Raw genomic sequence first — 54,689 nt, forward strand, 5'->3', positions numbered from 1 at the left:
CCGCCGGCTGAGTCGGAGGCGATCATGACGCATCTCGTTGTCACTGGCGCGAACGGCTTCGTCGGCCGCGCGGTTTGCCGTCTCGCGCTGGACGCCGGGCACGCTGTCACCGCACTCGTGCGGCGGCCGGGCGGATGCGTCGACGGCGTACGCGAGTGGGTGCATGGCGGCGCCGATTTCGATGGCCTCGCCGAAGAATGGCCGGCCGACCTGACCGCCGATTGCGTGATCCACCTCGCCGCACGCGTGCACGTCATGCGCGACGAGTCGCCCGATCCCGACGCGGCATTCGACGCGACCAACGTCACGGGCACGCTGCGTCTCGCCGAGGCCGCGCGCAAGCATGGCGTGCGTCGGATCGTGTACGCGAGCAGCATCAAGGCGGTGGGCGAAAGCGACGGCGGCGCACCGCTGTCTGAAAGCGTGCGCCCCAACCCACAGGACGCATACGGCCGCTCGAAGCTGCGTGCGGAACAGCAACTCGCGCGGTTCGGCGCATCGGCCGGGCTCGATGTCGTCGTCGTGCGGCCGCCGCTCGTCTACGGCCCGTCCGTCCGTGCCAATTTTCTGCGAATGATGGATGCGGTGGCGCGCGGGATGCCGCTGCCGCTCGGTTCCGTCTCCTCGCGCCGCAGCATCGTCTACGTCGACAATCTCGCCGATGCGATGCTGCAATGCGCGACGAACCCGCACGCGGCCGGTGAATGCTTCCACGTTGCCGATGACGACGCACCGTCCGTCACGGGCCTGCTGCGTCTGGTCGGCGACGCCCTTGGCAAGCCGGCGCGGCTTCTGCCGGTTCCGGCCGCGTTGCTACGTGCGCTCGGCAAGGTGACCGGCCGCAGCGCGGCGATCGATCGCCTGACCGGCAGCCTGCAACTCGATACGGGCCGGATCAAGCGCGTGCTCGGTTGGCAACCGCCTTATACGACCCGGCAGGGCCTCGAAGCGACCGCCGCATGGTATCGTTCGCGCGATACACAACGATAGTCGACATGCCTTTCCCGATATTCACGTGGCCCGTTGCGGTGGCGCTGGCCGCCGCCATCGCATCGACGGCCATCTTGCGCGTGCTGCTCGCGACCGGCCTCGCGTGGCGTCTTGCCACCGACATCCCGAACGATCGTTCACTCCATACGCTGCCGACTCCGCGCGTCGGCGGGTGGGGCATCGTGCCGGTTTGCATCGTCGCGCTGCTGGCGCTGGCGCCGCACCTGTGGCTGATCGCGGTCGCCGCCGCCGCGCTTGCCGCGATGTCGCAGATCGACGATCGGCGCGGGCTACCGGCCCGCGTGCGGTTCTCGGTGCACCTGGCGTCCGTCGTCGCGCTGATCGCTGTCTACCCGGCCGATGCGCCGTGGTGGCTGCTCTTCGGCGTCGGCTTCGTGATGGTTTGGCTCACGAACCTGTACAACTTCATGGACGGCGCAGATGGCCTCGCGGGAGGTATGGCGCTGTTCGGCTTTGGCGCGTACGCGGTCGCGGCGTTGACGGGCGCGCATCCGTCCCCCGATCTCGCCTTGACCGGGGCGGCGGTGGCGGGCGCGGCGTTCGGCTTCCTGCTACTCAACTTCCATCCGGCGAGGCTGTTTCTCGGCGATGCAGGTTCAATTCCGCTCGGTTTCCTGGCCGGGGCGCTCGGCTATTGGGGCTGGCGTACGGACGTCTGGCCGATCTGGTTTCCGGCCCTGGTGTTCGCGCCCTTTATTGCGGACGCGTCTGTAACACTTTTGAGACGTCTGTTACGCGGCGAAAAGTTCTGGCAAGCGCACCGGGAGCACTATTATCAAAGGATGGTCCGATCAGGCGTAGGTCACGGACGGACCGCTCTTTATTGGTACCTCATCATGCTCGCAGGCATAATCGTCGCGGTGTGGGCAAAGGGCCGCCCGGAATGGCAGCAATGGCTGTCATTCTTCGCGTGGTACGCCATCCTGGCATGCATAGGATGGTCGATCGACATGCGCTGGCGCCGGTTTCAGGCGGCCGCCGAAAACAATTCGTGAGGTTTCCCGCCGATGTTGCGATCCAAAGCATCGTGGCTGTCACTGAGTGCTTTCCTGTTCGACCTGACGGCCGTTGTCGCGTCGTGGTTGTTCGCTTATCTCATTCGTTTCAACGGCAGCGTTCCGTCTGATTTCCTGAGCGGCGCGCTGATGGCCCTCGTCTGGGTGCTGCCGGTCTACGCGCTGATGTTCCACCTGTTCGGCCTGTACCGCGGGCTGTGGGTATTTGCGAGCCTGCCCGACCTGATGCGCATTTCGAAGGCAGTCGTCGGCGGTGGCGTGATCGTGATGATCGGCGCCGTGATGTTCCAGCCATCGCCGATCATCCCGCGTTCGGTGCTGCTCGTGTCGCCGCTGATGCTGTTTCTTGCGATGGGCGGGGCGCGCGCGCTGTATCGCGCGACGAAGGAGTTCTACCTGTACGGCGGCCTCGTCGGGCAGGGCAAGCCCGTGTTGGTGCTCGGCGCCGGCACGGCCGGCGCGAGCCTCGCGCGCGAGCTGTCGCGTTCGGGCGAATGGCGTCTGGTCGGCTTGCTCGACGACGACGTCACCAAGCAGGGGCGCGAGATCTACGGCTACAAGGTTCTCGGCTCGTTCAACGACCTGAAGCACTGGACAGACGCGCTGAAGGTCGAATACGCGATCATCGCGATTCCGTCGGCATCGGTCGAAACGCAGCGCAGGGTGGCGACGCTGTGCGTGCGCGCCGGTGTGAAAGCGATGGTGCTGCCGTCGCTGACCGCATTGATGCCGGGGCAGGGGTTCCTGTCGCAGGTCCGCAATATCGACCTCGAGGATCTGCTCGGTCGTGACGCGGTGACAATCGATACGCCGCACGTCGAGGCGCTGCTGCGCGGCCGCGTCGTGATGGTGACGGGCGCGGGCGGCTCGATCGGATCGGAACTATGCCGGCAGATTCTTCGTTTTGCGCCGGCGCAACTCGTCGCGTTCGACCTGTCCGAATACGCGATGTACAGGCTTGCTGAAGAGTTGCGCGAGCGTTTCCCCGACCAGCCGGTGGTGCCGATCATCGGCGACGCGAAGGATTCGCTGTTGCTCGACCAGGTGATGTCGCGCCATGCGCCGCACATCGTGTTCCATGCGGCAGCGTACAAGCATGTGCCGCTGATGGAGGAGCACAACGCGTGGCAGGCGCTGCGCAATAACGTGCTCGGTACGTATCGCGTCGGGCGCGCGGCGATTCGTCACGGGGTGCGTCATTTCGTGCTGATCTCGACCGACAAGGCAGTCAATCCGACCAATGTGATGGGCGCGAGCAAACGTCTTGCCGAGATGGCCTGTCAAGCGCTGCAGCAAACGAGCGGCGGCACGCAGTTCGAGACCGTACGCTTCGGCAACGTGCTCGGCAGCGCAGGCAGCGTGATTCCGAAGTTCCAGCAACAGATCGCGAAGGGGGGGCCGGTGACGGTCACGCATCCCGAGATCACGCGATTTTTCATGACGATCCCGGAAGCATCGCAACTCGTGCTGCAGGCATCGAGTATGGGACACGGCGGCGAAATCTTCATTCTCGACATGGGCGAGCCGGTCAAGATCGTCGATCTCGCACGTGATCTGATCCGCCTGTACGGGTTTTCGGAAGGCCAGATCCGGATCGAATTCACGGGTCTGCGGCCGGGCGAGAAGCTTTACGAGGAGCTGCTCGCGGATGACGAAACGACGACGCGCACGCCGCATCCGAAGCTGCGGATAGCGCGCGCACGGGAAGTGCCGGATCATCTGCTCGATGAATTGCTGCCGTGGCTGATGCAGAACCGCGTGCTGAGCGACGACGAGGTGCGGCGCGATCTGCGGCGCTGGGTGCCGGAATATCAGACCGCCGCAAGTCCTGCCCTTCAAGCCGTATCGGCGTTGTTCCCGCCGAAGTCCGCGACGCGAGGATAGCGGACGCGGGTACTACCAAGCGTGCCCGCCGACCGTAGCCATTTTTGAAACCATTCTTGGATAAAAGGGCGCAATGCATCGAACATACGATGCAATCCGCCGTTACGGTGCGAGTAGTGCCCCGTAACGGGCAATTGCCCTCATGGTGATTTGTCGCTGGAGCGACGGTATCTTCGCGCCCCTGGGAAATCGCCGTATCGCCAGCAGGGACCAGAGCTTCACATCGAGCCTGCATCGGTCGTCCAGCAATGACAACGTCTCCTGATCGAGTTCCTTGTCGAGCCGGATGCGCAGATTTTCCGGCACACGTGCAGTCGAATTAAGATGCATCATTGGCAGATCGGTCCTGAACCAACGATTCAAATTTTGATGAAAATGTGGGTTCTCGATAATATCGCTGTAAGCAATTGAATCGAGTCGACTCAGTGCGTCTCTCAGTAATCTGGAGTCCTGATCCGGGGAGATGAACGAATCATTCCCGATACGTTCGTCCGGCCACAATAGCATGCGAGTGGCCAGATTATCCGTTTGACACGCAATGCGTGGATCCGTCAGGAATTCTTTCAGGGTGCCGCGCGAGAGTTTGATGCAATCTTGCCAACTTCCCCAACGCACAAGATATTCGTCCGACATACATCGCCAGTACACCCAATGAGACAAGAGGCGGGATAACGGCTCGCGAAGGAAAGTCAGTAGTTGGGCGTGCGGGTATCGATGCGTCAAAGTGCTGTAAGAGAAATGGCCCATGATCAGCTTCGATTCGGGCATCTTGCTTTCGTCAAGATGGATTGTCTGCGCAACCTCATCATCGAACTCCGAGAGTCGATCAAATGTGCCGAGCAGTAGTCGATCGATTCCTCGAACTTCGTCGTTGATTTTCAAGGATTGCGATATGCCGGTGATGACTGATGTGCCCGCCGTTTTCGGGACGTGCATGATCGCAAGCGGCTTTTCGTGGTTACGCGGTTCGTTTTTAAATCTGGGAGTAGTGAAATAGTCGAACACGATCTAATTGGAGATGATCTATCAAAATCGCCTTGGGCAGACGATTTCTTCACGATGACTTGCGACAAGTAGAAGGCCGGCGGGGAATGCGTGCGGCTATGTCGGGATGTCAGTTTATCGGTAAAAAAAGGCGGCTGCCACAATACCGGCGTCGAAGGCGGCCCATCGTCGGGATGTCCGGCGGCCTCAAGCAGCTCAATTTCTACGTTGCACGGTCGTTTGCCTGTTCCGCCGCTCAAGGGACGGGCTTTTCGGGGCATGCCGGACGTCGCGTTCGACGCCGATCCGAACAGCGGCGAAGCAGTCGCCGTGGGCGGACAACTCGAGATAGTGGGCGGGACGAATCTGTCCGCACCGCTATTTGCTGCGACCTGGGCGCGCGTGTTGTCCAGTGCCTGCGCGACGAATCTCGATTTTGCGGCGCCCACGCTCAGGTCACGACGCCATCGGTCTTTCGCGATATCACCTACGGGGCGAGCGGCGCGTACAGGGCAGGTTCGGGATGGGACTTCGTGACCGGCTGGGGCACACCGAACGTCAGCATGCTGTATTCGTCGGTATGCAATTCGGCCCGTGCCGTCTATAGCGCCGGAATCAACGAAGGGACGACGCTAAAGCCACTAGTGATACGGTCCGTCGGCATCGACGCGCCATGCGAGCCGACAACGCGCCGGCTACCCGCACCCCTCAATACCCCCCCTTCCCCTTCCTCACCACCATCCACCGCGGCGCCCTGAACCTGACGATACTGAGATAAAGCCACACATAAGTCAGCGCGAACACCACGACAAAAACGAACAGATGCACGGTATGCCGCCAGAACAGCGTCGCCGGAATCACCGCGACGAGGCACAGCAGCCACAGATAAGGTGACGTAAGCGAATTCCGCCGCGTCAGATCGTGCGCGTGCTTCGTCCCCACGGCCCACCGCATCAGCCGCTTGTACACGAGCATATGCAGATGCACGCCGTCCGGAATCCCCGGCGACATCCCGCGGATGAACTTCTTCCGGTAGATCGAGAAGCAGGTCTCGAAGATCGGATACATGAACAGCAGCACCGGATACCACGCGGACACCTCGCGGTTGCGCATCACGAGCATGATCGCGAGCTCCGCGAGCATGAAGCCGATGAAATACGCGCCGCCGTCGCCGAGAAAGATCAGCCCGGCCGGGAAATTCCACAGGAAGAAGCCGAGCACGGCGCCCATCATGATGATCGACGCCGACATCACGACCGGGTCGTTGACGTGGAACGCGACATACGCGAGCGACGCGAACATCATGAAGCTGACCATCGACGCGAGCCCGTTGAAGCCGTCGATGATGTTGATCGCGTTCGCGAGCGCCGCGACCGCGAGCACGGTGATGAACGCCGAGATGGCCACGTAGCCGAGCAGAAAATCGAGCGGCGGCACGCTGATGCGCTTGACCGCGATACCGAGCAGCCAGAACGCCAGCGCGGCCGCGCCCATCGTGCACAGCAGCCGCGCGCGGGGCGACACGCGCTTGGTCAGGTCCTCGACGAGGCCGGACAGGAACGCCGGCAGCCCGCAGGCGACGATCCCGAGAATGCTGCCGGCGATCGTCGGGTAGCGTCGCGACACGACAAGTGCGGCAATCACGACCCCGGCGAGGATCCCGATGCCCCCCACTCGCGGCACGGGCCGCACGTGGAATTTCTGCACGCCGGCCAGGTCGCTGTCGATCGAGAATTTCTCGTGAAGGTGCGCGTAGCGCACGATGAACAGCGTGACGAGCAAGGAGACGATGAAGCCGGACGCGAAGCTGAGCATGGGATCGCTCGAAAAATGGACAGCGGATTATACAAAACCGCGCGGGTTCCCCTCCTGCCATCGCCAGTGGTCGGCACACATTTCCTCGATGCCGAGCGTCGCACGCCAGCCGATGATGTCGGCCGCGGCCTGCGGGTTCGCATAGCACTCGGCGATGTCGCCCGGGCGGCGCGCGACGAGTTCGTACGGCACCGGGCGGCCCGACGCCTTCTCGAACGCACGCACGACTTCCAGCACGCTGTAGCCCTGGCCGGTGCCGAGGTTCACGACGAAGCTCGCGTCGCGCGTGGCCAGCGCATCGAGCGCGGCGATGTGCCCCTTCGCGAGATCGACGACGTGGATGTAGTCGCGCACACCGGTGCCGTCCGGCGTCGGGTAGTCGGAGCCGAACACGCGCAGCTTTTCCAGCTTGCCGACCGCGACCTGCGCGACGTACGGCATCAGGTTGTTCGGGATGCCGGCCGGATCCTCGCCGATCAGCCCGCTCGCGTGCGCGCCGACGGGGTTGAAGTAGCGCAGCGTGGCGATCCGCCACGACGGATCGGACACCTCGAGATCGCGCAGGATCTGCTCGGCGATCAGCTTCGACTGGCCGTACGGGTTCGTCGCGGACAGCGGGAACGATTCGTCGATCGGCGAGCGCTCGGGCACGCCGTACACGGTCGCCGACGAGCTGAACACGAACTGCCGGACGTTGCGCTCGCGCATGACCTTGAGCACGGCGAGCAGGCCGCCGATGTTGTTCTGGTAGTACTCGAGCGGCTTCGCGACCGATTCGCCGACGGCCTTGAGCGCCGCGAAATGAATCGTGCCGGTGATCGGGTGCGCGTCGAACACCTTCGCGAGCGCGGCTTCGTCGCATACGTCGACCTGGTGGAACGCGGGCGTCTTGCCCGTGATCCGCTCGATGCGCCGCACCGATTCAGCCTTGCTGTTGACGAGGTTGTCGACGATCACGACGTCGTAGCCGTTGTCGAGCAGCTCGACGGCCGTATGCGAGCCGATATAGCCCGCGCCGCCGGTAACGAGGATGGTGCCTTTAGCGGACATTGTTGATGCGCTCCTTCAGAGTGTGAATCCCGTCAACGAATGGATGGTCTCCCTGTAGCGTTCGACGACCTGCTGTTCGTCGAATTCCGCCGCGACCTTGTGTCGGCCGCGTGCGCCCATCGCCGCGCGGCCTTGCGGCCCGAGCGCGATCATGCGAATCAATTGTTCCGCGAGGCTTCCGCTGTCGCGCACGCGGCACAGGAACCCCGTTTCGCCGTCGGCGACGACGTCGCGGCAGCCCGGCACGTCGGTCGCGACGATCGGGCGGCCCATCGCCGATGCCTCCATCAGTGTGCGCGGCACGCCTTCGCGGTACGACGGCAGCACGACGCAGTCGGCCGCCGCGATGTGCGGGCGCACGTCGTGCGCTTCGCCGAGGTACTCGACGATGCCTTCGCCGACCCACGCGTCGACGTCCGCGCGACCGATCGCGCTTGGATTGTCGACGCCGAGCGGCCCGAGCAACTGGAAGCGCGCGTTCGGAAAGCGCTCGCGCACGACACGCGCGGCTTCCACGTATTCACGCACGCCCTTGTCCCACAGCAGCCTGCCGATCAGGATGAAGACGGGCGCGTCGCCGCCCGGCAGCGGCACGGGCGAGAACTGTTCGAGATCGACGCCTTCGCCGTGCAGCAGCCGCGCGCGCTCGGGATGCGCGAGCAAGCGCTCGTCGGTGAAAGTCGCGAGATCGTCGCGGTTCAGGAACCACACCTCGCGCGGAAAGCGGAACGCGAACCGGTACAGGCGCTTCGCGATGCTCGCCGCGCGGCTCTTCTGGATGAACACGTAGCCGAGGCCCGTCGTCACCGCGATCGACGGCACGCGCGCGAGCCATGCGGCCACCGAGCCGTAGATGTTCGGCTTGATCGTGTAATGGAACACGAGGTCGGGCCGCAGCGCGCGGTAGTGGCGCGCGAGCGCGGCGAGCGTGCCGAGATCCTCGCGCGGGCTCGTGCCTTTCGACGCGACCGCGAGCGCGACGTAGCGGCAGCCCATCTGTTCGAGCAACGGCACCGTACGGTCGTGCGGCGCGATCACGATGACCTCGGCGCCGCGCGCGACGAGCGCACGGATCAGCCCGTGGCGATACGTATGGATCGCCCAGGCCGTGTTGCAGACGAGCGCGATGCGCAGCGGAGAGGTGGCGGACATGAAAAAAAGAAAAAAATAAAGCGTCGAAATTGCCGAACGGGCCGAATGCGCGTCAGGCGGACGGCCGCGCGGCGAACAGCGTCTGCTTGATGCGCTGCAGCGTACGGTACGGCGTCACGAAATGCAGCAGGTTCTTGGCGAGGCCGGCCCAGTCGTACGGGTTCAGCACGTTGAAGTGGCGCAGCAGCAGCGTGAGCGTCGATACCAGTTGGCGCCGGCGCTTGGTCGCGCTGATCCCGCCCTCGTTCAGCTCGTAATACAGGCCGAGTTCCGGCAGGTTCGCGCAATCGTAGCGTTGCATTAACCGTAAAAAAAGATCGAGATCCTCGGCCGCGCGGTACTTGGCCCGATAGTTGCCCACTTCGCGCACGGCGTCGATGCGCAACATGACCGACGGATGCACGAGCGGCGAGCGCAGGAAGCGCGTGCGGCGCAGCGTGCGCGGATCGGTGGGCGGCGTGAGCATGAAGCGCGGCTCGCCGGCGCGCGACACGACCTGCGTCCACATGCCGACGCAGGCGACGCGCGGGTGGGCGCCGAGATACGCGCGCTCTTTCGCGAGGCGCCGCGGCGCGGCGAGATCGCCCGCGTCGATGCGGGCCGCGTAGCGGAAGCCGCGCGCGGCGAGCGCGTCGATGCCGGCCGCCAGCGCGCGTTCGATGCCGCCGTTTTGCGGCATGCGCAGCACGTCGATCGCGAGGCCCGGCAGGTCGGGCGCGACGATCGGCGGCGTGCTGCCGTCGTCGACGATCAGCACGTGCACGGGCGCGTCCTCGCGAAACGACGCGAGGGTCCGGACGACGTCGTCGTGCCCGTTGTAGGCCGGCATCAGCACGGCCACGTCGTCGAGCGGGGGCTGGCTATCGGGGTGCATCATGTTCGCAGCTTGAAACGGATGTAATAAAAGTTGACGGCGGCAGCAGCCAGGTAGCCGGCCGCCAGCCCGACGAGCGCGCCGTACAGGCCGAGCCGCGGGATCGCGAACAGGTTGACGAGCGCGGCGATCGCCAGCGCGAGCAGCCATTTCGTGAGCAACACGAATTTTGCTTGATATTTGAGAACGATAAGATTGCCTATCGCCTCGATGCCGGCCGGCACGGACAGCCACACGGCCCAGCGGAAGATGTCGACCGACGCCTCGTAGCCGCGGCCGAACACCTTGCCGACGATCAGCGGGGCGGCGGCGTCGAGCACGAGCGCGCCGGCCGTCATCAGGCCGGCCGTCATCGCGATCAGCCGGACGATGTTGCGGCGCAGCCGCGCGACGTCCTGCACGCGGTAGACGAAGGCGGGCGCGATGGTCTGCGCGAGCATCAGCGCGAGCGTGATCCAGTTCTCGTTGAGCTGCTGCGCGGCCGAGTAGCGGCCGAGATCGGCGAACGACACATGGCGCTCGAGCATCAGGCGGTCGAGCTTCAGGAACAGATACATGCAGATGAGGCCGAGCCAGAACACGGTGCCGGCCGTGGCAAAGTGCCGGAACAGCGGCCTGTCGAACGTCCAGCCGAGCGCGCCGCCGTTACGATGGCGGTAGTACAGCAGCAGCGCGAAGCCGATCGCGGCGGCTTCCAGCGCCCACAGCCACGCGAAGCGGGCGGGGCCGGCGGCCGCGCGCACCAGCAGCCACACGAGCAGCGCCTTGGCGAGCGCGGTGACCATGCTGGCGACGAGCTGCGGCTTGCTGTAGGTCATGCTCTGCAGCCACGCGTTGATCACGCCGACGAACGGCTCGCGGAACACCATCGTGACCGCGAGGCCCGCGAGCATCGCGCCGACCAGCGGGTCGAAGGCCCCCGCGGCGATCGCGATCCAGGTCGCGGCGAGCGCGGCGACCGACACGGCGATGCGCAGCACGAACGCGCTGCCGAGCACCGCGCCGAGCTGGGCGGGCGGGCGCTGGACGATGGTCGGGACGAGGATTTCCGCGCCGCACACCCAGGTGAGCGGCGCCAGTACCAGGAGCAGCGTATTCGCATACTGCCATTTGCCGAACACATCTGGCCCGAAATAACGGGCCAGCAGGCCGCTGATCGCGATCGCGACGCCGATCTGTGTAAGCCGTTCGAGCCCCAGCCAGACGAGGTTCGCGACGGCTTTCGCGACGTCCGGGTTGCCGAAGCGCTTCAGCATGCGCGGCAGCGGCGGCGCGCGGGCAGGGCGGCCGGAAGCGGCGGGTGGGCGGCGGCGGGACGGCCAGGCATTAAAATGGGCGATATGCGCGTCATCGAAACCCGCGATTATAAGTGGGATCGCGACCGCGCCAGCCGTTCCATTCCTTGTTTTGCGGGGCCGCATGTATCATGCGCGGCACCGGCGAGAGGCGGCCAGCCAAGCCAGACAATTTTCCATGCACGCAACTGAGAGAGAAGAGAATCGATGATCTCCCAATCCATCTTCAAGGCATATGACATCCGTGGCGTGGTCGGCAAGACGCTCGACGTCGACACGGCGCGCGGGATCGGCCGCGCATTCGGCAGCGAAGTGCGTGCGCAGGGCGGCGATGCGGTCGTCGTCGCGCGCGACGGCCGCCTGTCCGGGCCGGAACTCGTCGGCGCGCTGGCCGACGGCCTGCGTGCTGCGGGTGTCGACGTCGTCGACGTCGGCATGGTGCCCACGCCGGTCGGCTATTTCGCGGCGAACGTGCCGCTCGCGCTGAAGGGCGGCGAGCGCCGCGTCGATTCGTGCATCGTCGTCACGGGCAGCCACAACCCGCCCGACTACAACGGTTTCAAGATGGTGCTGCGCGGCGCCGCGATCTACGGCGAGCAGATCCAGGCGCTGTACCGCCGCATCGTCGACGAGCGGTTCGAGACGGGCAGCGGCACGTATGAGGAAATCGACGTCGCCGATCAATACATCGCGCGCATCGTCGGCGACGTGAAGCTCGCGCGGCCGCTGAAGCTGGTCGTCGACGCCGGCAACGGCGTGGCCGGCCCGCTCGCGACGCGCCTGTTCAAGGCGCTCGGCTGCGAACTCGTCGAGCGCTTTACCGACATCGACGGCACGTTCCCGAACCACCATCCCGATCCCGCCCATCCGGAAAACCTGCAGGACGTGATCCAGGCGCTGAAGGACACCGACGCCGAGCTCGGCTTCGCGTTCGACGGCGACGGCGACCGCCTGGGCGTCGTCACGAAGGACGGCCAGATCATCTATCCGGACCGCCAGCTGATGCTGTTCGCGGAAGAAGTGCTGTCGCGCAACCCGGGCGCCCAGATCATCTACGACGTGAAGTGCACGCGCCACCTCGCGCAGTGGGTGAAGTCGAAGGGCGGCGAGCCGCTGATGTGGAAGACGGGCCACTCGCTGGTCAAGGCGAAGCTGCGCGAGACGGGTGCGCCGCTCGCCGGCGAAATGAGCGGCCACGTGTTCTTCAAGGATCGCTGGTACGGCTTCGACGACGGCCTGTACACCGGCGCGCGCCTGCTCGAGATTCTCGCGAAGACGGCCGATCCGAGCGCGCTGCTCAACAGCCTGCCGGACGCGATGAGCACGCCCGAACTGCAGCTCTGGCTCGACGAAGGCGAGAATTTCCGCCTGATCGACAAGCTGCAGAAAGAGGCGAAGTTCGACGGCGCCGAGGAAGTCGTGACGATCGACGGCCTGCGTGTCGAGTACCCGGACGGCTTCGGCCTCGCGCGTTCGTCGAACACGACGCCGGTCGTCGTGATGCGTTTCGAGGCCGAGACGCAGGAAGGGCTCAAGCGTATCCAGGAAGACTTCCGCCGCGTGCTGACGGCCGCGAAGCCGGACGTCAAGCTGCCGTTCTGAGCGCCGGCGGCCGGCGGGCCGCCCGTACGACGGCCGTTCATCGGCCGTGTTCATCCCGAAAAGCGGCGCGCGCCCCGGGCGCGCGGCCGCTTTTTGTCTGTCCGGTCGTCCGGCCGCGATAAAATCCCCCCTTTATGTCCGTCGCCGGCTGCCAGCCGGCGTTTTTTCAGCGTGCAAAAGATCCTGATCGTGCGCGTGTCGTCGCTGGGCGACGTCGTGCACAACATGCCGGTGATCGCCGATATCCGGCGCCGCCACCCCGATGCGCAGATCGACTGGCTCGTCGAGGAAAGCTTTGTCGACCTCGTGCGGCTCGTCGACGGCGTGCGCAACGTGCTGCCGTTCTCGCTGCGCCGCTGGCGCAAGAAGCCGTTCTCGGGCGCGACGTGGCGCGAGATCCGTGCGTTCCGCCGGCGCCTCGCGGCCGAGCAGTACGACCTCGTGATCGACTGCCAGGGCCTCATCAAGACGGCATGGGTCGCGAGCTGGGCGCGCGGCCCGCTCGTCGGGCTCGGCAACCGCACCGACGGCGCCGGCTACGAATGGCCGGTGCGCTTCTTCTACCGCAAGCGCGTGCCGATCGCGCCGCGCACGCACGTGGTCGAGCGCTCGCGGCAGCTCGTCGCGGCCGCGCTGGACGACCCGGCGCCGACGCCGGCCGATCCGGTCGAATTCGGCCTCGACACGCGCGCGGCGGCGCTCGCGGTGGCCGCGCTCGGCCTGAACCTGCCGGTGCCGTACGTCGTGTTCGTTCACGCGACGTCGCGCGCCGACAAGCAGTGGCCGGATGCCGCGTGGATCGAGCTCGGCCAGGCGCTCGTGCAGCGCGGAGCGTCGCTCGTGCTGCCGTGGGGCAACGACGCGGAACGCGCGACCAGCGAGCGGCTCGCGAAGGAATTCGGCGCGGCGGCGATCGTGCCGCCGAAGCTGTCGCTGCCGGCCGTGGTCGGGCTGATCGACGGCGCGGCCGCGACGGTCGGGGTTGATACAGGTCTGGTTCACATCGCGGCCGCGCTGAAGCGTCCGACGGTCGAACTGTACAATTTCGCGACGGCCTGGCGGACCGGCGGCTACTGGTCGCCGAACGTCGTCAATCTCGGCACGGCGGGGCAGCCCCCGTCGATCGCGCAGGTGAAGTCGGCGCTCGCGGGCTTCGGTCTCCTGTAATGCTGTCCACACGCGAACCGATCATGAGCGAATCCCAGATCATCGAAGTCCCGTCCGCCGACTGGAGCGGACACAACCTGTCGGCGCCGCGCGAGCAGTTGCTGGCGGCGGTCGAGGAAGGCAAGGTGCTGTATTTCCCGCACCTGCGCTTCGCGATCGAAGGCGGCGAGGAAGCGTTGCTCGATCCGGCGCTCGCCGATCCGAAACGCAAGAACATCAGCCTCGCGCCGAACGGTGGCGCGCTTGCCGGCGTGCTGGGCGACAGCGTCACGCAGTCGGCCGTGCGCGCGCTCGTCGCGCGCTTCCAGCAGCAGGCCGGCACGCTCGTCGACGGCCTTTTCCCCGAATATCGCGGCAAGCTGCGCGTCGCGCCGACGAGCCTGCGGCTGATGCAGGTCGAAACGCGCCAGACGTCGTGGCGCAAGGACGACAGCCGGCTGCACGTCGATGCGTTTCCGTCGCGGCCGAACTACGGCGAGCGCATCCTGCGCGTGTTCACGAACGTGAACCCGGCCGGCACGCCGCGCGTGTGGCGCGTCGGCGAGCCGTTCGAGGACGTCGCGAAGCGTTTCCTGCCGAAGATCCGGCCGCAGTTGCCGGGCTCGGCGTGGCTGCTCAACCTGCTGCACGTGACGAAATCGCCGCGCAGCGCATACGACCACCTGATGCTGAACCTGCACGACGGGATGAAGGCCGATCTCGACTACCAGAAGACGTGTCCACAGCAAACGATGCCGTTTCCGCCGGGCAGCGTGTGGATATGTTTCTCCGATCAGACTTCGCACGCTGTGATGTCCGGCCAGTTCATGCTCGAGCAGACCTTCTTCCTGCCGGTCGATGCGATGGTGCGCCGCGAGTGCGCGCCGCTCGGCATTCTCGAACGCCTGACGGGCAGGGCGCTGGTTTGAGCGCGCCCCTGTTTCGACGCAACGCCCGGGCGGCCGCATGCTGAGGGCGATCTATCGTGCGCTGTGGTGGCTCGTCGCGCCGGCCGCGGTCATCCGGCTTTATGTGCGTTCGCGCAAGGAGCGCGGTTATCGCGAGCATATCGGCGAGCGCTTCGGCCAGGTCGCGGGCCGCTCGCCGGACGACCGCGCGCCGCTGATCTGGGTGCATGCGGTGTCGGTCGGCGAGACGCGCGCCGCGCAGCCGCTGATCGATGCGCTGATGCACGCGCGCCCCGATGCGCGCATCCTGCTCACGCACATGACGCCGAGCGGCCGCGCGACGGGCGAACAGATCTTCGGCGATCGCGTGCTGCGCTGCTACCTGCCGTACGACATGCCGGGCGCGGTGCGGCGCTTCCTGCGCGCATGGCGGCCGACGCTCGGCCTCGTGATGGAAACCGAGGTGTGGCCGACGCTGATCGACGAGTGCCGCCGCGCGGACGTGCCGCTCGTGCTGACCAATGCGCGGATGTCCGCGCGCTCGTTCCGGCGCGCGGCGAAGTTCGGCGCGGCCACGCGCGACGTGTTCGGCGGCTTCTCGCGCGTGCTCGCGCAGAGCCCGGCCGATGCGGAGCGGTTGACGTCGCTCGGCGCCCGCAACGTGACCGTGCTCGGCAACCTGAAGTTCGACATGACGACGCCGCCGGAGCTCGCGGCACGCGGCCATGCGTGGCGCGACGCGATCGGCGCGCGGCCGGTGTGGGTCGCGGCCAGCACACGCGAGAACGAGGAAGCGCTGGTGCTGCAGGCGTTCGCGGAAATGCGCACGCCCGGCGCGCTGCTGGCGCTCGTGCCGCGTCATCCGCAGCGCTTCGCCGAAGTCGAGGCGCTCGTCGTGCGCAGCGGGCTCAAGTGTGTGCGGCGCTCCGTCTGGGCGGCCGATGCGGCCGCGCTCGCGGCCGGCCGGCCGGCCGCCGAACCGTTGGCCGGCGACGTGACGGTGCTGCTCGGCGATTCGATGGGCGAGCTTGGCGCGTACTACGCGGCGGCCGACATCGCGTTCATCGGCGGCAGCCTGCTGCCGCTCGGCGGGCAGAACCTGATCGAGGCGTGCGCGGTCGGCGTGCCGGTGCTGATCGGGCCGCACGTGTTCAACTTCACGCAGGCGACCGCCGATGCGGTCGCGGCCGGTGCGGCGATGCAGGTCGCGGATCCGCTCGATCTCGCGCACGTGCTCGACGCGCTGTTCGCCGACAAGGCACGGCGCATCGCGATGGGCGCGGCCGGCGCGGCCTTCGCGGCGCGTCACCGCGGCGCGACCGCGCGTACGGTCGACGTGCTCGCCGCGCTGCTGCCGCCCGTCGAAGCCGACACGCGTGCGCTGCCGGGCGCCGCTTCCGAAGACGAATAGACGAAGGGCGGCGCAAGGCCGCCCGCGCACGCGTGGCGGCGACGCGAGCCGCCGCCAGGCCGCTCACACCGTCAGCAAGCCCTTCTTCTCGATGAACGCGATCACGTCCGCGACGCCGTCGAGCGCCTTCAGGTTCGTCATCACGTAAGGCCGCTCGCCGCGCATTTTCTTCGTGTCGGACGCCATCACGTCGAGGTTCGCGCCGACCAGCGGCGCGAGGTCGGTCTTGTTGATCACGAGCAGGTCGGACTTCGTGATGCCGGGGCCGCCCTTGCGCGGAATCTTCTCGCCGCCGGCCACGTCGATCACGTAGATCGTCAGGTCCGACAGCTCGGGGCTGAAGGTCGCCGCGAGATTGTCGCCGCCGGACTCGATGAACACGATGTCGGCATCGGGAAAGCGCGCGAGCATCCGGTCGACCGCTTCGAGGTTGATCGACGCATCCTCGCGGATCGCCGTGTGCGGGCAGCCGCCCGTCTCGACACCCATGATGCGTTCCTCGGGCAGCGCGCCCGCGACCGTCAGCAGCCGCTGGTCTTCCTTCGTATAGATGTCGTTCGTGATCGCGACGAGGTCGTACTTGTCGCGCATCGCCTTGCACAGCATTTCGAGCAGCGTGGTCTTGCCGGAGCCGACGGGGCCGCCGATGCCGACGCGCAGCGGCGGCAGTTTCTTCGTGCGGCGGGCGGAGGAGGGAGCAGGTGCGTTCATGGTCGGGGCGAAGAGGTTCAGGAGCGGAACAACCGCGAGTACTGGGTTTCGTGCCGCGCGGAAAGGATGCCGAGCTGCGGCGCGAACGTGTTGACGGCGTCGGGCGGCGTCGCGAGCGCGCGGCGCACGGCGGCGTCGATCGCGCCGCGCAGCGCGACGATGATGCGTTGCCCGGCGAGCTGGCCGAGCGGCACGGCCTTCAGCGCGGCGGACGTCTGGTTCTCGACCCAGCCGAATGCATACGCGGCGAGCGTCGCGTCGGGGCTCGCGTCGTGTGCGGCGGCCGCGTACGCGAACGCGGTCGGCAGCGCGATCGGCGCGATCGACGCGAGCGTCGCGCGGCGTGCGGCGTCGCCCCATTCGAGCGACGCGCACAGCTGCGCCAGCGACCAGCCCATCTGTTCGGTTTCGCGGCGCAGTTCGGCCGATTCCCGGCTCGCGACGAACCATGCGTTTTCGGCGGCGAGCGCGTGCGTGTCGTGCGCCTGCCAGCGGGCGAGCTGGTGCGCGAGGAACGGCAATTCGCCGTGCGCGAGCACGTCGGTCAGGCCGCTCGCGATCCAGTCGCGCGCGGAATCGGCGTCGCGGATCAGGTTCGCGTCGAGCGCGGCTTCGAGGCCCTGCGAATAGCTGTACGCGCCGATCGGTAGTGCGGGCGACGCGAGGTGCAGCAGCGCGACGAGTTCAGTGGTGGTCATGACCGTGGTGGCCGTGCGTGCAGCCGGGACCATGCTGATGGCCGTGATCGTGATCGTGATCGTGCGAATGCGAATGCGAATGCCCGTGGTGTTCGCCGAACACCTGCTGCGCGAGCGCGTAATCCTCGGCGAACGTCGCGTCGTGCCCGTGCTTGTGGCCGCCGCCGTACGCGCCGGCTTCCGGCTGGAACGGTGCGCGCGTTTCCTCGACCTGCGTGCCGAGCCGGCGCAGCATGTCCGCGAGCACGGGATCGGCCTCGAGCTTCAGGTAGCCGTCGCCGATCTCGACCGGCGTGTGACGGTTGCCGAGATGGTAGGCGGCGCGCATCAGCGTGAGCGGGTCGGCCGCGCGTACGAGCAGCACGGTTTCGGCGGCAGCGGCGATGCGCACGAGCGCGCCGTCGTCGGCGACGAGCACGTCGCCGTCGCGCAGCACCGTGCCGCGCGGCAGCAGGACCGCGACGTCCTCGCCGGTGTCGAGCGTCGCCGCGAGGCGGCTCTTGCAGCGGGCGTCATAGGCGAGCGTGAGCGTCGGCGCGCGCGCGACGAGCGACGCGGCGAGTTTCACGTTCGGGGCAATGCGTTTGTCGAGGGTGCGCATGAAACTGGGGATTCCGAATCAGAACAGGAAATAGCGCTGCGCCATCGGCAGCACCGTCGCCGGTTCGCAGGTGAGCAACTGGCCATCGGCGATCACGTCGTAGGTTTCCGGATCGACGCTGATCGACGGGCGCCATGCGTTGTGAATCATGTCGGCCTTCGTCACGTTGCGGCAGTTGCGCACCGGCACGATCCGCTTCGCGAGGCCGTAGCGTTCCGCGATGCCGGCGTCGGCCGCCATCTGCGACACGAAGGTCAGCGACGTGCGCGCGAGCGCGCCGCCGCGCGTCGCGAACATCTCGCGGTAATGAACCGGCTGCGGCGTCGGGATCGACGCGTTCGGGTCGCCCATCTGCGCGAGCGCGATCATCCCGCCCTTCAGGATCATCGACGGCTTGATCCCGAAGAACGCGGGCTCCCACAGCACGAGGTCGGCCCACTTGCCGGGCTCGATCGAGCCGACTTCGTGCGCGATCCCGTGCGTGAGCGCCGGGTTGATCGTGTACTTCGCGACGTAGCGCTTCGCGCGGAAGTTGTCGTTGCGCGCGGTGTCCTCCGGCAGCGCGCCGCGCTGCACCTTCATCTTGTGCGCGGTCTGCCACGTACGGATGATCACTTCGCCGACGCGGCCCATCGCCTGCGAATCGGACGACAGCATCGACAGCGCGCCGAGATCGTGCAGGATGTCCTCGGCCGCGATCGTCTCGCGGCGAATGCGCGATTCGGCGAACGCGAGATCCTCGGCGATCGACGGATCGAGGTGATGGCACACCATCAGCATGTCGAGATGCTCGTCGAGCGTGTTGATCGTGTACGGGCGCGTCGGATTGGTCGACGACGGCAGCACGTTCATCTCGCCGCACACCTTCAGGATGTCGGGCGCATGGCCGCCGCCCGCGCCTTCGGTGTGGTACGTGTGGATCGTGCGGCCCTTGAACGCGGCGACCGTCGATTCGACGAAGCCGGCTTCGTTCAGCGTGTCGGTGTGGATCGCGACCTGCGTGTCGGTGTCGTCGGCCACCGACAGGCAGTTGTCGATCGCGGCGGGCGTCGTGCCCCAGTCCTCGTGCAGCTTCAGGCCGATCGCGCCGGCCGCGATCTGCTCGACGAGCGGCTGCGGCAGGCTCGCATTGCCCTTGCCGAGAAAGCCGAGATTGATCGGCCAGCCGTCGGCCGCCTGCAGCATGCGCTCCATGTGCCACGGGCCCGGCGTGCAGGTCGTCGCGTTGGTGCCGGTGGCCGGCCCCGTGCCGCCGCCGAGCATCGTCGTGACGCCCGACGCGAGCGCTTCGTCGATCTGCTGCGGGCTGATGAAGTGGATGTGCGTGTCGATGCCGCCCGCCGTCACGATCAGCCCTTCGCCGGCGATCACTTCGGTGGCCGCGCCGATCGCGATCGTCACGCCCGGCTGGATGTCGGGGTTGCCGGCCTTGCCGATCGCGGCGATGCGGCCGTGCTTGATCGCGATGTCGGCCTTCACGATGCCCCAGTGATCGAGTATCACGGCGTTCGTGATGACGGTATCGGGCACGTCGGCGGCCACGCGCTGCGACTGGCCCATCCCGTCGCGGATCACCTTCCCGCCGCCGAATTTCACTTCCTCGCCGTAGGTCGTGAAGTCGCGTTCGATCTCGATCAGCAGTTCGGTATCGGCGAGCCGGACGCGGTCGCCCGTCGTCGGCCCGAACATTTCCGCGTACGCGCGGCGGCTCAAGCGTAGTGTCATGTTGCTGTTCCTGAAGAGCGGGGCGCGGCTTACAGCGGCCCCATCACCTTGCCCTGAAAACCGTAGACGGCGCGCTCGCCCGCGAGGGCGACGAGCTCGACGGTGCGCGTCTGGCCCGGCTCGAAGCGCACGGCCGTGCCGGCCGCGATGTTGAGCCGGAAGCCGCGCGCGGCCGCGCGGTCGAACGACAGTGCATCGTTGACTTCGAAGAAGTGGTAGTGCGAGCCGACCTGCACCGGGCGGTCGCCGGTGTTCGCGACAGCGAGCGTCAGCGTCGCACGGCCTGCGTTCAGTTCGTGTTCGCCGTCGTCGGTGAGGATTTCGCCGGGGATCATGCGCGGTACCACCTTGGTCACGGAATCGGATGATGGACGGTCACGAGCTTCGTGCCGTCGGGGAAGGTCGCTTCAACCTGGATGTCGGGAATCATTTCCGGCACGCCGTCCATCACGTCGTCGCGCGTGAGCAGCGTCGTGCCGTAGTGCATCACTTCGGCCACCGTCTTGCCGTCGCGCGCGGCTTCCATCAACGCCGCGGTGATGAAGGCGACCGCCTCCGGATAGTTGAGCTTCAAGCCGCGCGCACGGCGGCGTTCGGCGAGCAGCGCCGCCGTGAAGATCAGCAGCTTGTCCTTTTCGCGGGGAGTCAGTTTCATGAAGGCAGGCGTTCAGGAAAACGTAATTTTTATCGGTACGCACGCGATCGGGCAGGCGCGCGGATCATCGTAGCACCGCGCTGTTTGGCGTGCGTCGTGTATCGCTTATGTAAGCAGCAAGGGGCGTGCCATGTGCATTCGGCGCGCCGTCATGCTCTTTCGTGGTGCGCGATGCGTGAAGAATGTGCGCCCTGTGTCGCGGCATTGCGCCGAAACGGTGCGCGATGCGTGCGCGTTCAGGTTTGCCAGAGACGCAGCGGCCGCGCGTCGACGCCGTGCACGATCGGCCGCAACTGCAGCCAGCAGTCGGTGAAGTGGCGCTGCAGCGCTTCCATCGACGTCGCCAGCGCGCGCACCAGCACGACGCCGGGCGTCACGCAAGTGGCGCCCGCGCGCAGGGTATCGTCGAACGGCATCCTGGCGGCCAGCGTTTCGGCGAGCGCGGCGTCGCACGCGGCGCCGGCTGCCCACAGCGTGCCGTAGGCGGGAAAGCCGGCGAGGCCCTGCGGCGCGCCGCGCAGCGGGTCGCGTGCATCGAGCAGCGCGCGCTCGGTCCACAGCGGCCGGCCGTCGGCATCGACGAGCGCCGAGGTCGACGCGATGCGTCCCGCCGACCAGGTTTCGCCGGCCGCCTGCCGGCCGAGCTGCGTCGCGTCCCAACCGATCGCGCTCGCGCCTGCGCCGAGCGTTACCGTGAAGTCGAGCGCGGCGTGCGCCGCGTCGAAGAACAGGTTGTTCTGCGGCAGCCAGTCGAGCTTCGCGTGCGCGCCGACCGCGATGCCGATGCGCTGCGTCGCATCGAGGCCGTTGGACTTGTACCACTTGGTCGCGCCGGGCGTCGTCAGCACCGCGTGCGTGCCGTCGCCGAGCGCGATGTCGATGTCGAGCCGATCGCCGCCCGCGACGCCGCCCGGCGGGTGCACGATCACCGCATGGCAGATCGCGTCGCCTTCCGGGTACAGCGGCCGCTGCACGCGCAGCGGGCCGTCGTGCAGGCGGTGCGCGAGCGTCGTGCGTGCACCGTGCCGCTCGAAGCCGAGTTCGAGACGGCCGTGCCACGACTTGGCGACGGCGGGGCGGGACAGCGGGGCGTGGGAGTCGGGGGCGGACATCTATTGGACGTGGAGAGGCTAAGACTTTCACTGAAATGCTCGGGTTCAGCGAGCGTTGAAGAAGACCATTTTAATGAAATTCTTGTCGCCTCTCGGCATTCGTCCAAGCCTTCACTACACCGCGATCAATTCCCGCACCCCATTCGTCTCCATATCCCGCGCGTCGCCGCCCGCGACGATCTCTCCGCGGCTCATCACCCAGTAATGGTCCGCGATCGAGCGCGCGAAATCGTAATACTGTTCGACGAGCAGCACGGTCATCCTCGATTCGTCGACGAGCTGGCGCAGCGTGCGCCCGATGTCCTGGATGATCGACGGCTGGATGCCTTCGGTCGGCTCGTCGAGGATCAGCAACTGCGGCTCGCTCATCAGCGCGCGGCCGATCGCGAGCTGCTGCTGCTGGCCGCCCGACAGGTCGCCGCCGCGCCGTGCGCGCATGTCCTTCAGCACCGGAAACAGCTCGTAGATGCGGTCGGGCACTTTCGACGGCGCCTTGCGGCTCGCCGCGCCGACGAGCAGGTTTTCCTCGACGGTGAGCCGCGGAAAGATGTCGCGGCCCTGCGGCACGTAAGCGAGCCCGGCCGCCACACGCGCATACGGCGGCAACGCGCCGAGTGCGGCGCCGCGCCACGACACGCTCCCGCTTTTCGCGGCGACGACGCCCATCAGGCAGCGCAGCAGCGTGCTCTTGCCGACGCCGTTGCGGCCGAGCAGCACGGTGAGCTTGCCGTCGTCGGCGACGAGGTTCACGTTGCGCAGGATATGGCTGCCGCCGTAGTACTGGTTCAGCGCTTCGATTTTCAGCATCGCATCATCGTCCGAGGTAAGACTCGATCACCGCTTCGTCACGCTTGACCTGGTCGAGCGTGCCGTGCGCGAGCACCGCGCCTTCGGCCATCACCGTCACGCGCCCCGTGTCGCCCGCGAGCGCCGCGACGAATTCCATGTCGTGCTCGACGACCATCATCGAGCAGGTGCCGCGCAGCGTGTTCAGCAGCTCGGCGAGCTCCATCGTCTCGTGGTCGGTCATCCCGGCCGCCGGCTCGTCGAGCAGCAGCAGCGCGGGACGCTGCATCAGCAGCATGCCGATTTCGAGCCGCTGCTTCTGCCCGTGCGACAGCTCGCCGGCCGCGCGATACGCATCGCTTTCGAGGCCGATCAGCGCGAGCGTCTCCTCGATCTTCGCCTGCGCGGTGCGGTCGAGCCGCGCGCGCAGCGACGCGAGCCAGCCCTTGTCGGTCTGCATCGCGAGTTCGAGGTTTTCCCACACCGGGTGCTGTTCGAACACGGTCGGCTTCTGGAACTTGCGGCCGATCCCCGCGCGCGCGATCTCGGGTTCGTTCATCCGCGCGAGGTCGATCGTCTGGCCGAGAAACACCTTGCCTGCGTCGGGCCGCGTCTTGCCGGTGATCACGTCCATCATCGTCGTCTTGCCCGCGCCGTTCGGGCCGATCACGCAGCGCAGCTCGCCCGCGTCGATCGCGAGCGACAGCTTCTTCAGCGCGCGAAAACCGTCGAAGCTCACCTCGATATCCTCGAGATAGAGGATCGTGCCGTGCGACGTGTCGATGCCGGGCGGCACGACGCGCCCCATCGACGCGCTGCCGCTGACGGCGAGCAGCTCGTCTTCGGGCGGCGGCGTGAACTGATAGAGAGCCGTGCCGTTCATGCGCGTTTCCCCTTCGTGAGCAGCGTGTCGACGAGGCCCATGATCCCGCGCGGCAGCAAGAGCGGCACGAGCACGAAGATCAGGCCGAGAAAGAACAGCCAGTATTCGGCGAAGTACGCGGTGAAGAAACTCTTCGCGCCGTTCACCGCGAACGCGCCGACGATCGGCCCGATCAGCGTGCCGCGCCCGCCGACCGCGACCCAGATCGCCATTTCGATCGAGTTGCCGGGCGACATCTCGCCGGGATTGATGATGCCGACCTGCGGCACGTACAAGGCGCCTGCGATGCCGCACAGCACGGCCGACAGCGTCCACACGAACAGCTTGTACGCGAGCGGGCTGTAGCCGAGGAACATCAGCCGCGTCTCGCCGTCGCGCACCGCGGTCACCACGCGCCCGAGCTTGCTCGTGACGACCGCGCGCGCGACGATGAACGCGAGCACGAGCGTCGCGAAGGTCAGCAGCAACAGCACGGTGCGCGTGCCCGGCGACGTGATCGCGAAGCCGGCGATGCGCTTGAAGTCGGTGAAGCCGTTGTTGCCGCCGAAGCCCGTCTCGTTGCGAAAGAACAGCAGCATCGCGGCGAACGTCAGCGCCTGCGTGATGATCGACAGGTACACGCCTTTCACGCGCGAGCGGAACGTGAAGAAGCCGAACACCCATGCGAGCACGGCCGGCACGAGCACGACCAGCGCGAGCGCCCACACCAGATGCTGCGTGCCGCTCCAGTACCACGGCAACTGATGCCAGTCGAGAAACACCATGAAGTCGGGCAGGTCGCTGCCGTACTTGCCGTCGCGGCCGATCTCGCGCATCAGGTACATGCCGATCGCATAGCCGCCCAGCGCGAAGAACAATCCATGGCCGAGGCTCAGGATGCCGCAGTAGCCCCATACGAGATCGAGCGCGAGCGCGGCGATCGCGTAGCACATCAGCTTGCCGGCGAGCGTCATCGCGTACGCGGACAGGTGGAATGCGCTGGCTTCCGGCGCGACGAGCGCGGCGAGCGGGACGCCGATGCCGATCGCCACGCACAGCGCGACGAGCGCGAGCCATGCGCGGCGCGACAGCAGCGCGGGGCGGGGCGGCAGGCCGAGCGCGAAGCCGTCCGCGCGCGTGCCGGCGGCGGGCTTCGGCGTATCGGCGACCGGGTTCGATATCGAATCGGTGAATGAAGTCACGTCAAGCCTCCGCGCTGCGGCCCTTCGGGGCGAACATGCCCTGCGGGCGTTTCTGGATGAACAGCACGATCATCACGAGCACCGCGATCTTCGCGAGCACGGCGCCCCAGAACGGCTCGATGGCCTTGCTGACGAGGCCGAGCCCGAAGCCGCCGAGCACGGTGCCGGCGATCTGGCCGACGCCGCCGAGCACGACCGCCATGAACGAATCGATGATGTAGTTCTGGCCGAGATCGGGGCCCACGTTGCCGATCTGCGACAGCGCGCAGCCGCCGAGGCCCGCGATGCCCGCGCCGAACGCGAACGCATACGCGTCGACGCGTGCGGTCTTCACGCCGACGCAGGCGGCCATCCGCCGGTTCTGCGTGACCGCGCGCACGAACAGGCCGAGCCGCGTCTTCGTCAGCACGGCCCACGCGACGAACACCACCGCGAGCGCGAACGCGAGGATCGCGAGCCGGTTGAACGGCAGGATCAGGTTCTGCATCACGGTCACGCCACCGCTCATCCACGACGGGTTCACGACCTGGACGTTCTGCGCGCCGAACAGCATGCGTGTCGCCTGGATCAGGATCAGGCTCACGCCGAACGTCGCGAGCAGCGTCTCGAGCGGGCGGCCGTACAGATGCCGCAGCACCAGCCGTTCGAGCACGATGCCGACGAGCGCGGCCGCCGCGAACGACACCGGCACGGCGACGAGCGGATACCAGTCGAATGCGCCGGGCGCGTAGCGCTGGATCAGCGTCTGCACGACATAGGTTGCGTACGCACCGATCATCAGGAATTCGCCGTGCGCCATGTTGATCACGCCGATCAGCCCGTACGTGATCGCGAGGCCGAGCGCGGCGAGCAGCAGCACGCTGCCGAGCGACAGGCCGGCGAACAGCGTGCCGACAATTTCGCCGCGGCGCTGCAGCGCGTGCAACGTATCGAGCCCTTGCCGCGCGGCCTCGCGCACGCGCGCGTCGGGTTCCGCGTAGCTGCCGTCCGCGTTCCTCGCGACGAGCGGGCGCAGTTGTTCGATCATGTCGAGATCCTGGCGCGCGGCCACCACCTGCACGGCTTCGAGGCGCTTCGCCGGATCGGCGTCGTGCAGCGCGGCGATCGCCCACAGTGCGTCGAGGCGCCGTTTCAATGCCGGATCGGTTTCCTTCGCGCGGGCGCGGTCGATCATCGGCTTGAGCGCCGGGTCGGGCGACTTCAGCAGCGCGTCGATCGCATCACGCCGCGCGGCGACGTCGGGCGACGCGAGCGCGAGGCCCGACAGCGCGCCGGCGATCTTCGTGCGCAGCAGGTTGTTCAGCATCACCGGCTGCGCGTCGCCGGCCGGCGTCGCGGCCTGCGTGAGCGCGTCGTGCGCGGTGTCGCCGGACTGGATCAGCAGCCGGCCGTCGCCGGTCGCGAGCGCATCGCCGCTCGACAGCGCGTTGAGAATCGCCACCGCGCGCGGATCGGTATCGGTGGCGAGCCGCTCGATCGCGGCCGTCTTCGCGTCGAAGTCGTCGCCGGCGAGCGCGGCGGTGTCGGCCGCCGTCAGCGCGAACGCGGCGTGCGGCAGCAGGCCCGCGAGGGCGGCGCATGCCGCGATCGCGCGGGCGGCTCGGCGAAAGCGTGTAGGCATCGGGAAGTCCTGTCGGGCGAGGGGAATCGGAGCGGCGCTGCGCCGGCGCGCGCGGTTCGTCACGGCAAGCGCGGCCGGCGCATCGACGGCGGGCGGGCGAGCGGCACGTCGCGCGCAAGGCGCGACGTGCCGCCCGACGTCACGCGAGCGCCGCGCGCTGCCGGCGCAGGAACGCCGGAATCGAGCTGACGACGTCCGGCTTGTTCTGGTTACCCGCGATGAACGGGCTCCACGGCTGCGCGCGCACGGCCGTCTTCGTCTTCCACACGACGTTGAACTGCCCGTCGCCGCGGATCTCGCCGATCATCACCGGCTTGTGCAGGTGGTGGTTGCCGTCCATCGCGAGCGTGAAGCCCGACGGCGCGGCGACCGTCTGACCGATCATCGCGACGCGCACCTTGTCGACGTCGGTGCTCTTCGCCTTCTCGACGGCCTGCTTCCACATGTGGATGCCGACGTAGGTCGCTTCCATCGGATCGTTGGTTACCCGCTTCGCGCCGCCCGGCAGGTTGTTCGCCTTCACCCACGCGGCGAACTGGTCCTTGAACTTCGTGTTGGTCGGGTTCTTCACCGACATGAAGTAGTTCCACGCGGCGAGGTGGCCGACGAGCGGCTTCGTGTCGATCCCGCGCAGCTCCTCCTCGCCGACCGAGAATGCGACGACCGGCACGTCGGTCGCCTTGATCCCCTGGTTGCCCAGTTCCTTGTAGAACGGCACGTTGGAATCGCCGTTGATCGTCGAGACCACGGTCGTCTTGCCGCCCTGCGAGAAGGTCTTGATGTTCGCGACGATGGTCTGGTAATCGCTGTGGCCGAACGGCGTGTAGACCTCCTGAATGTCGGCGTCCTTCACGCCTTTCGATTTCAGGAACGCGCGCAGGATCTTGTTGGTCGTGCGCGGATACACGTAGTCGGTGCCGAGCAGGAAGAAGCGCTTCGCGCCGCCGCCTTCCGCGCTCATCAGGTACTCGACGGCCGGAATGGCCTGCTGGTTCGGCGCGGCGCCCGTGTAGAACACGTTGCGCGACATTTCCTCGCCTTCATACTGCACCGGGTAGTAGAGCAGCCCGTTCAACTCTTCGAATACCGGCAGCACGGATTTGCGGGACACCGACGTCCAGCAGCCGAACACGCACGCGACCTTGTCCTGCGTCAGCAGCTGGCGCGCCTTCTCGGCGAACAGCGGCCAGTTCGACGCGGGATCGACCACCACCGGTTCGAGCTTGCGGCCCAGCACGCCGCCGCTCTTGTTGATGTCGGCGATCGTCATCAGCGCGGTGTCCTTCAGCGACGTCTCCGAGATCGCCATCGTGCCCGACAGCGAATGCAGGATGCCGACCTTGATCGGGCCGGTGCCCGCGTCGGCTGCGTGCGCGAATGGGCTCTTGCCCGCCAGCGCGAGCGCGCCGGCCATCGAACCGAACTTCAACAGACTGCGACGTTTCATCGAGATCCCCTTTGTCGTGTTGGATGCGCGTGCGCCGTGGCGGCGCCGGCCATCGTGTAACGCAAGGCATGTGCCAGTCGCGCCGATGCACGCCCGGCGTGCCTGTGCGGGCCATGGGCGGGCATCGACGCGGTGCGGATGACGCGTCGTGCAGCATGCGCGGTCCGTTGCGGTGCAGGCGCGCGGGCGCAAATGGTGCACGAAGGTGTCGCGGCGTCGCGGCGCGGGGAAATGTCGGAACGGAAGGGGAATGAGAAACGGGCGCGCGGTGCGCGCCCGTTCGGCGGATCGGTGCGGCCGGCGGCAGGGTGCCGGGCGGCGCGGCGGCGCGCGATGCGCGGCCGGAAGGATCGGTCAGTAGCGCGGCACGGACGGGTCGACGTCGCGCGACCACGCGTCGATTCCGCCTTGCAGGTTGTACAGCTTCGTGAAGCCGCGCGATTCGAGGAACATCGCGACCTGCGCGCTGCGCATCCCGTGATGGCACACGCAGACGATTTCCGCTTCGTCGTCGAGCTCCTCGCTGCGCACGGGAATCTGCTGCATCGGAATCGACACGCTGCCGGCGATCTGCGCGGTCGCGATTTCCCACGGCTCGCGCACGTCGAGAACGACCGGCGCGGGGCGCGCCGTGTCGCCGAGCCATTCCGCGAGCATCGCGGGCGTCAGGATCTGCATGGAGGCTCCGCCGCTCAGAACTTGAAGCGCGACGGCTCGATCGCGTTGACGAGGTGGTCGATGTAGGTTTCGAACACGTCGGCGACGCGGTACTGCTTGTCGTCGATGCGCGTGATGATCTGCGCCTTCATCACCGGACGGCCGCCGACGAACGCCGACAGGCGGCCGCCGATCTTCAGCTGTTCGAGCATGTCCTGCGGCACGACCGGCAGGCCGCCCGCGACGCAGATCACGTCGTACGGCGCCTTCGCGGCCCAGCCGCGCGAACCGTCGCCGAGCACCACTTCGGCGTTGGTCACGCCGTCGTTGCGCAGGTTGTCCGCCGCGAACTTCGCGATCGCCGGATCGATCTCGACGGCCGTCACGTGCTGCGCGCGATGCGCGAACAGCGCGGCCAGGTAACCCGAGCCCGCGCCGATCACGAGCACGTTCTCGTGCTTCTTGACCGCCAGCTCCTGCAGCACGCGTGCTTCGACGCGCGGGAACAGCATCTTGCTGGCGCCGCCCGGCAGCGGCAGTTCGAGATCGGCGAACGCGAGATCGCGGTATTGGGCCGGAACGTAGTTCTCACGCTTGACGATCGACAGCAGGCCCAGGACATCCAGATCCAGCACGTCCCACGGACGGATCTGCTGTTCGATCATGTTGAAACGCGCGTTTTCGATATTCATGGTGTGGTCACGCAGCCTGGTCGGCCATCAGCGGGGATAGAGAAACTTCGTGATTGTACCAAACGGCGCGGCCGGGAAGCCTTCAGGCGGCCTGCAACAGACCTTTACCCCTTGCTCTTCTTGATCTGCGCCTCGAATGCGAGGTCGAGCTTGCTCGCCTTGCGCGGCTTTTGGGGGCCCAATGCGTCGACGAACTTGACGAAGTCGTCGAGCGGCAGCGGCTCGCAGCGCTTTTCGGCGGTGCCGCCCGAGCGGTCGACGAGATAGAACAGGCCGCCCGCCATCGCGACGGCCGCGAATTGCGGGTTGCCGGAGCGGGTTTTCAGGCGTTCGACCGCGTGGGTCGCTTTGGTGGTGCGCATCTTGAGGGCTGGCGAAGCGGGTGTAAGCCTCACACTCTATCAAACCGGCCGCTCGCGTGCGGCCGGCGCCCGCCCGCGGCCCGCGCGAACGGCCCTAAACCGTGCGCGAGTAGCGCTGCCGCGGCGTCTGGCCGAGATACGCGTCGAACGCCATCGCGATGTTGCGCACGACCATCCGGCCGGCCGGGTGGATCGTCAGCCGGTCGCTCGCGATCGTCAGCAGCCCGTCGCGCTCGAACGGGCGCAGCGCGTCGAGCTCGCGCGCGAAATGATCGGCGAAGCGGATGCCGTGCGCGGCCTCGACATGCGAGAACGGCAGTTCGAGATTGCACATCAGCTGCGTGATCACGTCCCGGCGCAGCCGGTCGTCGGGCGTGAGCCGTACGCCGCGCGCGATCGGCAGCCGGCCCGCGTCGAGCGCGGCGCCGTACGCGGGCAGATCCTTCGCGTTCTGCGCGTACACGTCGCCGACCTTGCCGATCGACGACACGCCGAAGCCGATCAGGTCGGTATCCGCGCGCGTGCTGTAGCCCTGGAAATTGCGTTGCAGCGTGCCGTTGCGCTGCGCGCGCACCAGTTCGTCGGACGGCCGCGCGAAGTGGTCCATCCCGATGTACACGTAGCCGGCCGACGTCAGCATGTCGATCGCGAGGCCGAGCAGCGCGATGCGCGTCTCCGGCGGCGGCAGCGTTGCATCGTCGATCTGCCGCTGCATCTTGAACAGGTGCGGCATGTGCGCGTAGCCGAACACCGACAGGCGATCGGGCGCGAGCTCGATGATCGTCTCCAGCGTGCGTGCGAACACCGCGACCGTCTGGTGCGGCAGCCCGTAGATCAGGTCCACGCTCACCGAATGGAAGCCCGTCGCCCGCGCGGCGGCGAGCAGGTCGGCCGTCATCGCGCGCGGCTGGACGCGGTTGATCGCCTGCTGCACGGCCGGGTCGAAATCCTGCACGCCGAGGCTCAGCCGATTGAAGCCGATCGTGCGCAGGTGGACGAGCGTCGCCGGCGTGACCGTGCGCGGATCGATCTCGATCGAGAACTCGGCGTCGGCGTCCGGCGCGAGCGCGAAATGCTCGCGCGTGGCGGCCATCAGCTCGGCCGTTTCGTCGTCGGACAGGAAGGTCGGCGTACCGCCGCCCCAGTGCAGCTGCGTGACGGGGCGGGACGGATCGAACAGCGCGGCCTGCAACGCCATTTCGCGCTTGAGCTGGTCGAGATACGGGCGCGCGCGGCGGCGGTTGTTGGTCGCGATCTTGTTGCAGCCGCAGTAGAAGCACGCGGTGTTGCAGAACGGGATGTGGAAGTACAGCGACAGGTCGCTCGACGACGCGCCGGGGTCGCCCGCCGCGCGCACGTAGTCGGCCGGATCGAAGTCGTCGCGGAATTGCAGCACGGTGGGGTACGACGTATAGCGCGGCCCGTTCGCGCCGTATTTCGTGAGCAAATCGGGACGGAACATCGTGTCGGCAGAACCAGAATGCATGACGGTCTCGCGCTTTTTAGATGCTTTCGAGTATATGAACGCGCGCGCGGCCTGCATTGTGTAATAACGTCGCAGCCGGCGATGGCACAATGCGGGGTGGGGCTGCCGGATACCGCGTCCGGTTGCCGCACCGTTTTTCGTTGTTCGTTTTTCGTTGTTCGTCGAGAGAGCCGAGTGTCCGTCGAAATGCCTGTCCGCCCGGCACCCGCCGAAGTCCCGCCGCCGCACGCGTGCCGCGAGGGCTGCGGCGCGTGCTGCATCGCGCCGTCGATTTCCAGCCCGATTCCGGGCATGCCCGACGGCAAGCCGGCCGGCGTGCGCTGCGTGCAGCTCGGCGACGACCTGCGCTGCATGATCTTCGGCCGGCCCGAGCGCCCCGCGTGCTGCTCCGGGCTGCAGCCGTCCGCCGACATGTGCGGCGCGTCGCGCGACGACGCGCTCGCGTGGCTTACGCGCCTCGAGGCCGCGACGCGGCCGGCGCATCCAGGAGAGAGTTCAGCATGACCGTCCCTCGCGCGCCCGGCCGGCGCCGTTTTCTCGCTGCCGCCATCGGCGCCATCGGCGCCATCGGCGTGTGCGTATCGCTTGCCGCGTGCGCGTCGACGTTCCCGTTCATCCCCGATCACTACACGTTCTCGCGCGGCGACGTGCAGAAGGCCGTCGCGCGCAAGTTTCCTTACCAGAAGACGGTCGCGCAGGTCGTCGACGTGTCGCTCGCGAACCCGGCCGTCAACCTGCTGCCCGACCAGAACCGCGTCGCCGTGCAGCTCGACGCGAATTTCGCGAGCCCGTTCCTGCGCGCGCCCGTCAGCGGCAAGTTCACCGTGTCGGGCCAGCTCGCGTACGACGCGCCGAGCCGCTCGGTGGTGCTGAGAGCGCCGGCCGTCGACAGCCTCGTGCTCGACGGCGACGCGCAGATGTACGCGCAGCAGGTTGGCGCGGCCGCCGGGCTGCTCGCGACGCAGTTGCTGACCAACTACCCGATCTACACGTTCAAGCCGGAACAATTGCAATTTGCCGGGGTGAACTACGAACCCGGTACAATTACGATCCTTACAAACGGCATACGCGTGGCGATCGTCGAAAAGTGACGACGGGGCGCGCACGGCCGGGCGGGCCGCGCGCGCAAGAGTGGCCTTTTCTTTCGACCATTTCGGAGTTGGGCCACGGATGGACTGGATCCTGATCTGCAAGGCATTGATCCTCGGCGTCGTCGAGGGGCTGACGGAATTCCTGCCGGTGTCGAGTACCGGTCACCTGATCGTCGCGGGCAGCTTCCTGAATTTCAACGATTCGCACGCGAAGACGTTCGACGTCGTGATCCAGTTCGGCGCGATCCTCGCGGTCTGCTGGGAATACCGGCAGCGGATCGTGTCCGTCGTGTCCGGGCTGCCGAGCCGGCCCGACGCGCGGCGCTTCACGCTGAACGTCGTGATCGCGACGATTCCCGCGATCGCGCTCGGCCTCCTGTTCGAGAAGAAGATCAAGGCCGTGCTGTTCGCGCCGGTGCCCGTCGCGTTCGCGCTCGTCGTCGGCGGCGCGATCATCCTGTGGGCCGAGGCGCGGCAGCGCGAACGCGGCCAGCCGCCGCGCGTGATGTCGGTCGATGCGCTGACGCCGCTCGACGCATTCAAGGTCGGACTCGCGCAGTGCTTCGCGCTGGTGCCCGGCATGTCGCGCTCGGGCTCGACGATCATCGGCGGGATGCTGTTCGGCCTCGACCGCCGCGTGGCCACCGAGTTCTCGTTCTTTCTCGCGATTCCGATCATCTTCGGCGCGACGCTCTATGAAACCGTGAAGGACTGGCAGGCGTTCACCGTCGATTCGCTCGGGCTGTTCGCGCTCGGGCTCGTGTCGGCGTTCGTCAGTGCGTTCGTGTGCGTGCGCTGGCTGCTGCGCTACGTCGCGACGCACGATTTCACGGTGTTCGCGTGGTACCGGATCGCGTTCGGGCTGTTCGTGCTGCTGGTCGGTTACAGCGGCTGGCTGAACTGGTCGTGACGCGAACCAGGAGACCAGGACGTTTCCAATGAAAAAGCCCGACCGGCGCGAGATGCCGGTCGGGCTTTTTCTATTTTGCGCGGGGCGGGGCGTTCAGCCTGCGCGCTTGCGGAACACCAGGTCCCACACGCCGTGGCCGAGCCGCAGCCCGCGCCGTTCGAACTTCGTCACCGGGCGGTAGTCAGGGCGCGGTGCGTAGTCGGCGGCCGTGTTCTCGAGCGCCGGTTCCGCGCCGAGCACTTCCAGCATCTGCTCCGCGTAGTTCTGCCAGTCGGTCGCGCAGTGCAGGTACGCGCCGGGCTTCAGGCGCGACGCGAGATGCGCGACGAGCGGCGGCTGGATGAGCCGGCGCTTGTGGTGACGCGCCTTGTGCCACGGATCGGGGAAGAAGATGTGCACGCCGTCGAGGCTTTCCGGCGCGATCATGTGCTCGAGCACCTCGACCGCGTCGTGCTGGATGATGCGGATGTTCGTCAGATCCTGCTCGCCGATCAGCTTCAGCAGCGCACCGACGCCCGGCTCGTGCACCTCGACGCCGAGGAAGTCGTCGCCCGGGCGGTGCGCGGCGATTTCCGCGGTCGATGCGCCCATCCCGAAACCGATCTCGAGGATGCGCGGCGCGCTGCGGCCGAAGATCGCGTCCCAGTCGGGCAGCGCCGGCGCATACGGGACGACGAAGCGCGGGCCGAACTCCTCGATCGCGCGGCGCTGGCCGGTCGATACGCGGCCGGCGCGCGTGACGAAGCTGCGGATGCGGCGGCGATGCAGCGGGTTGACTTCGTCGGCGCTTTCGGCGCTTTCGGCGGCTTGGTCGGCTTCGTCGGGAATGGCGTCGTCGTGCGGCGGCAGGCCGGCTTCGTTCGGATCGTCGTGCATCATCGGTACAGAGAAAGGCTCGGTTCGGGCGAGAGCCCGTTGCGCAGCAGTGCTGCCGGGCGATTCAGCGCATGGTACAAAAAAGCCGCCTTCGACGAGGGAAGAGGCGGCTCATGCGCAGGCTGCAGGGCAGCCGGAAAGTGGAGCGGGCGATGGGAATCGAACCCACGTCATCAGCTTGGGAAGCTGAGGTAATGGCCATTATACGACGCCCGCAGAACGGGTAATTCTACAGGGAGTTGGGTGGGGATGGCAAGCGGGAGGTTTGGGGCGGTGGCAGCGAAACTGGCATGGCTCGATGCTGGAGCGGTGGCGTCGCCGGATTCGATGAGTGATCGCGCGTGCGGACCGCCTACCGATCAAATTTCGGTCGGAGCGCTCGCCTGCTTGGCGGATTCTCTATGATCTGGTCGAGCGGATATGCGCAATGAGAAAAAGTTACGGATCGGCTATGATCACGTATCGGCACTTTCGTGAAGGATTTACACATGTCACTAGTTGAGCAAATCAATAGAAAGCGTCGTGAGATTAAGACCGACGGCTATCCGATGTCGATCGGAGAATGGGTAAGTATGTATGAGCGCGAAGAACTAGATATACATCCTGAGTTCCAACGCTTTTACAGATGGACATCGGCACAGAAGGCTGGATTGATTGAATCCATTCTTCTTGGCATCCCTTTGCCACAGATATTCGTAAGTCAGCGCTCAGATGGAGTGTGGGACGTCGTTGATGGGCTACAGCGGCTTTCGACTATTTTTCAATTTATGGGAATCCTTCGAGATGAGGATGGTCAACGTATGGAGCCGCTTGCCCTCGAAGGTACAAAATACCTTCCAGCGTTGAATGGTGTCTTATGGGAAAGTGCAGACAATCCAAGGCATTCTCTTCCGAAGGAACTCCAGTTGGTGATTAAGAGGTCGAAGATTGCTGCGAGTATCGTCTTAAAGGAGAGTGACGAGTCGGCAAAGTATGACCTCTTCCAACGTCTTAATACTGGTGGTTCCGAACTCAGTCCGCAGGAAGTTCGGAACTGTCTCTTGGTAATGATTAACAAGTCGTTCTTCGAGTGGTTGAAAGAGCTTCCTAGGTACGAACCATTCATTGCCACCACTGCACTTAGTGATCGCCCCCTTGAAGAAGCTTATGACGTTGAGCTCGCACTTCGATTTATTATTCTTGCTCGTATTCCAGAGGTGGAGATCAAGTCAATTGGTGATGTTGGTGTATTCTTGACTGACCGCGTTTCCGAAGTCGCGCAGAATAAGCGATTCAGACGAGGCGAAATCAAGCAATTGTTTGAAGATACATTTGACGTACTCGCGCAGATTCTCGAAGACGAAGCGTTCAAGCGGTACAGTATTAAGAAGAAGAGGCATGAGGGTGGTTTCCTTCTGTCGATGTTCGAGGTGGTTGCGCTTGGCGTGGCATACAACATCGCCGAAGGCACACTTTGCGAACAGAAAGAAATTCCCAAGCGTGCCAGATCCATCTGGTCGAACAAGGCATTCACTGATTGGGCGACCTCCGGGGTCAATGCAAGCCGTCGACTTCCGCGCCTAATTCCTCTTGGTCGAAAGCTCTTTTCCAACGCGGCCTGATTACTATGATTCGCACTGTTAACGAGTTGGTGGATCGGGTCGCCGCTGAACTGGTGTGGCGGCGAAGGGAGTTGACGGATATGAGAGCATTGGTACAAGAGGCCTCCGGTCAACTTCGATGCAGAGTAGTGATCCGTGCTGGCGTCGCGCTTCTGTACGCGCACTGGGAGGGTTTCGTTAAAGCGACTGCTTCTCACTATCTCGAGTTCGTGGCTTCGCATCGCATACCATACCGCAAGCTTGCACCTAACTTTGTGGCCCTGACTCTTCGATCCAAGTTCGTTGAGATGCGGGTAAGTGAGAAGGTTTCAAGTGCAAATGCGCTTGCCGATTTCTTTTGTACGTCCCTCGATGCTCAGTCGCGCGTTCCATACAAGAATGTCATTGATACGAAATCAAATCTTTCGTCCAAGGTTCTTTTGGATATTCTTGCGGCTTTGGGGCTTGGTGCGAATCAATTTGAAACTCGTCTTAATTTCATAGACGCAAATCTTGTGAATCCGCGGAATCATATTGCTCATGGTGAGGCATTGGAATTGACTGTTGATGAATATTTGTCGTTGCATGACGATGTTATTGCTCTCATCGACACCTTTCGTAATGAGGTGGAGAATTCATCAATTCTTCGCCGCTTCGAGAGAGACGCGGCCTAGATTAAGGTATCGAAATATCAATGGTTGATGATTTTTGTTGGTGTGTGTTTTGAAAATTCAGATATTAATCTGAGTGAAAACTATGCGGTAAAAATGCGGAAAATGGCGATAGATCTCATTTGGCTTCGATCGTCAAGTTCGCTGGGGCGCTTCGTTGTATTGGGTGTTGTTTGAGCGGATAGTCGTCGCATGGACGACACCCAATACCCCAACGATTTCCCACCGCTAACCATCGACCGGATTTGGGCTCTGGCTGCTGCTGTGCATGAAGATTTCGGTAGCAGGCTTTCGCGAGCGGATTTCACCGAAAGTCTGCTGATGCTTCTCGAAGACGTTCCGGGGTTCGAGGCCGGCGAAGTGGACGCGGGGCCCATTGAATCGATGTGGGCGGCGTACAGCGGTCGCCCACCCAATTCCTGAGATTGCTACTCGCGCACCAGATCAGCGACCTTTCCATAGAGCGTTTCTCGATACGCGCGAGCATTTTCCGAGAAGTGGAGCCGTCGATGGCAGTTCGGGCAAACGGCGACCGCGTTCGTTGGCGTATCCGATCCGTCGTCCGCAAGTCTGCGGACATGATGGACCTCTAGAAATGGGAAACCGTCTGCCCCGATAAACGGAGCCGGTTGATCGCAAGCCTCGCATGTCCCATTTGCTCGCTCCAGTACCCAAGCTTTGACCTGCGGATCGCGTACGATGCTGGTCGTGGTTGATGTAGTTTTTTTGGGCGTTTTGCTTCCTGCGGGGCGTTGCTTCAGCGTCTTGCGAAGCTTGGCGACCATAGCTGCTTCGACAGCCCTCGGCGGTTCGTGGCGACCTTCCTGTTCGCAGATGAGCGTTTCTATCTGCTCAGTGACCCTTACCCCAACGTTCTTTGCCGGTGGGAGGCCGGGTATCCAGTCCCGTCCCATGAGAGCTAAGACATGGGAGATGTTCTGCATCCGGTATTCGCACGACTTCTCGGACCGGCCAATTCTCGCGGAGAGATCTCGATAGACCTGCTTCTTTACAACGGGTTGTCCGTTCCGGAGCCGGCGTGCCATGTCGAGATACGCGACGACCGACGCTCTCAATTCTGGCTCGGACCAATCCGGTTCAAGTCGATTTTCTTCGTCGATCCGTCTCGCCCAGTCTTGCATCAGAAGCAGGCATGTCGCTTCGTCCTGTACCCAAAGATACGAACCGCTGTAGTCACTATTGACCCGCAATAGATTCGGGTCACACCCATGTTGCAGGGCGAACTCGGCCTTATCGAAGTTCGGGGGAGCCTTGGCGCGATTCTTCTCGAACCGGTACAAGCAAGCATAAGGGGGATTATGCCCCCAGAGATCCTCGTGCATATTCCCGACGTGCACGCCGCGCCAAGTGATACGTAGAGTCTTTCTCTGGTCATTCGGACCCTGCGTCGTGGGAGCGATAGTAAAGCCGGCAGCTTCCAGCGCATGGATGACGCTCAGTGCGAACGCATTCGGCGGGTTGCCCGTATAGTTTGACAGATCAGGCATGGGAACAATATGGTCCGAGTGAATGCAACGTTTGTCGCTGCAAGACTTGATTGTTACTTGCGCCGCTTGCTCTTGGGCGGATGCTTGGCCCTTAGCATGTCGGCGAACTGCTGAACGAAATTCACGACGAGTTCCCGCTCGTCGCTATCCAGTCCATCGAGCGCGTCCGCAATTATCGCCAGTTGGTCATCCGGTCGCTTCGATCCGCGCTGCAACAACTGGTCTACCGAGCAGTTGAGTGCGTCACTAAGCTGCTGGAGCCGATACAAAGTCGGCACACGAGTGCCGCGCTCCCATCGACTAATCGCCTCCTGTTCCAGATCGATCATCTCCGCGAGCTTGGCCTGAGTCAGACCGCGGGCGCGTCGTTGTTCGGCAATAGCGGTCCCAACGCGGGCGGCAAGCAGTACGTCTTGGGCGTCTTCGGTCGGGGAGGCAGGGCGGGTAGTCATAGGACGATATGGTCGTCTTCATTCCGATTGCGATGAACAACCATTGTGGAATGTTATATTCCAATATGGTTGAATTTGTCGAGGGCTGACGTATCGTGCGGAGATGCCTGAGCGGTCGGATAACAACGAACGCTCTCGGGCAAGGGCCAATCCAGAAAAATCAACGAGCTATGACAACGAACGATCCTCTTTCCCGGTTTCACGCCTTCATTACCGCCTATGAGGGATGTCAGCGTCGGTTCTCGCGAGCGCGTTGCAGATGACGCCGATGGCCGCCAGAGCACTCGGACTGATCAATGCATTTCTGGGCTGACCCTGCACGAACTGAGTTGTGTTCTCGGCGGCAGCCAAGGGCAAGTAATCGGCGCGGCATTCGACCTAAAGCACTTCGGCTACATCGACATCACCGAGGAGCAGAATGACAATCGGCGGTGTGTACTTCGACCGATCCGGGATCGGATGTTCGGCTTCGATGGGTACCCGCGGCTCGTGAATAAACTTGCGAGCGACGCAGGAATCGCCGAACGCTTGGAGGCGTTGCTACCGCTGTATTAGGACGTTTTGATGAAAGCTTTGGAAGAGTTGCAGGGTGATGCGCAGAGCGTCCAATATCAGGCGCAACGGCGGATACCGGCGCGGGTCGCGTAATCGCGTGCTGAGATTTCGAACATGGAATTCGAGAGATTGTTCGAAGGGAAACTGCCGGATCAAGCAGAAGCTCGGGCACTCTTTCTGGCAGAGCGTGAGCGATCGGACAAGATCAGACAGGAAGGCTATGCGCGGCGAGCCATCGCCAATGGCGGAAAACAATCGACGGAAGAACAGAACCAATGATGCTGAATACTTTGACCATGACGCCTGAGCAGGAGCTGGATGCGCGTGCCAAAGCATTTTACCTGCTCAAGAAATGGACAAGCGTTACGTTCCTGGACCATGCAGTTAGTCTGTACAGGGACTTTCTTCACGCGTACGCCAAGCAATTGGACACGCCGAGCCCAAATCAGGAGGAATTGGAGGCAGCGTATGTCAGCGATTTCCTGAATGCGTTGGTGAGGATGGATCAAGGCATTGAGACATTGCGGCAAGGTGCCGACAAGCGCTCGGCTTACGATGCGCTCATAACGGGTAGCGAGAAGGGCGGGGAGCTTTTGTTCGGGCGGAGTGCGCACGAGGTCGGTCGAACATATGATCCGTTTTTCCACGCGCTTGGCGTGAGGGATACGAGGTTTTCGGATTTCGAATATGCAACGGGGTATGCGGAAGGGGCGTGGATTGAAGAGTTGAGCTGTCAGGCGCTCAAGTGTACTGTCGGGCTCGATTTTTCCGAATACCTTACCTATGGCAAGCGTGCCGACGGCGGTACTCGTGTGTTCAAGCATTGGACGTATGAATCGTTGTTCCAGGATCCGTTATTTCCTGCTTGGCGATATTGGCCACCCGGTCGTACCTATCCCGCATCGCTTCCTCCCTGTCCGCCCAAGAACGAATCCGCAAGCGGCGAGGTTTGCAGCGATCAGGAGATTCCTGTCGAGGGTATCTGGGAACCATGGTTTCCGGCTGGCAAGGTTGGATGTCCGAGTTACTTCCTCAAGGGTAGTATCGCCCACAAGTACCTGTTGGAAGGTACCAACGACGAACATGTGGTGCGCTGGCGGCTATTGTGGGAAGACAAGCGTTATCGGGACGGCAGCATCCCGGCAGAGGAGGAGACCTACCTCCCCAAGCCTGCTGCGCAACCAAGGCTACGTGCCCTGCCCGGGGAGCCTTGTCCGCGCGCCGGTTATTGGCAAAGTCCTGCCGTGAAAGATTCGGTTTATGTCGAGGCCGGAACGCCTATGCCAGGACCTCAACGCACGGCATGGGGAATGGTCATTTGGCATTACTCGGACCCTCAGCCGAACAATTGAATCGCGATTGGAACAAAGGCACGTCGATCGGCCCCGACGAAGGGGTGTTGCGTCGTTGGCCGCAGCAACTCTAACTCGGGCGTCAAGCCACGCAGCAGGGCAGATGGTTTGTGTGGTTTTCGATGTGCCGTGCTTCTGTTCATACGCGTAGAGGGTACGAGCCCAGCATCTCGACAGTGAACGAATGGCGCTATGCGAGCACGTCGACTGCAACGTGAGGCGGCCCGCCAGCCAATGTCGAAAATAGACGAGTCGGCGTCGGAAGCATACAAGCCCGGGTAAAGCTTTCGAACTAACGTGACAGGTCTTTCATACGATCGTCAGTCTGGAGCCGACATGTCCGATTTCATCACCGTTCTGCGCAAAACCTGCCCGACGCCTGTCGTTGACGCGACCAAGTGGAAGCGCATTGGCGGCGATCCGCACACCGTGAACCTCAACGCGTACGTCTCGAAGGATGGCAGCAAGATCATGGGCACCTGGATCTGCACGCCGGGCAAGTTCGAGGTGAATTACGAAAAATGGGAGTACTGCCACTTCCTCGACGGATACTGCATCATCACGCCGGAAGGCGAGGAGCCGGTGCACCTGAAAGCCGGCGACGTGTTCGTGATCGAACCCGGCATGAAGGGGACGTGGGAAGTGGTCGAGACGGTGCGCAAGTACTTCGTATTCGCCTGAGTTTGTCTGAGCGGGCCGGTCGATTCTCCCGGCGCGGGCTATTCTCGTCGCCTTATCTTGTCCCGGTGCACGAAGCCAGGAGTGGCGAACGGGAATTCCGCCTCGATCAAAGTCGCCCAGGTTCGGAAACAGTGCGCCGAGCGTGGTTATACGCTCGGCGTTCTGCTTTCCGGCTGCAACGTGTGATGAAGGCGATGCACGGCTGTCGATGACGGCGCGATGACGCTCGCCGCCCGTCCTGCACGCTGTCACGCAAACCCCTAAGATGCAGCGATCCGTCCATCATTTCCGCTGCTGCGCGCGAAGCTTGCGCCCGCGCCGGACGTCCCTCCGGAGCCCCGACCATGCGTATCACCGCGGTCCACGAACGCGCGATTCCCGTATCCCGCTATGCCGATCCGGCGATTCCTTCGGGCGGCCTGACCACGAGCATCGTCGCGGTCGTCACCGACGTCGTGCGCGACGGCCGGCCGGTGACGGGCTACGGATACGCGTCGATCGGCCGTTTTGCGCAGAGCGGCCTGATCCGAGAACGGTTCGCGCCGCGTCTGCTGGCCGCCGCCGATACGCTCGCCGACGAAGCTGGCACGAACCTCGACCCGTTCCGCGCATGGCGCGCGATGATGGCCGGCGAGAAGCCGGGCGGGCACGGTGAACGCTGCGTCGCGGTTGGCACGCTCGACATGGCGATCTGGGACGCCGCCGCGAAGATCGCCGAGCTGCCGCTGCATCGCTTTCTCGCCGATCGTCTCCAACGCACGGCAGCACCACGCGTGCGCGTGTACGCGGGCGGCGGCTACCGCTATCCGCACGACGACCTCGCGCGCCTGTCGGACGAGATGCGCCGGATCGTCGATCTCGGCTACACGCACGCGAAGATCAAGATCGGCGGGGTGGATTTCGATCAGGACCGGCGCCGCATCGACGCGGCTGCCGCGCAGCTGGCAGGCCCTTCGCATCTCGCGGTCGACGCGATGAACACGTACGACGCGACGACCGCCCACGAGGCGGCCGAGATGCTCGCGCCGTTCGACCTTTGGTGGTTCGAGGATATCTGCGATCCACTCGATCTGCCGCTTCAAGCAGACGTCGCCACGCGATACGCATCGCCGATCGCGGCAGGCGAAGCGCTGTTTTCGCTCGCGGAAGCGAAGCTGCTCGACCGTTATGGTGGCCTACGTGCCGACCGCGACGTGCTGGTGTTCGATCCCGTGCACAGCTACGGGCTGCCGGGCTATCTGCAGATCGTCGATCACTTCGTGTCGCGCGGCTGGCGGCGCGATGCGTTCTGGCCGCACGGCGGCCATCTGTTCTCGCTGCACGTCGTCGCGGCGCTCGGGCTCGGTGGCGCGGAAGTCAGCCCGTTCGCATTCCATCCGTTCAGCGGGCTTGCCGATAGGGAAATCGTCGATGCGGGATACGCACGCGTGCCGCAGGCGCCGGGTATCGGGTTCGAGTTGCATACCCACGCGCACGACGTACTGCGCGCGGTATCGGAATCGGCGCCGATAGCGGGCCGATGACGCCTACAGTGCGCCGATCGCGTACCGCGGGCATTCCCCGTCCACTGCGGCTGCTGTCCGAGCGCGCCGGTGTTTCGCGCCGTTCAGGCGTCAGGACGGATCGGCGCCCGGGGTGATGTCGCAATGTAAAGGCGATAGCGCCGCGTCACACGCCGCCGAGCGCATGCACGCCGACGAGCAACAGCGCACCGATCGCGATCAGCAGCAGCGCATGAACGCGCGTGTAGATCACGCACAGCGTCGACGCCACCGCGATCGCGCGGGCGGCCCAGCCGCCGTCGAGCGTCCGCAGCAACACCCATACCGACGCGACGATCATGCCGGCCGCGACGGGGCGCAGGCCGGTTTCGAGCGCGATCTGCCAGCGCGCACCCCGGTGTCGCCGCCATAGATGCGCGACGCCGTAGATCAGGAACGCGGTCGGGCCGAACAGCGCGAGCGTCGCGATCACCGCGCCCCAGAAACCGGCCACCTGCCAGCCGATCAGCGTCGCCAGCAGCGAGCCGGGGCCCGGCGCCATCCGTGCGATCGCGAAGTCGTTCACGAATTGCGTGGCGCTCATCCAGTGATGGACATCGACGACTTGCCGCTGGATGTCCGCGATGACCGCCTGCCCGCCGCCGATCGTCGCGATCGACAGCGGCGCGAATACGCCGAACAGGGCCGCGTAGCGCGCCGATGCGTTCATCGTGCGTCGCTCTCGACCGGCGCGGCGGCCGCACGGCGGTATTCGAGCGTGACGCTCAGCGTGCCGCCGATCAGCACGGTCCATACGAGCGGCCAGTGCAGCACGGCGACCGACACGAACGTGAGCGTCGTCACCGCGAACGGCAGCACGCGGCGCGGCAGCCGGCGCACCGCGGTGATCGCCATCGAGATCGACAGCCCGATCGCCGCGGCCGCCGCGCCGGCGAGCGCGACGTGCGTGAGCGGGAAGCGCGTGAGGGTCGAGAACGCGACGCCGAACAGCACGATCAGCACGGCCGACGGCGCGATGATGCCGGTGAAGCCCGCCACCGCGCCGCGCCATCCGGCGAGCCGGTAGCCGATCCAGATCGCGAGGTTCTTCACGTTGACGCCCGGCAACGCCTGCGACAGCGCGAGACCGTTGAGGAACGCGTCTTCGTCGAGCCAGCGCCGCTCGTGCACGAAGTCGCGCAGCATCCGCCCGCTGAGTCCGCCGCCGAAGCTGGTCAGGCCGATCTGCGCGAATGCGATGAACAGCGCGAGGACGCCCGGTGGCGGCGCGTCGCCTGCGGGCGGTGCAGTGGGAGTCATGGCGGAGGGCGAGGGCATCGGGCGGGTGGCGCGTGGCGATCAGGCGATCGCCCATGTTAGCAAGCGGTGCCTGTCAGCACGCTGACACGGGGTTCGGTGCGGGGGCGGTGCAACCCGCGGCCGATTTGACGCGTACGAACGCGCCGCGCAATACGCCACGCAGTTGCGTTGCCGATGCGGCGCGACACCCGAACCGGCGTATGATCGCGACGCCACTCGCGCAACGTTCGACGCCACCGCTTCTCCATCATGCCGCCTTCCGATCCCGCTGATCCCGCCGATTCCATCGCGCCGTTTCCCGCCGATCTCGTCACGTCCGCCGTCGACGCGCTTGCGCGAGCCGACGCCTTGCTCGTCACGGCCGGCGCCGGCATCGGCGTCGATTCCGGGCTGCCCGATTTTCGCGGCACGGACGGCTTCTGGCGCGCGTATCCGGCGCTGCGCCACGAGCGTTTCGAATTCCACGAGATCGCGTCGCCGCACGCATTTCGTGCGCGTGCGCCGCTCGCATGGGGATTCTACGGGCACCGTCTCGCGCTCTATCGCGCGACGGCGCCGCACGCGGGCTTCGCGATCCTGCGCCGCTGGATCGACGCGATGCCGAACGGCGGCTTCGTGCTGACGAGCAACGTCGACGGCCAGTTCCAGAAAGCCGGCTTCGATCCGGCGCGCATCGTCGAGATCCACGGCTCGATTCATGCGATGCAATGCCTGCGCCCGTGCACGGACGCGACGTGGGACGCGGCGCCGTTCGTGCCGGAAGTCGACGAAGCGACGTGCCGCCTGGTCGGCGACATGCCGCGCTGCCCGCACTGCGGCGGTCTCGCGCGGCCGAACATCCTGATGTTCGGCGACACCGGCTGGCTCGGTGCGCGCTACGACGCGCAGGAGCGCGCATTGGAAGACTGGATCGCGCAGGCCGGGCGCGTGGTGGTAGTCGAGATCGGCGCGGGCACCGCGATCCCGACTGTGCGCCTGCTGAGCGAACGGCTCGGCGCCGACGTGATCCGCATCAACGCGCGCGAGGCGCATGCGCGCCGGGCGGACGTGATTGGGCTGAAGGGCGGTGCGCTGGCGACGCTGAACGTGCTCGACCGCGCATGGCGCGGCGGCTGAGCCCCGCGCTTGGCGCCGACCTGCGCCGAAGCCGCGTGATGGCGGCCGCGCGACTACGGCCGCGCGACGAGCGCCTGCACGAGCGCCGGCGCGATCGGTGAACCGAGGCCCGTCACGTAGTCGTAGCCGCCCGCTGCGTTGCAGATGCTGCCGCAATTGCCGTTGGACCCGGTCGTCACGTCGTGAAAGTCGCTGCCGTACGCGGTTTTGCCGACCGTATGGAGCGTGTCGTAGGTGCCGCTCAACGCTTTCTTGCCGGCCGCCGCGCGCAGCGAATTCGCGATCGCGACGAGCGCCGCCCATTGCGGCGCCCCCGCGCTCGTGCCGCCGACCTGAAACCAGCCAGCCTGCCCCTGATAGGCGACCGAGTCGTACACCGCGAAACCGCTGGAAGGATTCGCGTCGTAGCTGACGTCGGGCACGCCGCGCTTGCCGGCCACCGGAACCGGCCATGCGGTCTGGCCGGCCGGTTCGGCCTCGACGCTGCTCACGCCGCCGCCGCTGCCGCTCCATGCCGCCTCGCCGATGTAGTTGCCGGCCGTATCGGACGACAGCGTCGTGCCGCCGACGGACACCACATAAGGCGACGCGGCCGGGTATTCGGTGCCGGTGCCGCTGTCGCCGGACGACGCGACGAACGTGACGCCCGGTACGTTGAAGTGAGCGTCGAAGCCGGTCTCGCTGCTGAATTCATTGCCGCCGAAACTCATCGACACGACCGACGCGCCGCGCTTGACCGCGACGTCGACCGCGGCCAGCAGGTCGTTGAAGCTGGCCGACGCGGCTTCGACGAGCAGGATCTTCGCCTTCGGCGCGATCGCGTGGACCCATTCGACGTCGAGCGAGATCTCGAGCGCCCAGCCTGAATCGGTCCTGGGCCGCCCACCGCGTGCGTACACCTTGGTGAAACAGCCGTTCGACGACGTGCAGGCCGGCAGCGAGAACGCATTGCTGAACACGCCGAGATCGGATTCGATCTTCGGGTGGTCGTACGCGTCGACGATCGCGACGACCATCCCGTCGCCCTGGTTCGCGATCGTGTCGAATCCGTATGCATGCCGCGTGAGTGCCGGCGTGAGGCCGGCGATCGCGGCCGTGCTCGCGCGCGACTTCGTGTGGAACGGCGGGCGGGCAAATCCGATCGGTGCGCGGTGGCCTTCGACGTAGGATGGCGGCCCGTTGCCGTCGGCGAGCGCACCGCCGGACGCGAGCAGCGACGCGCACAGCGCCGGAATCAACATGGACGACAGGCGGATATCGTTCATTTTTCGAGTCTCCATGTCGATGGAGTGGGGTGGCGAGACGATTTTACGAAATCGACGGCGGTAATTGCATCGAATATCGGCCGGATACGGGAATGTCTGATAAGGGAAAGTACGTGGAGCCCACGTAGGACGGGAATTTCACGGGGTTGGTCCGAGCCGGATCGAACGGTTTTATCGGTTTTTAAAAAGCTGATAAATAATCGGCCGATTCAGAATCGATTTGTCATGTCGGATGAAATTGCCCGGTAAATGTTCGCCGCGGCGCGCAGGTGGAAATCGTGAAAGGCATCATGCGCTCGCGACGCGATCCGATGCCTGCCGGCCCGGTTCGTCGGCATTGCCGCTGTGGCGCGATTACGCATACAGTTCAGCGTAGGCCGCGTGCGCCGCGCGGCGCCGTCACTGAGGGGTGCCCTTGTTCTATTCGATCGTCGCGATCTTCGTCGGCGCCGGCCTCGGCGCGTTGCTGCGCTGGTTCCTGAGCCTCGCGCTCAACGCCTGTTTTCCCGCGGTGCCGCTCGGCACGCTCGCGTCGAACCTGATCGGCGGCTACGTGATCGGCGTGGCCGCCGTCGTGTTCACGGTCCGCGTCGGGTTGCCGCCCGAGTGGCGGCTGTTCGTGATCACCGGTTTTCTCGGCGGCCTCACGACGTTCTCGACCTATTCGGTCGAAGTGATGACGCACGCGCTCGAGGGCGAATTCGGATGGGCATTGGCCGTGGCTGCCCTACACTTGACTGGATCGTTCGCGCTGACGGCGCTCGGCATGTGGACCGCGCGCGCGTGGCTCGCGGCGGCCTGAGCGGGCCGCCATCGGAGGGAGCGATGGACAGGGTCTTGTTGCGCTTCTACGTGCACGAGCAGCATCGGCTGCACTGGAAGCCGCTGTGGGAGTGGCTATTGGAAGAGGCGAACCGGATGGGTGTCGCGGGCGGGTCCGCGTTTCGCGCGATGGCCGGTTTCGGCCAGCATCGCGTGCTGCACGAGGATCGCTTCTTCGAACTGCAGGGTTCGCTCGCGATCGAGGTCGAATTCGTCGTCACCGAGGACGAGGCGCAGCGGCTGCTCGAGCGGCTGTCGCGCGAGAAAGTGCGCGCGTGCTACGCGATGATGCCCGCGCGGTTCGGCGTGATCGACACGCTCGGCGCACCGCCGGCGCAGGGGCCGGCGGCGTAGGCCCGTCGCGCCGGATCAGATGCCGAACATCGTCAGCGACACGGCGGCGCGCGTGACGATCATCAGCAGCACCTGCACGATCACGAACAGCAGGATCGGCGACAGGTCGATGCCGCCGAGGTTCGGGATCACGCGGCGCAGCGGGTTCAGGAACGGCGCCGTGAGCTGGTAGAGGATCGGCATCGCCGGCGAGCGCGGGTTGAGCCACGACAGCAGCGCCATCAGGATCGTCATCCAGATCACGAGGTTGAGCGCCCACTTCACGACGGTGAGCAGCGCGACCACGACGAGCGTCGCGATCACGGCGGCCGGATCGAAGCCGGCCATGACGACCATCAGCACGACGTAGACGAGCGCGGTGAGCAGCGCGGCGACGACGCTGGCCCAGTCGATGCCGCGTACGCCCGCGATCACGCGGCGCAGCGGCAGCACGAGCCAGTTGGTCGCCTGCAGCACGGCTTGCGTGACGGGGTTGTACGGCGGCACGCGGACGGCCTGCATCCAGACGCGCAGAATCAGCGCGGCGCCGAATAGCGTGAAGACGGTATTGAGCAGAAAACGGGCGATCTCGCCGAACATCGTTGGCATCCTTTTTATTACAGTCAGTAGCGTGCGGCCGCCACCGCCGGTTGGCGGCGCATCGGCCGACACCTTATCACGCCTCGTCTCGCGGCGGGGAGGGGTGCGCGGCCACGCGCGCGAGCGACGTTTCGACGGCTTCGGCCAGCGCCGGCAGCGACGCCGGCGGCGTCGCGCGCTTCGCCGCGAGTGCGATCGCGCGGCGCGTGAGCAGCGCATACAGCGCCGCGTGATCGCCGCCGCGCGCCTCGAGCAGCGCGAGCTGGCGCTCGACGATGCCCGTGTCGCCGCGCGATACCGGGCCGGCCAGCGCATTCGCGAGCCCCTTGTCGCGCGCGGTCTCGATCGTGCCGGCGAGCATCGGCAACAGCGCGCGCAGCGCGGCGTCCTCGTCGAAACCGAGGCCGCGCCACAGCTCGACCGCTTCCGACAGCCCGCACAGCGCGAAGCTCGCCGCGTAGTGGGCGGCCGCGTGATACAGCATCCGGCCGCCGGCCGGAATCGACAGCGGATGGCAGCCGAGTGCGGCGGCAAGTCGCAGCAGCGTCGCGTGCAGCGCACCGTCCGCTTCGATCGTGACCGAGCAGCCGTCGATGCGCGCGAGGTCGGCGTCGGTGCCGCCGAACAGATAGAGCGGATGAAAGCCGCCGGTGGCCGCGCCTTGCTGCTTCGCCGGATCGAGCAGCGCGACCGCCGACGCGCCGCTGCAATGGACGACCGCCTGGCCGGCGGCGCGCGATGCGTCGAAGCGCAGCGCCGCGGCGCTCGACGCGAGATGATCGTCGGGTGTCGTCACGAAGATCAGGTCGGCGGCGTCGGCCACCTGCTGCGGCGTGTCGACCGCGCGGCAGCCGTCGATGCGCGCGGCGAGGCCGGCGGCCGACGCAGGCGTGCGGCTCGCGATCGCGACGACCGGGAAGCCGGCCTGCGCGAAGCGTTGCGCGATACAGCGCGCGAGGCGGCCGGCGCCGATGAAGCCGAGGCGGGGTGTGTCGGGAAGCGGCATGGCAGCGGCGGTAAGCAAAAACGAGGCAGCCGCCAGTATCGCAGGAATGATGCCGGTGCCGTGGAAGGCCGGTTGCGGAGCCGCCGCACGTATGAATGACCGACAGGCGGCGCGATTCGGGCCGGCCGACGCTCGGAATGACGACCGCATCAGGATCGTCGAATCCGACCCCGAAACACCGCGCGCCCGTATCCCGCTTGAAATGTCGGCATCTCGTCTTTAATTTGTAATCGTTCATTACGTACGCGCGCCCCGTGCCCGCGACGGATCCGGTAAGACTGACCGGCCGTTGTGTGGCGACCCGTCTCCTCGGACGGAATCGCGCGACCCGCAAGGGGCGCCGCCCGCACCGGGTGTCGCGCCACACGGCGGCTCCGGCCGCGTGCGATTGCAATTTGCAACAAATGCCCGATACGCGCGGGGCGGGTTTTCGCTACATTGCTTCCATGCGACGTGCATGCCCGCCGTTGCCGACAGGGAGCGCCTAAAATACCGCTCCAGCAGGAGAATCGAAGTGAAAAAGCTCATTCCGTTCATCGCCGCCGCCGCGCTGGGCCTGGGTGCCGCAAGCGCCGCGCAGGCTCACGTGTCGATCGGGGTCGGCATCGGTGTCCCGGTCGCGCCCGCTTATCCCGTCTATGCACCGCCGCCGCCCGTGTATTACGCGCCGCCGCCTCCGCCCGTCTACTACGCGCCGGCGCCGGCCTACTATGCGCCGCCGCCCGCCGTGGTCGTCGGCGGCTACTACGGTCGCCCGTACTGGCGCCACGGTTATGGCGGCTGGGGTCATCACGGCTACTGGCGTCGCTGATTCGCCCCGCGCGGCCTGACCGCGCATGGCAAAACGGCGCAACGTCCCGCGAGGGGCGCTGCGCCGTTTTTCATTGGGGCCGCCGTTACGTGCGTGGCTGCGCGCAGCGCGGCCGCGATTACGCCGCGTGCACGATCAGGTCGCGGTAGCCGCCGACGATCACGCTGTACGAAAAGTACGCGAACAGTAGCGCCGACGCGACATGGCAGGCCCGCATCAGCCCGGCGCCCGCGCGCTTGCGGCCCTGGCTCGCGAGCGTGCACATGAAGAGCGTCCACGCGAGGCCGCCGAGGAAAAAGCCCGTCAGGAACACCGACGCGGTGGCGGGGGTGGTCGCGCCGGCTTTCGCGATCAGCGCGCCGCCGACCGCCGCGAACCACAGGATCGCGCTAGGCGACGACATCGCGAGCAGCATCCCGCGCATGAAACTGCGCCGCGCGCTCGCCCGCGGCGGAAGCGGGGCGTCCGCATCGTCGTCGGCCGCCTTGGCGGGCGTGAGCGCTTCACGCGCCATCTTCCACGTGAGGAACAGCAGCACCGCGCCGCCGCCGATCCATACGATCCAGCGCACGGGTTCGAACTGCAGCAGTACGGCCATTCCCGCGAGCGCGAGCGCCGCGTAGACGAGATCGCCGACGCACGATCCGACGCCGAGCCAGAAGCCCGGCCGGAAGCCGTGCGACAGCGTCAGCGACAGCATCGCGACGTTGACGAGGCCGATATCGAGACACAGCGACAGCGACAGAAAGAATCCGTCGGACAGCATGGAGGCGGGTGGAAAGCTCATCTTCTGGGTGCGTGCGACGATTGCGATGCGCGGGCCGGCGGGCGCCGGCCGCGTGGCGTCAGAGGCCGATCTCCTGCCACAGCCGGTCGACGCGGGCCTTCACGGCCGCATCCATCTCGATCGGGCGGCCCCATTCGCGGCTGGTTTCGCCGGGCCACTTGTTGGTCGCGTCGAGCCCCATCTTCGAGCCGAGTCCGGCCACCGGCGACGCGAAGTCCAGATAGTCGATCGGCGTGCTGTCCACCATCACCGTGTCGCGTACGGGGTCGACGCGCGTCGTGATCGCCCAGATCACCTCCTTCCAGTCGCGGATGTTCACGTCCTCGTCGACGACCACGATGAACTTCGTATACATGAACTGCCGCAGGAAGCTCCATACGCCGAACATCACGCGTTTCGCGTGGCCCGCGTAGCTCTTCTTTATCTGGACGATGGCCATCCGGTAGCTGCAGCCTTCGGGGGGCAGGTAGAAGTCGGTGATTTCCGTGAACTGCTTCTGCAGCAGCGGCACGAACACCTCGTTGAGCGCGACGCCGAGCACGGCGGGCTCGTCGGGCGGCTTGCCCGTGTAGGTCGAATGGTAGATCGCGTCGCGGCGCATCGTGATGCGCTCGACGGTGAACACCGGAAACCACTCCTGCTCGTTGTAATAGCCGGTGTGGTCGCCGTACGGCCCTTCGAGCGCGTGCTCGTACGCGGCCGCCGCATTGCCGGCCGGCCGCGGCGGTGCGCCGGCCGGAGCGGGGGCGGGGGCGCCTTCCTGCGGATGAATGAAGCCTTCGAGCACGATCTCCGCGCGCGCCGGCACCTGCAGCGTGTCGACGCCCGGCGTCAGGCACTTCGCGAGCTCCGTGCGGCTGCCGCGCAGCAGGCCGGCGAACTGATACTCGGACAGCGAATCGGGCACGGGCGTCACCGCGCCGAGCGTCGTGGCCGGGTCGGCGCCGAGCACGACCGCGACCGGATACGGCTTGCCGGGGTTGCGCAGCGCGAACTCGCGGAAGTCGAGCGCGCCGCCGCGATGCGCGAGCCAGCGCATGATCAGCTTGTTGCGGCCGATCAGCTGCTGGCGGTAGATGCCGAGGTTCTGGCGCGCCTTGTTCGGCCCGCGCGTCACCGTCAGGCCCCACGTGACGAGCGGCCCCGCATCGCCAGGCCAGCAGGTCTGGATCGGCAGCTTGTTCAGGTCGACGTCGGCGCCTTCCCAGACGATCTCCTGGCACGGCGGCGACGACACCGACTTCGGCGCCATGTCCCACACCGCCTTCGCGAGCGACAGCAGCTTGCCGGCGTCCTTCAGGCTCTTCGGCGGATCGGGTTCCTTCAGCGCGGACAGCAGGCGCCCGAGATCGCGCAACGAAGCGAGCGCGGCATCGTCGCCCGCATCGACGCCCATCCCGAGCGCGACGCGGCGCGGCGTGCCGAACAGGTTGCCGAGCACCGGGAATGCATTGCCGGGCGGCGCGTTGAACAGCAGCGCCGGGCCGCCGGCGCGCAGCACGCGGTCGCACAGCTCGGTCATTTCGAGCACGGGCGACACGGGCTGCGTGACGCGCCGCAGTTCGCCGAGCGCCTCGAGGCGCTGAATGAAATCGCGTAAGTCTTTGTATTTCATGAAGAAGGTCCGGGCCACCCGCGGGGACGGGCGGCGATGAGAGGGCGCGGCGGCCGGCTGCGACCCCGAATCGACCGACGATTTTACCCGGGCAGCCGCCCGGACGCCCGGCGCGGAAAAAAGTCGACCGCGCGCAAACCCCCTACGGCACGGGGCTTGCGTTCTGAAGAGCGGTTTTAAATTACTTTTTGTTATCATTTTGAGTTTTTATAGTGTTGACGATCTATAAAACCCTGCTAGAATCCGCTCACATTGGTTGCAGGGTAAAAGGCTTCGAGCCGCCAATCACCGATCTTTGACGCAGCGCGTCACCGTCCGCCGAATCCTGCACGGCGTCTTCGACGGCCTTTGTCGTAGTCCCAGCCAGCGCCACCAGACGCTGGTTTTTTGCGTGGGTGCCACCGCGTATGCCCGTCTCGCCCGTTGTGTGCGAAGGCGCCGGCCTTCTTACACCGTGGCCTCGAACGGTACTTATACCGTTTCCCCGATGCTTGCGCGTCCCAACCAAGGCGTGCGGCGTCGTGATTCCGCGGCGCGTTTTCTGTCTCGCCTTCGAGCTGAGCGAGCCGCACGAGTCATGTTCATGGGAGATGATCTGAATGAACGCTTGGTTATCGTGGCGTCCCACTGAGCAGCATGCGCAGATCGTGCGCAACTTGCTGCGTCGCGGGACGCGTGTCAGTCACCATCTATTCAGCGTTGTCGGCTGTTTCGCCGTCGCGGTTGCGCTTGCACTGTGGCTGCTGCCAACCGTCCGCGGCACGCTCGCCGCGAAGCTGATGCCGGTCGTATCCGCGGCCGTGCAGGCCGGCCCGGCCCGTCTGCTGTCCGGCCATCCGCTGCCGAACTTCGCGCCTGCCGGTGCGCAGCCGCAGCAGGAAGACAATCCCGAAACGGATACGCTTGCGGTCGGCCTCGATGTCGCACCGGAAGCTGCCGCGCAGGGCGCCCAGGGCGATGCGTCCGATCCGGCCCGCAATGGCCCGTCGCCGGTCGCGCTGGCCAAGCTGATTCCGATTCAGCGGGTGGCGGCCGATGCGCGCGACGATCGCGCGCTCGCGTCGAACCGCGAACAGGCGCTCGTCGCCACCTACCTGTCCCGCCGTTACCGCGTCGCGCAGGAGCCGCTCGGTCAGCTCGTCAAGGCGGCGTTCCAGACCGGCCGAGACGTCGGCCTCGATCCGCTGCTGCTGCTGTCCGTGATGGCGATCGAATCCGGCTTCAACCCGTACGCCGAAAGCGGCGTCGGCGCGAAGGGCCTGATGCAGGTCATGTCGAAGGTCCACTCCGACAAATTCGAGTACTTCGGCGGTACCGACACCGCGCTGCAGCCGCTCGCGAACCTGCAGGTCGGCGCGCTGGTGCTGAAGGACTGCATCGCGCGCGGCGGCTCGCTCGCGAACGGCCTGCGTCTGTACAACGGCTCGACGAACCCCGACGACAATGGCTACGGCTCGAAGGTGATGGCCGAGCGCGCCCGCCTGCGCGACGTCGCGCGTGGCCGCAACGTGCCGATCAATGCGCCGCAGGCGCCTGCGCAGCCCGCGAAGCCGATCGTTACCGCTGCTGCCGTGACGGCCGCGGCAGGCGGCGCGAAGCGCGTACATGCGACGCTCGACGGCACGACGTCGGTCAAGGCGGCGCCGAAGGAAGCGGCTTCGCAGGACGACGCGAGCGTCGATACCGCGAAGCAGTCGCGCGGCGATCATTCGGAGCTCGGCGCGTAACGTGTCACGCCCGCCGTGCGGCTGCGGCCGGCAGGACATGAAAAACACCCCAAAGGTTGGACGAGTGTCCAACTTTTGGGGTGCAGTTCATTCGGGCGCCTTTTCGCTTTGCGGTACGGTGAAGCGGCCGCTGCGCCGGCCGCGGCGTCAGTGTCGACCGAACAGCGTCGCGAGCCGGTCGACGGCCTCTTCGAGCCGCGAGTAGGCCGTCGCATAGGACAGGCGGATATAGTCGCGCGGCGCATGGACACCGAAGTCCATGCCCGGCACCAGCACCACGCCCGCATCGTGCAGCATCGCCTGCGTGAGCGCGGCGCTGTCGCCGGCCGCCGGGTGCGCGACGCCGCCGCAATGCGCATACACGTAGAACGCGCCGTCCGGCATCACCGGCACCGTGAAGCCGAGCCGCTCGAGCGCCGGTGCGATGAAATCGCGGCGGCGCTTGAATTCGAGCCGGCGTGTTTCGTAGATGTCGAGCGTCGCGGGTTCGAAGCAGGCGAGCGCCGCATGCTGCGCCAGTGCGGACGGGCAGATGAACAGGTTCTGCGACAGCTTCTCGAACGTGCCGACGAGCGCGGGCGGCACGACGAGCCACCCGAGCCGCCAGCCCGTCATGCTGAAATACTTCGAGAAGCTGTTCACGGTGATCACGTCGTCGCCGAACGACAGCGCCGACACGGGCGCGGCGTCGTAGCTGAGCCCCTGGTAGATCTCGTCGACGATCGTGAAGCCGCCGCGTGCGCGTACCGCTTCGACGATTCGCTTGAGTTCGTCCGGTTCGAGCGACGTGCCGGTCGGGTTCGACGGCGACGCAAGCAGCACGCCGCGCGTGCGCGCGTTCCAGTGCGTGCGAACGTCGTGTTCGGTGAGCTGGAAGCGTGCGTCCGGGCCGCTCGGCACGAGCACCGGGCGACCTTCGGCCGCCGCGACGAAGTGCCGGTTGCACGGGTATGACGGGTCGGGCATCAGCACTTCGTCGTCGCGACCGACCAGCGCGAGGCACGCGAGCAGCAGCGCGGCCGATGCGCCGGCCGTCACGACGATCCGCTCCGGGCCAATCGTGAGGCCGTATGCACGTGCATAGTGCGCGGCGATCGCCTCGCGCAGCGGCGTAATGCCGAGCGCGCTCGTGTACTGCGTGACGCCGCGGCGCAGCGCAGCCGCGGCGGCCTCGACAACCGGCTCCGGCGCGGTGAAATCCGGTTCGCCGATGCCCATGTGGATAACATCGCGCCCCAAGGACTCGAGCCGCTGTGCCTCCTTCATCAGTTCCATCACGTAGAAGGGCTGGATCGCGTCGACGCGTGCGGCGAGCGTGACGAGCGAATCGGCGGTGGTATTCATCGGCGGGCAGGGCGGGGAGAA

Annotated in this window: 55 protein-coding genes and 1 tRNA gene; 22 read left to right on the plus strand and 34 right to left on the minus strand. The window is 65.9% G+C overall.

Annotation, left to right across the window (positions count from 1 at the left end):
- Positions 1-24 precede the first annotated feature (24 nt).
- Genes WS64_RS02645 through WS64_RS02655 form a run of 3 tightly spaced genes read left to right on the plus strand, consistent with a single transcriptional unit; the run spans position 25 to position 3,911 of the window.
- Entirely contained in the window at positions 25-990 is a 966-nt protein-coding gene (locus WS64_RS02645; protein ID WP_059574193.1) for a UDP-glucose 4-epimerase family protein, read from the plus strand.
- A 5-nt stretch (positions 991-995) separates the two neighbouring features.
- Positions 996-2,006 carry an MraY family glycosyltransferase gene (locus WS64_RS02650; protein WP_060965656.1) on the plus strand — a complete coding sequence of 337 codons (1,011 nt, stop codon included), beginning with the start codon at positions 996-998 and terminating at the stop codon, positions 2,004-2,006.
- Positions 2,007-2,018: 12 nt separating this feature from the next.
- Positions 2,019-3,911, plus strand: coding sequence for a polysaccharide biosynthesis protein (locus WS64_RS02655; RefSeq protein ID WP_059574191.1), 1,893 nt, complete (start codon positions 2,019-2,021; stop codon positions 3,909-3,911).
- 102 nt (positions 3,912-4,013) lie between these two features.
- Here WS64_RS02655 and WS64_RS34135 read toward each other — a convergent pair whose 3' ends face one another.
- The 6 genes from WS64_RS34135 to WS64_RS02685 form a co-directional block, all read right to left on the minus strand.
- Positions 4,014-4,916, minus strand: a complete 903-nt coding sequence (locus tag WS64_RS34135) for a sulfotransferase family 2 domain-containing protein (RefSeq protein ID WP_155720383.1) — start codon at positions 4,914-4,916, stop codon at positions 4,014-4,016.
- A 687-nt stretch (positions 4,917-5,603) separates the two neighbouring features.
- On the minus strand, positions 5,604-6,710 hold the full coding sequence (locus WS64_RS02665) for an MraY family glycosyltransferase (protein WP_059574189.1): 1,107 nt from the start codon (positions 6,708-6,710) through the stop codon (positions 5,604-5,606).
- Positions 6,711-6,737: 27 nt separating this feature from the next.
- The gene (galE, locus tag WS64_RS02670; protein WP_060965658.1) at positions 6,738-7,760 is read right to left on the minus strand and encodes a UDP-glucose 4-epimerase GalE; all 1,023 of its coding nucleotides are present in this window, start codon (positions 7,758-7,760) and stop codon (positions 6,738-6,740) included.
- Between the two features lie 15 nt (positions 7,761-7,775).
- Entirely contained in the window at positions 7,776-8,912 is a 1,137-nt protein-coding gene (locus WS64_RS02675) for a glycosyltransferase family 4 protein (protein ID WP_060965659.1), read from the minus strand.
- 52 nt (positions 8,913-8,964) lie between these two features.
- A complete protein-coding gene (locus tag WS64_RS02680) occupies positions 8,965-9,789 on the minus strand; it encodes a glycosyltransferase (RefSeq protein ID WP_060965660.1) in 825 nt (274 codons plus the stop codon).
- A complete protein-coding gene (locus WS64_RS02685; RefSeq protein WP_059641920.1) occupies positions 9,786-11,042 on the minus strand; it encodes a lipopolysaccharide biosynthesis protein in 1,257 nt (418 codons plus the stop codon). Before WS64_RS02685 ends, WS64_RS02680 begins: the two co-directional genes overlap by 4 nt.
- A 246-nt stretch (positions 11,043-11,288) precedes the next feature.
- Here WS64_RS02685 and WS64_RS02690 point away from each other — a divergent pair, with 246 nt between their 5' ends.
- The 4 genes from WS64_RS02690 (at position 11,289) to waaA (ending at position 16,148) form a co-directional block, all read left to right on the plus strand.
- The gene (locus WS64_RS02690) at positions 11,289-12,683 is read left to right on the plus strand and encodes a phosphomannomutase/phosphoglucomutase (protein ID WP_060965661.1); all 1,395 of its coding nucleotides are present in this window, start codon (positions 11,289-11,291) and stop codon (positions 12,681-12,683) included.
- A gap of 171 nt (positions 12,684-12,854) precedes the next feature.
- Positions 12,855-13,850, plus strand: coding sequence for a lipopolysaccharide heptosyltransferase I (gene waaC, locus WS64_RS02695; RefSeq protein ID WP_060965662.1), 996 nt, complete (start codon positions 12,855-12,857; stop codon positions 13,848-13,850).
- A 23-nt stretch (positions 13,851-13,873) separates the two neighbouring features.
- The gene (locus WS64_RS02700; RefSeq protein WP_059574331.1) at positions 13,874-14,758 is read left to right on the plus strand and encodes a Kdo hydroxylase family protein; all 885 of its coding nucleotides are present in this window, start codon (positions 13,874-13,876) and stop codon (positions 14,756-14,758) included.
- Positions 14,759-14,795: 37 nt separating this feature from the next.
- Positions 14,796-16,148: a lipid IV(A) 3-deoxy-D-manno-octulosonic acid transferase gene (gene waaA, locus WS64_RS02705; protein ID WP_060965663.1), complete on the plus strand. Its 1,353-nt coding sequence runs from the start codon at positions 14,796-14,798 to the stop codon at positions 16,146-16,148.
- A 63-nt stretch (positions 16,149-16,211) separates the two neighbouring features.
- On the opposite strand, the gene ureG is transcribed toward waaA, so the two are convergent.
- From ureG to hemN, 16 genes are all read right to left on the minus strand, one after another.
- Entirely contained in the window at positions 16,212-16,859 is a 648-nt protein-coding gene (gene ureG, locus WS64_RS02710) for an urease accessory protein UreG (protein ID WP_059574181.1), read from the minus strand.
- A 17-nt stretch (positions 16,860-16,876) separates the two neighbouring features.
- A complete protein-coding gene (locus tag WS64_RS02715) occupies positions 16,877-17,557 on the minus strand; it encodes an urease accessory protein UreF (protein ID WP_059641914.1) in 681 nt (226 codons plus the stop codon).
- Positions 17,544-18,158 (minus strand): urease accessory protein UreE, encoded by a 615-nt coding sequence (gene ureE, locus WS64_RS02720; RefSeq protein WP_060965664.1) that lies wholly within the window; start codon positions 18,156-18,158, stop codon positions 17,544-17,546. The genes WS64_RS02715 and ureE overlap by 14 nt, the downstream gene beginning before the upstream one ends.
- Before the next feature lie 18 nt (positions 18,159-18,176).
- Positions 18,177-19,883: an urease subunit alpha gene (gene ureC / locus WS64_RS02725; protein WP_006491061.1), complete on the minus strand. Its 1,707-nt coding sequence runs from the start codon at positions 19,881-19,883 to the stop codon at positions 18,177-18,179.
- Positions 19,884-19,912: 29 nt separating this feature from the next.
- Positions 19,913-20,218: an urease subunit beta gene (locus WS64_RS02730; protein ID WP_059641908.1), complete on the minus strand. Its 306-nt coding sequence runs from the start codon at positions 20,216-20,218 to the stop codon at positions 19,913-19,915.
- A 17-nt stretch (positions 20,219-20,235) separates the two neighbouring features.
- Entirely contained in the window at positions 20,236-20,538 is a 303-nt protein-coding gene (ureA, locus tag WS64_RS02735; RefSeq protein WP_006406310.1) for an urease subunit gamma, read from the minus strand.
- Positions 20,539-20,774: 236 nt separating this feature from the next.
- Positions 20,775-21,650, minus strand: a complete 876-nt coding sequence (locus tag WS64_RS02740; protein WP_060965665.1) for an urease accessory protein UreD — start codon at positions 21,648-21,650, stop codon at positions 20,775-20,777.
- A 114-nt stretch (positions 21,651-21,764) separates the two neighbouring features.
- A complete protein-coding gene (urtE, locus tag WS64_RS02745; RefSeq protein WP_059574175.1) occupies positions 21,765-22,457 on the minus strand; it encodes an urea ABC transporter ATP-binding subunit UrtE in 693 nt (230 codons plus the stop codon).
- Positions 22,458-22,461: 4 nt separating this feature from the next.
- Positions 22,462-23,319: an urea ABC transporter ATP-binding protein UrtD gene (gene urtD / locus WS64_RS02750; protein ID WP_060312934.1), complete on the minus strand. Its 858-nt coding sequence runs from the start codon at positions 23,317-23,319 to the stop codon at positions 22,462-22,464.
- Positions 23,316-24,500, minus strand: coding sequence for an urea ABC transporter permease subunit UrtC (gene urtC, locus WS64_RS02755; RefSeq protein WP_060965666.1), 1,185 nt, complete (start codon positions 24,498-24,500; stop codon positions 23,316-23,318). The genes urtD and urtC overlap by 4 nt, the downstream gene beginning before the upstream one ends.
- A gap of 1 nt (position 24,501) precedes the next feature.
- Positions 24,502-26,121, minus strand: coding sequence for an urea ABC transporter permease subunit UrtB (gene urtB / locus WS64_RS02760; RefSeq protein ID WP_060965667.1), 1,620 nt, complete (start codon positions 26,119-26,121; stop codon positions 24,502-24,504).
- A 139-nt stretch (positions 26,122-26,260) separates the two neighbouring features.
- Positions 26,261-27,568, minus strand: a complete 1,308-nt coding sequence (gene urtA, locus WS64_RS02765) for an urea ABC transporter substrate-binding protein (protein ID WP_059574171.1) — start codon at positions 27,566-27,568, stop codon at positions 26,261-26,263.
- Positions 27,569-27,922: 354 nt separating this feature from the next.
- Complete coding sequence (locus WS64_RS02770) at positions 27,923-28,246, minus strand: rhodanese-like domain-containing protein (protein ID WP_060965668.1); 324 nt, start codon at positions 28,244-28,246, stop codon at positions 27,923-27,925.
- A gap of 14 nt (positions 28,247-28,260) precedes the next feature.
- The gene (locus WS64_RS02775) at positions 28,261-28,917 is read right to left on the minus strand and encodes a protein-L-isoaspartate O-methyltransferase family protein (RefSeq protein WP_059574170.1); all 657 of its coding nucleotides are present in this window, start codon (positions 28,915-28,917) and stop codon (positions 28,261-28,263) included.
- 104 nt (positions 28,918-29,021) lie between these two features.
- A complete protein-coding gene (locus tag WS64_RS02780) occupies positions 29,022-29,279 on the minus strand; it encodes a hypothetical protein (RefSeq protein WP_060965669.1) in 258 nt (85 codons plus the stop codon).
- Positions 29,280-29,373: 94 nt separating this feature from the next.
- Positions 29,374-30,765 (minus strand): oxygen-independent coproporphyrinogen III oxidase, encoded by a 1,392-nt coding sequence (hemN, locus tag WS64_RS02785; protein ID WP_060966880.1) that lies wholly within the window; start codon positions 30,763-30,765, stop codon positions 29,374-29,376.
- A gap of 186 nt (positions 30,766-30,951) precedes the next feature.
- Between hemN and WS64_RS02790 the strand changes: the two genes are divergently transcribed.
- From WS64_RS02790 to WS64_RS02800, 3 genes are all read left to right on the plus strand, one after another.
- Positions 30,952-31,269 (plus strand): YkgJ family cysteine cluster protein, encoded by a 318-nt coding sequence (locus WS64_RS02790; protein WP_027783753.1) that lies wholly within the window; start codon positions 30,952-30,954, stop codon positions 31,267-31,269.
- Positions 31,266-31,856 carry a DUF1439 domain-containing protein gene (locus WS64_RS02795; RefSeq protein ID WP_060965670.1) on the plus strand — a complete coding sequence of 197 codons (591 nt, stop codon included), beginning with the start codon at positions 31,266-31,268 and terminating at the stop codon, positions 31,854-31,856. Before WS64_RS02790 ends, WS64_RS02795 begins: the two co-directional genes overlap by 4 nt.
- Positions 31,857-31,935: 79 nt before the next feature.
- Entirely contained in the window at positions 31,936-32,766 is an 831-nt protein-coding gene (locus WS64_RS02800) for an undecaprenyl-diphosphate phosphatase (RefSeq protein WP_060965671.1), read from the plus strand.
- Positions 32,767-32,859: 93 nt separating this feature from the next.
- On the opposite strand, the gene trmB is transcribed toward WS64_RS02800, so the two are convergent.
- On the minus strand, positions 32,860-33,645 hold the full coding sequence (trmB, locus tag WS64_RS02805; protein WP_060965672.1) for a tRNA (guanosine(46)-N7)-methyltransferase TrmB: 786 nt from the start codon (positions 33,643-33,645) through the stop codon (positions 32,860-32,862).
- Positions 33,646-33,783: 138 nt separating this feature from the next.
- Positions 33,784-33,858: transfer RNA gene (locus WS64_RS02810), tRNA-Gly, on the minus strand.
- Positions 33,859-34,130: 272 nt separating this feature from the next.
- Here WS64_RS02810 and WS64_RS02815 point away from each other — a divergent pair.
- From WS64_RS02815 to WS64_RS02820, 3 genes are all read left to right on the plus strand, one after another.
- On the plus strand, positions 34,131-35,243 hold the full coding sequence (locus WS64_RS02815) for a DUF262 domain-containing protein (protein WP_060965673.1): 1,113 nt from the start codon (positions 34,131-34,133) through the stop codon (positions 35,241-35,243).
- A 5-nt stretch (positions 35,244-35,248) separates the two neighbouring features.
- Positions 35,249-35,896, plus strand: coding sequence for an MAE_28990/MAE_18760 family HEPN-like nuclease (locus WS64_RS34140; RefSeq protein ID WP_155720384.1), 648 nt, complete (start codon positions 35,249-35,251; stop codon positions 35,894-35,896).
- A gap of 189 nt (positions 35,897-36,085) precedes the next feature.
- A complete protein-coding gene (locus WS64_RS02820) occupies positions 36,086-36,316 on the plus strand; it encodes a hypothetical protein (protein ID WP_060965674.1) in 231 nt (76 codons plus the stop codon).
- Positions 36,317-36,321: 5 nt separating this feature from the next.
- On the opposite strand, the gene WS64_RS35145 is transcribed toward WS64_RS02820, so the two are convergent.
- Together WS64_RS35145 and WS64_RS02825 are read right to left on the minus strand one after the other, a co-directional pair.
- A complete protein-coding gene (locus tag WS64_RS35145; RefSeq protein ID WP_244166563.1) occupies positions 36,322-37,401 on the minus strand; it encodes an HNH endonuclease in 1,080 nt (359 codons plus the stop codon).
- Positions 37,402-37,454: 53 nt separating this feature from the next.
- On the minus strand, positions 37,455-37,853 hold the full coding sequence (locus WS64_RS02825; RefSeq protein WP_060965675.1) for a helix-turn-helix domain-containing protein: 399 nt from the start codon (positions 37,851-37,853) through the stop codon (positions 37,455-37,457).
- A 669-nt stretch (positions 37,854-38,522) separates the two neighbouring features.
- Here WS64_RS02825 and WS64_RS34145 point away from each other — a divergent pair.
- The 4 genes from WS64_RS34145 to WS64_RS02845 all read left to right on the plus strand — a co-directional run bounded on the left by WS64_RS34145 (position 38,523) and on the right by WS64_RS02845 (position 41,964).
- Positions 38,523-38,687, plus strand: a complete 165-nt coding sequence (locus tag WS64_RS34145; RefSeq protein WP_155720385.1) for a hypothetical protein — start codon at positions 38,523-38,525, stop codon at positions 38,685-38,687.
- On the plus strand, positions 38,684-39,760 hold the full coding sequence (locus tag WS64_RS02835; protein ID WP_060965676.1) for an Imm71 family immunity protein: 1,077 nt from the start codon (positions 38,684-38,686) through the stop codon (positions 39,758-39,760). Before WS64_RS34145 ends, WS64_RS02835 begins: the two co-directional genes overlap by 4 nt.
- 336 nt (positions 39,761-40,096) lie before the next feature.
- Positions 40,097-40,441, plus strand: a complete 345-nt coding sequence (locus tag WS64_RS02840) for a cupin domain-containing protein (RefSeq protein ID WP_059448122.1) — start codon at positions 40,097-40,099, stop codon at positions 40,439-40,441.
- A 344-nt stretch (positions 40,442-40,785) separates the two neighbouring features.
- Positions 40,786-41,964 (plus strand): mandelate racemase/muconate lactonizing enzyme family protein, encoded by a 1,179-nt coding sequence (locus tag WS64_RS02845; RefSeq protein WP_060965677.1) that lies wholly within the window; start codon positions 40,786-40,788, stop codon positions 41,962-41,964.
- A 145-nt stretch (positions 41,965-42,109) separates the two neighbouring features.
- Here WS64_RS02845 and WS64_RS02850 read toward each other — a convergent pair whose 3' ends face one another.
- On the minus strand, positions 42,110-42,652 hold the full coding sequence (locus WS64_RS02850; protein ID WP_060965678.1) for a chromate transporter: 543 nt from the start codon (positions 42,650-42,652) through the stop codon (positions 42,110-42,112).
- Positions 42,649-43,260 carry a chromate transporter gene (locus WS64_RS02855; RefSeq protein WP_060965679.1) on the minus strand — a complete coding sequence of 204 codons (612 nt, stop codon included), beginning with the start codon at positions 43,258-43,260 and terminating at the stop codon, positions 42,649-42,651. Before WS64_RS02855 ends, WS64_RS02850 begins: the two co-directional genes overlap by 4 nt.
- Positions 43,261-43,491: 231 nt before the next feature.
- Here WS64_RS02855 and WS64_RS02860 point away from each other — a divergent pair, with 231 nt between their 5' ends.
- On the plus strand, positions 43,492-44,358 hold the full coding sequence (locus WS64_RS02860; RefSeq protein ID WP_060965680.1) for an SIR2 family NAD-dependent protein deacylase: 867 nt from the start codon (positions 43,492-43,494) through the stop codon (positions 44,356-44,358).
- Between the two features lie 53 nt (positions 44,359-44,411).
- Here the strand turns inward: WS64_RS02860 and WS64_RS02865 are convergent, their stop codons facing one another.
- A complete protein-coding gene (locus tag WS64_RS02865; protein WP_060965681.1) occupies positions 44,412-45,623 on the minus strand; it encodes a S53 family peptidase in 1,212 nt (403 codons plus the stop codon).
- Between the two features lie 415 nt (positions 45,624-46,038).
- On the opposite strand from WS64_RS02865, the gene crcB reads away from it, so the two are divergent.
- Together crcB and WS64_RS02875 are read left to right on the plus strand one after the other, a co-directional pair.
- Positions 46,039-46,425, plus strand: a complete 387-nt coding sequence (gene crcB / locus WS64_RS02870; RefSeq protein WP_059574149.1) for a fluoride efflux transporter CrcB — start codon at positions 46,039-46,041, stop codon at positions 46,423-46,425.
- Between the two features lie 23 nt (positions 46,426-46,448).
- A complete protein-coding gene (locus WS64_RS02875) occupies positions 46,449-46,799 on the plus strand; it encodes a DUF190 domain-containing protein (protein ID WP_059574148.1) in 351 nt (116 codons plus the stop codon).
- 15 nt (positions 46,800-46,814) lie between these two features.
- On the opposite strand, the gene WS64_RS02880 is transcribed toward WS64_RS02875, so the two are convergent.
- Positions 46,815-47,378: a YggT family protein gene (locus WS64_RS02880; protein WP_006488584.1), complete on the minus strand. Its 564-nt coding sequence runs from the start codon at positions 47,376-47,378 to the stop codon at positions 46,815-46,817.
- Between the two features lie 76 nt (positions 47,379-47,454).
- A complete protein-coding gene (locus WS64_RS02885) occupies positions 47,455-48,384 on the minus strand; it encodes a Rossmann-like and DUF2520 domain-containing protein (protein ID WP_060965682.1) in 930 nt (309 codons plus the stop codon).
- Between the two features lie 514 nt (positions 48,385-48,898).
- On the opposite strand from WS64_RS02885, the gene WS64_RS02890 reads away from it, so the two are divergent.
- On the plus strand, positions 48,899-49,195 hold the full coding sequence (locus tag WS64_RS02890) for a hypothetical protein (RefSeq protein WP_059574146.1): 297 nt from the start codon (positions 48,899-48,901) through the stop codon (positions 49,193-49,195).
- Between the two features lie 118 nt (positions 49,196-49,313).
- Here the strand turns inward: WS64_RS02890 and WS64_RS02895 are convergent, their stop codons facing one another.
- Together WS64_RS02895 and WS64_RS02900 are read right to left on the minus strand one after the other, a co-directional pair.
- Positions 49,314-49,982: a LysE family translocator gene (locus WS64_RS02895; protein WP_059574145.1), complete on the minus strand. Its 669-nt coding sequence runs from the start codon at positions 49,980-49,982 to the stop codon at positions 49,314-49,316.
- 58 nt (positions 49,983-50,040) lie between these two features.
- The gene (locus tag WS64_RS02900) at positions 50,041-51,597 is read right to left on the minus strand and encodes a UbiD family decarboxylase (protein WP_060965683.1); all 1,557 of its coding nucleotides are present in this window, start codon (positions 51,595-51,597) and stop codon (positions 50,041-50,043) included.
- A gap of 599 nt (positions 51,598-52,196) precedes the next feature.
- On the opposite strand from WS64_RS02900, the gene WS64_RS02905 reads away from it, so the two are divergent.
- The gene (locus WS64_RS02905) at positions 52,197-53,324 is read left to right on the plus strand and encodes a transglycosylase SLT domain-containing protein (RefSeq protein WP_060965684.1); all 1,128 of its coding nucleotides are present in this window, start codon (positions 52,197-52,199) and stop codon (positions 53,322-53,324) included.
- 147 nt (positions 53,325-53,471) lie between these two features.
- Here WS64_RS02905 and WS64_RS02910 read toward each other — a convergent pair whose 3' ends face one another.
- The gene (locus WS64_RS02910; RefSeq protein ID WP_060965685.1) at positions 53,472-54,668 is read right to left on the minus strand and encodes a pyridoxal phosphate-dependent aminotransferase; all 1,197 of its coding nucleotides are present in this window, start codon (positions 54,666-54,668) and stop codon (positions 53,472-53,474) included.
- Positions 54,669-54,689 lie beyond the last annotated feature (21 nt).

The sequence above is a fragment of the Burkholderia anthina genome (genome assembly GCF_001547525.1).
Classification (GTDB): domain Bacteria; phylum Pseudomonadota; class Gammaproteobacteria; order Burkholderiales; family Burkholderiaceae; genus Burkholderia; species Burkholderia semiarida.

What these genes read in the sequence shown, in the direction of transcription:
- WS64_RS02645 (WP_059574193.1), top strand. Translation starts at nt 25, where the DNA reads ATGACGCATCTCGTTGTCACTGGCGCGAACGGCTTCGTCGGCCGCGCG.
- WS64_RS02650 (WP_060965656.1), top strand. Translation starts at nt 996, where the DNA reads ATGCCTTTCCCGATATTCACGTGGCCCGTTGCGGTGGCGCTGGCCGCC.
- WS64_RS02655 (WP_059574191.1), top strand. Translation starts at nt 2,019, where the DNA reads ATGTTGCGATCCAAAGCATCGTGGCTGTCACTGAGTGCTTTCCTGTTC.
- WS64_RS02665 (WP_059574189.1), bottom strand. Translation starts at nt 6,710, where the DNA reads ATGCTCAGCTTCGCGTCCGGCTTCATCGTCTCCTTGCTCGTCACGCTG.
- galE (WP_060965658.1), bottom strand. Translation starts at nt 7,760, where the DNA reads ATGTCCGCTAAAGGCACCATCCTCGTTACCGGCGGCGCGGGCTATATC.
- WS64_RS02675 (WP_060965659.1), bottom strand. Translation starts at nt 8,912, where the DNA reads ATGTCCGCCACCTCTCCGCTGCGCATCGCGCTCGTCTGCAACACGGCC.
- WS64_RS02680 (WP_060965660.1), bottom strand. Translation starts at nt 9,789, where the DNA reads ATGATGCACCCCGATAGCCAGCCCCCGCTCGACGACGTGGCCGTGCTG.
- WS64_RS02685 (WP_059641920.1), bottom strand. Translation starts at nt 11,042, where the DNA reads ATGCTGAAGCGCTTCGGCAACCCGGACGTCGCGAAAGCCGTCGCGAAC.
- WS64_RS02690 (WP_060965661.1), top strand. Translation starts at nt 11,289, where the DNA reads ATGATCTCCCAATCCATCTTCAAGGCATATGACATCCGTGGCGTGGTC.
- WS64_RS02700 (WP_059574331.1), top strand. Translation starts at nt 13,874, where the DNA reads ATGAGCGAATCCCAGATCATCGAAGTCCCGTCCGCCGACTGGAGCGGA.
- waaA (WP_060965663.1), top strand. Translation starts at nt 14,796, where the DNA reads ATGCTGAGGGCGATCTATCGTGCGCTGTGGTGGCTCGTCGCGCCGGCC.
- ureG (WP_059574181.1), bottom strand. Translation starts at nt 16,859, where the DNA reads ATGAACGCACCTGCTCCCTCCTCCGCCCGCCGCACGAAGAAACTGCCG.
- WS64_RS02715 (WP_059641914.1), bottom strand. Translation starts at nt 17,557, where the DNA reads ATGACCACCACTGAACTCGTCGCGCTGCTGCACCTCGCGTCGCCCGCA.
- ureE (WP_060965664.1), bottom strand. Translation starts at nt 18,158, where the DNA reads ATGCGCACCCTCGACAAACGCATTGCCCCGAACGTGAAACTCGCCGCG.
- ureC (WP_006491061.1), bottom strand. Translation starts at nt 19,883, where the DNA reads ATGACACTACGCTTGAGCCGCCGCGCGTACGCGGAAATGTTCGGGCCG.
- WS64_RS02730 (WP_059641908.1), bottom strand. Translation starts at nt 20,218, where the DNA reads ATGATCCCCGGCGAAATCCTCACCGACGACGGCGAACACGAACTGAAC.
- ureA (WP_006406310.1), bottom strand. Translation starts at nt 20,538, where the DNA reads ATGAAACTGACTCCCCGCGAAAAGGACAAGCTGCTGATCTTCACGGCG.
- WS64_RS02740 (WP_060965665.1), bottom strand. Translation starts at nt 21,650, where the DNA reads ATGTCCGCCCCCGACTCCCACGCCCCGCTGTCCCGCCCCGCCGTCGCC.
- urtE (WP_059574175.1), bottom strand. Translation starts at nt 22,457, where the DNA reads ATGCTGAAAATCGAAGCGCTGAACCAGTACTACGGCGGCAGCCATATC.
- urtD (WP_060312934.1), bottom strand. Translation starts at nt 23,319, where the DNA reads ATGAACGGCACGGCTCTCTATCAGTTCACGCCGCCGCCCGAAGACGAG.
- urtB (WP_060965667.1), bottom strand. Translation starts at nt 26,121, where the DNA reads ATGCCTACACGCTTTCGCCGAGCCGCCCGCGCGATCGCGGCATGCGCC.
- urtA (WP_059574171.1), bottom strand. Translation starts at nt 27,568, where the DNA reads ATGAAACGTCGCAGTCTGTTGAAGTTCGGTTCGATGGCCGGCGCGCTC.
- WS64_RS02770 (WP_060965668.1), bottom strand. Translation starts at nt 28,246, where the DNA reads ATGCAGATCCTGACGCCCGCGATGCTCGCGGAATGGCTCGGCGACACG.
- WS64_RS02775 (WP_059574170.1), bottom strand. Translation starts at nt 28,917, where the DNA reads ATGAATATCGAAAACGCGCGTTTCAACATGATCGAACAGCAGATCCGT.
- WS64_RS02780 (WP_060965669.1), bottom strand. Translation starts at nt 29,279, where the DNA reads ATGCGCACCACCAAAGCGACCCACGCGGTCGAACGCCTGAAAACCCGC.
- hemN (WP_060966880.1), bottom strand. Translation starts at nt 30,765, where the DNA reads ATGCATTCTGGTTCTGCCGACACGATGTTCCGTCCCGATTTGCTCACG.
- WS64_RS02790 (WP_027783753.1), top strand. Translation starts at nt 30,952, where the DNA reads ATGCCTGTCCGCCCGGCACCCGCCGAAGTCCCGCCGCCGCACGCGTGC.
- WS64_RS02795 (WP_060965670.1), top strand. Translation starts at nt 31,266, where the DNA reads ATGACCGTCCCTCGCGCGCCCGGCCGGCGCCGTTTTCTCGCTGCCGCC.
- WS64_RS02800 (WP_060965671.1), top strand. Translation starts at nt 31,936, where the DNA reads ATGGACTGGATCCTGATCTGCAAGGCATTGATCCTCGGCGTCGTCGAG.
- trmB (WP_060965672.1), bottom strand. Translation starts at nt 33,645, where the DNA reads ATGATGCACGACGATCCGAACGAAGCCGGCCTGCCGCCGCACGACGAC.
- WS64_RS02815 (WP_060965673.1), top strand. Translation starts at nt 34,131, where the DNA reads ATGTCACTAGTTGAGCAAATCAATAGAAAGCGTCGTGAGATTAAGACC.
- WS64_RS34140 (WP_155720384.1), top strand. Translation starts at nt 35,249, where the DNA reads ATGATTCGCACTGTTAACGAGTTGGTGGATCGGGTCGCCGCTGAACTG.
- WS64_RS02820 (WP_060965674.1), top strand. Translation starts at nt 36,086, where the DNA reads ATGGACGACACCCAATACCCCAACGATTTCCCACCGCTAACCATCGAC.
- WS64_RS35145 (WP_244166563.1), bottom strand. Translation starts at nt 37,401, where the DNA reads ATGCCTGATCTGTCAAACTATACGGGCAACCCGCCGAATGCGTTCGCA.
- WS64_RS02825 (WP_060965675.1), bottom strand. Translation starts at nt 37,853, where the DNA reads ATGACTACCCGCCCTGCCTCCCCGACCGAAGACGCCCAAGACGTACTG.
- WS64_RS34145 (WP_155720385.1), top strand. Translation starts at nt 38,523, where the DNA reads ATGGAATTCGAGAGATTGTTCGAAGGGAAACTGCCGGATCAAGCAGAA.
- WS64_RS02835 (WP_060965676.1), top strand. Translation starts at nt 38,684, where the DNA reads ATGATGCTGAATACTTTGACCATGACGCCTGAGCAGGAGCTGGATGCG.
- WS64_RS02840 (WP_059448122.1), top strand. Translation starts at nt 40,097, where the DNA reads ATGTCCGATTTCATCACCGTTCTGCGCAAAACCTGCCCGACGCCTGTC.
- WS64_RS02845 (WP_060965677.1), top strand. Translation starts at nt 40,786, where the DNA reads ATGCGTATCACCGCGGTCCACGAACGCGCGATTCCCGTATCCCGCTAT.
- WS64_RS02850 (WP_060965678.1), bottom strand. Translation starts at nt 42,652, where the DNA reads ATGAACGCATCGGCGCGCTACGCGGCCCTGTTCGGCGTATTCGCGCCG.
- WS64_RS02855 (WP_060965679.1), bottom strand. Translation starts at nt 43,260, where the DNA reads ATGCCCTCGCCCTCCGCCATGACTCCCACTGCACCGCCCGCAGGCGAC.
- WS64_RS02860 (WP_060965680.1), top strand. Translation starts at nt 43,492, where the DNA reads ATGCCGCCTTCCGATCCCGCTGATCCCGCCGATTCCATCGCGCCGTTT.
- WS64_RS02865 (WP_060965681.1), bottom strand. Translation starts at nt 45,623, where the DNA reads ATGAACGATATCCGCCTGTCGTCCATGTTGATTCCGGCGCTGTGCGCG.
- WS64_RS02875 (WP_059574148.1), top strand. Translation starts at nt 46,449, where the DNA reads ATGGACAGGGTCTTGTTGCGCTTCTACGTGCACGAGCAGCATCGGCTG.
- WS64_RS02880 (WP_006488584.1), bottom strand. Translation starts at nt 47,378, where the DNA reads ATGTTCGGCGAGATCGCCCGTTTTCTGCTCAATACCGTCTTCACGCTA.
- WS64_RS02885 (WP_060965682.1), bottom strand. Translation starts at nt 48,384, where the DNA reads ATGCCGCTTCCCGACACACCCCGCCTCGGCTTCATCGGCGCCGGCCGC.
- WS64_RS02895 (WP_059574145.1), bottom strand. Translation starts at nt 49,982, where the DNA reads ATGAGCTTTCCACCCGCCTCCATGCTGTCCGACGGATTCTTTCTGTCG.
- WS64_RS02900 (WP_060965683.1), bottom strand. Translation starts at nt 51,597, where the DNA reads ATGAAATACAAAGACTTACGCGATTTCATTCAGCGCCTCGAGGCGCTC.
- WS64_RS02905 (WP_060965684.1), top strand. Translation starts at nt 52,197, where the DNA reads ATGAACGCTTGGTTATCGTGGCGTCCCACTGAGCAGCATGCGCAGATC.
- WS64_RS02910 (WP_060965685.1), bottom strand. Translation starts at nt 54,668, where the DNA reads ATGAATACCACCGCCGATTCGCTCGTCACGCTCGCCGCACGCGTCGAC.